Source organism: Methylobacterium sp. D54C (assembly GCF_053345595.1).
The window spans coordinates 1-50,564 of sequence record NZ_JBKFAK010000030.1; the positions used below are offsets into that span (position 1 = coordinate 1).

Consider the following 50,564-nt stretch of genomic DNA (forward strand, 5'->3'; position numbering starts at 1 on the left):
GTCGCCGTCCCGAAGGGCCGACCGGTCGCCCTCGCCTGCGTAACGGCGTGGATGGATGAGGCGAAGCGCACCGGCGTCGTCCGGCGGATCTTCAATGCCCGCGGCTTCCGCGACGACGCGGTCGCGCGCTGACGGATACGCCCGCGCCAGTCTGAACTGCAGTTCTGAAGTGTTCGCCGAGGCGGCGCTCGTGAGGCGTCGGCGACCGAGGTCGCCAAGACAACGAGGGTGAGTGGGTGGCCGGCATGGTCGCCCGATCGGCACTTCTGCGCCGGACATCGGGTCCGATGAAGGTCGACAGCGGACCTTAGTGCGTCTCGATGGAGCCGGTCCGCTGGGCCTACGAGAACGGCATCACTCCGGACGTTCCGCGGTTTGGCATGCCGACCGACAACGCGCTGGTCGAGGCATTCAACGACGGCCTGCGCCTGAACGCAACTGGGGCCTTGTCCCTCGCCGAGACGAGGAGCAGGATCGAGACGTGAAGGCGGCGAGTACAACCAGTGCCGTCCTCACACGGCCCTGGGGAGTGGCTGACGCCCCAGGTCTTCGCCTTGGCGTTGCTCCAACTGGCCGCCGAGTGGGACCCGGAGCTCACCTCCCGGCCCGACCGAGATCAGGGGATCCTCGATCGCGGCCGGGTGAGAACGGCTCCGACTTGGCTCAAGCCAGCGTCGGAACCGGGCCGGTGAGGCCCGTAGCCGGCTTGTCGGCGTCGAAGTGATTGGCCAGCGCCACCACGAAAGCGAAGTTGGCGATGGCGGCGAAGGGGAGAAGGGCGAGGGCAGTGAGGAGGGGCATCGGCGGCGTCCTTTTGTGCGGTGCGTGAGAAACGATATCGCACTGCACGCGACTTCTTGGTATGCCACATGCCTCACGCCAGATATGCGGCGCATGCATGAAGGTGTCGGGAATAAGATCGACCCTTGCAACGATCGGGCTGCAGATAACTGGCCCGCAGGCGAGCGGAGTGCGGGTCGTCGACGTGCGCGACGCCGCCGCCTGTTCGAGATGCCGAGTTCTCATCCTCTGCATCGAACCCCAACGCGCGGCAGTCGAGCCGCCGCACAATCGCAGCTGAGACATTCGGGCATTTCAACCGCGGTCTCCGAGAGCCGAATGTACCGGATGGCCGACGAATGGCCGTGTTGCGGCCGCAACGCCTCGGACCCGTCGCGCCGTTCGGCGGATTGACTCTGGAGAGACGGGCGCGGGCCGATCCAGGCCGGCACGCGGACCGCTCGCCGCAAGCCGAATGGGAGACCGTGTGGACGGATCCGGGGAAGTGGAAAAGCGCGACCTCAAAGCCCCTGGTGATCGCGCTCGTCGTCGTGGAACGCGTCTCCGCGGGGTCCATCGCGGGCAACTGGATCTGGCAGGCCGGCAGCCGGCCGCATACTGCCCCGCAGCAGAGCGACGGATCGGCGACGGCTCTCCCGACGTGAGCGGGTGATCCGGGCCGCAGGTCCGGCGGACACTGTCGTCTTGGTCGAGGCGGACGCTTGGGCGGGTGGAGCGCCAGTATCGAGACAGCGCTTAAAGAAAAGCTCCAGCGATACGGGCAATCGAGACGGTCCGTGACACCCGGCCTTCAGCCGAGGGCAGGTATTCGGTCAGTGCCGACGGAGATCGGCTCAGCCAAGACCTGGAGATCGGTTGATGCTCAAGTCCCTCGCCGCCGCGACGCTGCTCGCCGTCGGCTTCGCCGCGCCGGCCTCGGCGCTGCCCGTCGCGGGTTCTCCGCTCCCCGCCGCGCAGGACGGGCTGATCCAGCACGTCTACGGCGGCTGCGGGCCCTATGGCCATCGCGGCCCTTATGGCGGGTGCCGCGCCGGCGGCCAGTGGGGCGGCTATGTCGGTCGGGCCTGCCCGCGCGGCTTCCACCTGGGTCGCGGCGGGCGGCGCTGCTGGCCGAACCGGTACTGGTAGCGACGCGCCCGCCGCTCTCGGCGAGCGGCTGGGCGCCGTGGCGCACCGTGGCGGAACGCAGGAACACCCTGGGAGCGTGCGCTTCCAGGGTGTTGCCGACCTCGCGGCCAGTTTGATCGGGCTGGGGATGCGAAGGCCAACCGGAAGGCTGCTCTTCGGCGGCCGGAGGGCGATGAGGCGGACCTGCCCCCCTCGCCCGCCGCCGCGTCTCCCGGCGTGGAGGCCGGGAGCGGCGCGACCCGATCTCAGTAGGATCCGAACTTGTAGTTCAGGCCGGCGCGGACGACGGCGAACTCGGTCTTGGCAGCGGCGCCGTTGAGGTAGGCGGTGCCGTTCGGGGGCAGGAGGTTGCCGTAGAACACGCCGCCGGCCGAGTTCTTCTGGCGGTCGAGGCTGACGTAGAGGCCTTCGACTTTCAGCGTGACGGCCGAGGAGCGGAAGAAGTTCAGGAACGAGTCGGTGGGCAGGGCGTACTCGACGCCGCCGCCGGCGGCCCAGCCGGTGCGGAAGCTGTCGCGGAAGCGGTTGCCGGAGAAGTTCTGGTCGTCCTGGCCGGAGCCGTAGGCGAAGCCGCCGGTGCCGTACACGAGGGTGCGGTCGAAGGCGTAGCCGAGGCGGCCGCGCACGGTGCCGAAGTAGTCGAGGCCGTTGCCGCTGGTGGCGACGAAGGCCGGCGGGTTGGAGAAGGCGACGCCGGGGAAGCCGAGGAAGCTGTAGTTCTGGGTGGCGTTGGCGCGGCGGGCGAAGTCGACGTACTGGGCGTCGGCCTCGAAGCCGATCACGATGCCGGAGCCCGGGGTGAACTGGTAGTTGTAGCCGATCTGGGCGCCGCCCGAGAAGCCGTCGTTGTTGTTGCGGTTGTTGACGCTGACGACGCCGGCGGTGCCGGGGGAGTTGATCAGCGAGCCGCCGGGCAGGGCGTAGCTGGTGGTGTTGCGGCTGTTGGCGTCGAAGCCGTAGCCGGCGTTCACACCGAAGTAGAAGCCGGTCCAGGTGAACACCGGCACCGGCGTGAACACCGGCGGCGGCGCGGCGCGGCGCGGAAGGTCGGCGGCGGACGCCGCGGCGGTCAGCGCAGTGAAGGCGGCTAGGGAGGCGATGAGCTTGGTCATGAGGGCGATCCGGGTTTCGATCTGGTGATAAGACTACCAAGCTCTGAGCAGAATAGCTGTAGTTTTACGGACACACAGGCTCGCCGCGTCGGAAAAAACATAGTAAATGGCAGATTAACTCTGGATAGATCTGTTAAATACTGATGAAGTTATGGCGGTGTGCTCGGGGCCTGCGCCCGGGGCGCGTGCATCGGTCCGCGGCGCGGCCGCGCGGCCAGGGGGCGACGCGCCGACATGTCCGAGTGCGGCGCTGCCGGACGCCCGCGCGGGGAGGGTTTGTCGTCGCTGCGGGTGCGCTGCGGACGATCCTGGCGCCGCCCGCGCCGGATCCGTCGGGCGGTAACATGGGATCGAGAGCCGGCTCGCCGGCGGGTGGCGCCGAGGTGGCGGACGGCGCGCGGGGACCTGTCCGGCGGTCCCCGCGTCCGGGGCCGCGCTAACCCGTCCGGTCGCGCCGGGTGATGTGCTTGACCAGCTCGGCCAGCTTCTCCTCGGCCTTCTTCAGCGCCACGCGCGAACTGTGTCCGGGCGGCGTTCCGTCGGCAGCCTCGCGAAGCTTCGCGATGGTGTCCTGGGTATGCTCTACCTCGGTATCGAGCGCGGCACGCTCACCGGATCTATCGATGGCCATATCGATCCTCCAGGTGTTCTGCCCCTGGCGGCCGCCAGGGCGCCACGCCCTGAGGTAAGGCGGCATCCCGACCGTGGCGAGCTTCGCGGGCCTCGCCGGAGGCCGTTTCCGGCACGGATCCGGGCTCGGCGACCCCGTCGCCGCCTGTGCGCCACGGCACGCCGCAGCGTGATCCCGGCGCCCGCGGACGGCGTTCTACCGTCACACACAGGAGACCGCCGCCATGCTGATCCTCAATCCCCTCACCGGCCAGACGGTCGACGTGCGCGTGCCCCGCCCGCAACCCGGGAAGGCGTGAGGGACGGCGTGAGTCCGCTCCCGCGCGGGCTCTCGCCGATGCGCCCCGGGGCCCGAGCGTGCCCTCCCCGGTCGCGCCGGCGGCCTCGGTCTCACCCGCCCGCAGGTTCGGCACGCCGGGTGCTGCGAGCGCTCACAGGGAACGCGGGGGCCGGCGCGCCAAGCGCTCGGCCTCCGCCTGCCACGCGTCGCGCTCGGCCTGAAGCGCCTCGATGCGGGCGTGGAGATGGCCGGCGTCGATGGCGGTCTCCATCAGCATGTCCTGCGCGGTGGCGAGCTGCTGGCGCAGCTCGGCGTTCTCGGTCGCGAGCGCGAGGAGCAGGGCCGCCACGTCATCGCTCATCCGGGCCCCTGCGCCGCCATCGAGCCGGCGCGTTTAGCCCCGGCACGACCGGGCCACAACCGCCCCGCGGGCACCCCGGACCGATCGCCGCCCCGGGCCGCGCGCGTCAGGCGGCCTCGTCGGACAGGAGGCGCCCGACGTAGTGGCGCCCGACCGACTCGATGACGGGCGCGAACAGGCTGGCCATCCAGGGCACCAGCGCCTCGACCTCCAGCGCGTCATCCGCCACCTGGATGGCGACGCGCGCCGATTGCCCGTAGCCGCTGCCCGAGAAGGAGCGGCGATTACCCAGCCAGTCCTCGGCCTCGACGCGGATCTTCTCCGCCTCCAGGCGACGGAAAGCCCAGTCCATGTGCAGGTCGATGCGCCGGCGAACCTCGGCTGTCCCGAGGTCGTGCGGGACGGTGATCGTCAGGCGCTTCGGCATCGGCATCTCCTCGCGAGCGGGCCCCGTGAGGTGCGGCCGGAAGGTTAACGCCCGGTGATCGGCGCCACCCGATCGATGCGCCGGGCGAACCGCCGGCGGTCAGTACCGGACCGTGCGGACGCCGCCGGCCCCGCCACTCACGACGCTCCGGATGACCTCCTTGGTCGACGGGCTGATCCCACCGTCACCGCGCAGCCGGCGCCCGTCCGCCCGGTCGAGGCGCGCGACGTCGTCGGAGCACCGGTCCAGGGCGCGGCGGACCTTGGACGACAGCGGCCCGCCGCGTTCCGCTGGGGCGCCGGCCATCTCGAACCGCAGGCAGGACGCCAGATAGCCTTTCAGGTCGTCGAAGGCGGCGGCCTGGGCCCCCGACGTCAGGACGATGAAGATCAGGGCGGATCGGGCGAGCATCACGCGCTCCAGGGAAAGCGGTCCGCGCGGACAACGCGCGAGCGGGGCATTGGTCCCGGAGGCCGCGCCCTCGCGGCCGCCGCACTCAGCCGCTGCGGCGGGGCGCCTGGGCCGCGTCGCGCCGCTGGTCCTGGGTTCCCCGACACTGCACGTATTCCGGCGTTCCCGGCTCGGCGCCGTAGCCCCGGCAGATCGCGTCGTCCTTCGCGGCGACGTCGGCCTCGCTCATGAAGAGCTCGCCGCGGCCGGGCCGGTTCGCCGCGTTGCAGGCCGTCAGGGCCGTGGCCGCGATGGCCAGAACGATGATGTGCTTCATGGGACTCCTCGCCGCCGATCAGCACCACAGCGGCAGGACGCTGTCGATGACGCTGTCGACGACGCTGCCGCTGCGTCCACAAGCCGGCGGTCGACATGGTTATCCAAGGATGGCGGGACCTTCGGCGCCGCGCCGCGGTCCCGGCCGTCCACCGCACGGGGCGGGGCCGGCCCGGCATGCAAGCGTGACGCCGCCGTGACCGGCGGTCCCTGCGGGGCCGGCATGTCGTGTCGCCGGTGCACCGGCGGCGCAACGCCGGCTAAGCATCTGCCTCTGCATCCTCCCAAGGCAGACCCACCTTCGGCCCCGCCGGCAGCGCCGCGCGGGGCCTTTTCGTGCGCCGATCCGGAGGGTTGGCGCTCCGCTCGCGAGCGAGACCCTGCGCACCGGGCGCGACCGGGCACGACGATCGGCGGCGCACGACGGCGACGGGTGTCGGAAACCGGGTCCGCGCTCCCGCGTTCGGGCACGGAGGCCCGTGCGTGAGGCACAGTCAGGGCCGAGATGCCAAGGAGCACATGATGCGTCATGCCCTCTTCGCCATCTTCGCGCTGGTCGCGGCGTCGCCCGGTTCGGCACAGACCAGCACCGGTCCCGCACCGATCCGGCAACCCGGACCAGCGCAGCCGGTGACGCCGGGCACCCCGGCCGGAACCGTCGTCGTTCCCGGCGGCAGCCAGAACAGCGGTCCGGGCAGCACCGCCGTCGTCGCGCCCACCGGGACGGGGGCGACGACCATCACGACGGATTCGGCCGCCGGCGGGAATGCCGGCCAGCCGGAGCGCGGCGTACCCCAGGTCGGCAAGGGGAGCGGCGACGGCAGCGGCGGCAGCTGATCGCCGGACCCCGTCCTGAGGATCCGTCCCGCCCCATGCTGGATCGGGGCGAGACAGGTCGACCGTCCCACCGCCGGCATCCCGACGCGGCGGGCGGCGGCGCGCGGGCACGGGACCATCGCACCGTTGACCCGCGGCCCGGGACCGCCCGTCGCCGGGGAGGGATGATCCCGCGCGGCGTTCAATGCCGAAGCCGAGCAAGTCTGTTGCGAGCCAACGAATTTTGATCGCTGTGTCTAACTCAGGTTCTGCTTTCAATCTTAGATAATGATCGGCTGCGAAATAATTAGTATCAACATACCGGTAAAATTTATTTCCGATTCATCGATGCGGTGTTCGCACTCTCACGTTATAAAGATACTGTAGATTTAAAGCGACGCCGCCGCGCGTCCGTCGGAGATTGATTTGGCGGATCCGGAATTCGAGGGTGGAAAGTTCGGGCCGAACGACAAGAGATCGATGCTCCGGCAGATCGCGCACGCCCTCGGCGTGCCCGAAGACGCTTTCCTCGACGAATCCGAGGCGCTCGCCGCGATCGACATGACGGGGGATTTGCTGCGCGTCTGGCACGCGCTCACCCTGTCGGACCGCCGCTTGCTGCTGCAGATGGCGCGCGGGATGATCTCCCGCGGCTAGAACGGCCACGGCTCCTCCTGCGGCCCCGGCGCCGCCCGCTCGCCCGGCGCCACGAGGTCCACGATCTCGTCGAGCGGCTGCGTCACCCGGATCGTTCGCCCCGCCGCGGTGATGAACGTCTCGTTGCGCATCAGGTCCGTGTCGCTCAGCGCCTGGACGCTCGTCACGCGCAGCAGGTGCCGGCAGCCGTCGCCGTCCTGCACCTGGAGGAAGTTCCCGACCCGCCGAACCGCCGACATGGCGCTCTCCCGCCCCGCTGGTGATCTGTGGCCTAGGCGCCCTGCAGGCTCTCTGCGAAGTCGTCGGGGATCTCGCCCCACTGGCCGAGGATCGTGACGCCCTCCAGTTCGCCGGTCTCGTCGTCGGCCACCACCTTCAGCGCCGCCGCGCCCGGCATCCGCCTGGCCATGTTCTCGGCCTTCTTCACCGCCCCGCTCTCGGTCTGCGCAGGCTCCTGCCGGGCCGGCCGCAGCCGCTTCCGGTGCAGCTCGAAGGGCTGCACCACGAACGCCGTCCTCATCGCCATCGTCGTCCTGCACCCCGGTTCGTCACAGGTTCTCCACAGACCGCACGGGCCGCCCAAGGGCGCGCCACGACCGGAGTTTTCGAGCCGTATCCACACGCGTCAACGGGGCCGGAAGAAGAGTCTCGCCCGCAGATTGTGCCCGGCCCGCCCGTATGATCTGTTCCGCTTTCGTTCTAGCATGGCGAGGCCGCGGGTGCACCTCTCCCGGATCGACGCGCGGCGGATCTCGGGCGCCGATTCCGTCAGCGGGCCGGCGCCGCACCGGCCTCCCCGCGCCTGCCCGACGGGCGTTGGGCAAGGCGGCCCGATCATGCCACCGGGTCATACCAAGGTATGGCGCCGGCCCGCATCCGTATAAATGTAAGCCTCCGTCGCGATCGCTACACTTTCCGTCATTCAGCAGCACAGACGGAGAGTTATCGTGACGGAATGTGCCAAGGGAACTGCTCTGATCACCGGCGCTTCGGGCGGGATCGGCGCGATCTATGCCGAACAGCTCGCCGCGCGCGGCCACGATCTCATCCTGACCGCCCGGAACGCGGATCGCCTGGAGGCGGTCGCCGAGACGGTGCGCGGCGCCTCGGGCCGCACCGTCGAGGCGCTCGCGGCGGACGTCAACGACCGTGCCGGTCTCCGGCGCGTCGAGGACCGCCTGCGGAGCGACCCGGCGATCACCCTCCTGGTCAACAACGCCGGCTTCGGCTCCGCGGCCCCGCTGCTCCAGGCGGATCCGGACGAGATGGAGCGCATGATCGGCGTGAACGTCACGGCCGTGACGCGCCTCGCCTACGCGGCGGCGCCGGCCTTCATCGCGCGGGGGCACGGGGCGATCATCAACGTCGCCTCGACCGTCGCCCTCAATCCCGAACTGCTCAACGGCGTCTACGGGGCGAGCAAGGCCTACGTTCTCGCCTTCACGCAGGCGCTGCAGCACGAACTCGCCCCCAGGGGCGTCCGGATCCAGGCGGTCCTGCCCGGCGCGACGGCCACCGAGTTCTGGACCGTGGCCGGCGTCGGCGGCCACCGGAACCTCCCGGCCAGCATCGTCATGACGCCGTCCGACCTGGTCGCGGCCGCGCTCGCGGGATTCGATGCCGGTGAGGTCGTCACGATCCCGCCCCTGGAGAACGGTGCGGCCTGGTCCGCGCTGGACGCCGCGCGCCTCGAACTCGCCGCCCAGCTCGGCGCGGCGACGCCGGCGAGCCGGTACCGGACCGCGTGCGCCGACGCCGCCTGAGGCCCTCGGGGGGCGTCCCGGCCGGGGCGCCCCTGCCCGCTCCCTGCCCGCTTCCCGCGGCCGCCCGGTCAGGACCGGGCGAGCGGCAGGCACACCGAGAAGCGGGCGCCCGGCGCCCCGCCGCGGGGGCTCGCGTCGATCGAGCCGCCATGGGCCGCCACGATGGTCCGGCAGATCCGGAGACCGAGGCCGAGCCCCTCGGCCCGCGTCGTGAAGAAGCCGTCGAACAGCCGGTCGACGGTGCCGGGATCGAGGCCCGGCCCGTTATCGACGACGTCGACCGTGATCGACCCGTCCCGGCAGACGGTCTCAACCGCGATCTCGGGCCCGGGGGTCCGCGCCTGCCGATGGATCTGGATGGCGTTCATCAGCAGGTTGACGAAGACCTGCTGCAGCTGGATCCGGTCCGCGAGGACCTGCGCGGCCGCGTCCGCCGGGGCGACGGTGAGCCTGATCTCGGTGCGGTTCAGGTCGTGCGCCACGAACCGCGCGGCCTCGGCCAGGACCTCCGCCACGGCGACGGGCGCGCGGACGCTGTCCCGCTTGGCGGCCATGCGGCGGGTGCGATCGATGATGTCCCCGGCCCGCGTGACCTGATCGACGATGCGCTGGCATTGCCGCCGGAGCAGGTCGCGGTCGAGGTCCGCGCGGTCGAGCAGGCGCAGCATCGCCCCGGCGGTCATGCCGATCGACGACAGGGGCTGCCCGAGCTCGTGCGCGATCGACGCCGACAGCTCGCCCAGCGTCGAGATCCGGGAGACGTGGGCCAGCTCGTCGCGCAGCACCTCCAGCGACATCTGCCGCGCGACGTGCTCGGTGATGTCCACGAAGGAGGCGAGCCACAGGCCGGAGGTGGCGCCGTCCGCCCGCGGGACCACGCAGAACAGCGTCTCGAAGCGCGATCCGTCGAGCCGGACGCTGTGCGCCTGCTGCTGGAACGAGGTTGCGCCCGCCGCGAAGGCCCGGGCGGAATTGACCTGGGCGGTGCAGAGCGGGTCGAAGAAGCGCTGCGTGCGCTGCCCGATCATGTCCGCGCGGCCGCCCGCGCCGAACATCCGCACCGCCGCCTCGTTGACGTCGAGGATGACCATCCCGTGCCGCAGGCGGTCGGCCACGTCCGGATGGGCGTCGAGGTGGGCGGCGATGTCGGTGATTCCGGCCGCCGCCAGCGCGTCGAGGGTGGCGACCCGCTCGCGGGCATCGACGACGACGAAGCCGATCGTCGAGACCTTCATGCAGACGAGGTACCACGCGTCGTTCCAGTCGGCCTCGCTGGCCACGACGATCCGGTCGGCCGTCGGCGTCAGACCGTTGCTCATGTCGGCGGTTCCCGGGGCCGGCCCCGATGCAGGCCCGCCGCGCCCCCGCTATACGGCATCCGAAAATCCCGCTTCCAGTCGGGACGCGGGACTTTCGGGGGCAGGCCCCGGGGTCATCGCCCGGGGTCATCGCCCGGGGTCATCGCCCGGGGTCATCGGTCGGCGTCAGGTCCCCGAGAGGGTCTCCTTGGCCAGGGGCAGGCTGCGCAGGCGTCGGCCGGTCAGCGCCGCGACCGCGTTGACCACCGCCGGCGGCACGCCGGGCAGGCCGGGCTCGCCGATGCCGCCCATCGGCGCCCCGCTCTCGACGATCGCCACGTGCACCCGCGGCATCCGCTCCCGGTCGAGGATCGGGTAGGCGTCGAAGTTCCGGGCCTGCCGCTCCCCGTTCTCGTAGACGACCTGCTCCAGCAGCGTCGACGAGAGGCCGAGCGCCGCCGCGCTCTCGACCTGGCGCTTCACGATCGCCGGGTTGACCACGCGGCCCGGATCGATGGCTATCCAGAGATCGTGCACCCGCGCCTCGCCGTTCTCGAGCGACACCTCGGCGATCGTCGCCGTCTCCGACCCGAACGGCGAGGCCATCGACACGCCCCGCGCCCGCCGCGTGCCGTCCTGTGCCCGGAACGGCCCGCGCGTCCAGCCGCCCGCGAGGTCGGCCACCGCCTGCAGCAGGGTGCGGTGGCGGGCGCTGTCCCTCAGGAGCGTCATCCGGAGGGCGAACGGGTCCTGGCCGCCGGCCTGCGCGATCTCGTCGAGGAAGCTCTCGTAGAAGTAATCGTTCATCGAGTGCCCGACCGAGCGCCAGAACGCGATCGTCACCGGGTGCGGCACCTTCACGTAGGTGAGCCGCCGGTTCGGGATCGCGTAGGGCTTCCGGTCGAGGCCCTCCACCACCGAGGAATCCACCGGCCCCTTGAACAGCGCGCCGAACCAGCGCCCGATCGGGCCCTCCCCCACCGCGGTGGTCTCCAGCGCCACCGGCATCCCGTCCGGACCGAGCGCCGCCCTGAACCGGGCGAAGCTCAGGGGGCGGACGGCGTCCATGCCGAACTCCTCCTCCCGCGACCACAGCACCCGCACCGGCTTGCCCGTCGCCTTGGCGAGCAGGATCGCCTGCGGGAACGGGCTCGCCGGCCCGTAGTGGAAGTGGCGCCCGAAGAAGCCGCCGAGCATCGGCGAGTGGATCCGGACCTGATCCGGCTGCAGCCCGGCCGTCTTGGCGGCGACCTGCTGGAACAGCTCCGGCATCTGGTTCGGCACCCAGAGGTCGAGGCTGCCATCGGGGGCGAAGCGCGCCACCGCCGAGGGCGGCTCGAGCTGCGCGTGGGCGAGGTAGGGCGCGTCGTACGCCGCCTCCACCACCTTGGCCGCGCCCGCGAAGGCGGCGTCCGGGTCGCCCGCCTGCTCGGCCGGAACGCCGGGGCCGGCCGCGTCCCGGAGGGCGGCCAGCATCGCCGCCGAGGAGAAGCCCGCCGAGACGGTGGCGACGCCGTCGGGCGCCGGCCGGGTCCAGGTCACCTGCAGGGCCTCGACGGCCCTGCGGGCCCGCCACCACGTGTCGGCCACCACCGCCACCGTGCCCGGCAGGCGCTCGACCGCCTGGACGCCCGGCATCGCCCGGACCTCCGCGGCGTTGGCGATCGCCTCCGGCTCGGTGCCGAGATGCGGCGCGTGCCGGATCGCGGCGTGGACCATGCCGTCGAGCCGGATATCGATGCTGTAGACGGCCCGGCCGGTGGACTTGTCGCGCATGTCGAGGCGCGCCACCGGCTTGCCGATCCAGCGGAAATCTCTGGGATCCTTCAGGGCGACATCGTCCCGCGGCTGCAGCGCCAGCGCCGCGGCGGCCAGGGCGCCGTAGCCGAGGCTCCGGCCGGAGGCGGCGTGGATCACGCGCCCGTTCTCGGTGGTCAGGCTGGCCTGCGGCACGGCGAGCTCGGCGGCCGCCGCCCGCAGGAGCATCTCGCGGGCGGTGGCGCCGAGGCGGCGCATGGCCTCAAAGCTGGAGCGTGTCGAGAACGACCCGCCGGTCATCCGCAGCCCGTTGACGACCGCGTAGTCGGGGCCGGGCGGGGCGCATTCCACCGCGAAGCGCGCCGGGTCGAGGTCGAGCTCCTCGCCGATCGTCTGGGCGAGGCCGGTGTTGATGCCCTGGCCGCCCTCCACGAAGGGGCTGAGCAGGCGCACGGTGTCGTCGGGGCGGATCTCCAGGAAGGCCGTCACGCGGGTCCCGGGTTTCGGCGCGACGGCCGCCGGGCCTTCGGCGCGGGTCTGGCCGGCGGCCGGCGCGACCCGGAGGCCGACCCCGAGGAACAGCGCGCCCGAGGCGGCCCCCAGGAAGCCGCGGCGGGAGAGGTTGCGCACCGGTTCGCGGCGATCCGGGCGGGCGGGGGGCGTGAGGTCGGTCATCGTGCGCCTCCTCAGGCCGCGGCCTGCCGCACGGCGGCGGCGATGGCGTTGTAGGTTCCGCACCGGCACAGGTTGGTCATGGCGCCGGCGATGTCGGCCTCGGTCGGCTTCGGGGTCTGCTTGAGCAGGCTCGTGGCGGCCATGACCTGACCGGACTGGCAGTAGCCGCACTGGGGCACCTCGATGCCGACCCAGGCGGCCACGACCCGGGCACCGACCGGGTCCTGCTCGATCGCCTCGATCGTCGTGATGGCTTGGTCGCCGACGCTCTCCAGGGGGATCTGGCAGGAGCGGGTCGCCGCGCCGTCGAGCAGCACCGTGCAGGCGCCGCACTGCCCGATGCCGCAGCCGTACTTCGTGCCGGTCAGCCCGAGGCTGTCGCGCAGGACGAACAGCAGAGGCGTGTCCGGTTCCGCGTCCACCGTGTAGCGACGCGCATTGATCGTGAGCTGGACCATCGTTCGACCTCGTGGGATGGGGACGCCGCGACGTGTCTCGGCGTGCGAACCGGCCGGGCAACGTGTCTTCGGGGACGGGCGAAGGCGCGGTCCGGATCGTGTGCCGTGTCGCGAGAGGTACCGCCGCCCCCGGCCGCGCGGAATCATACGAAGGTTAGGGGTCGTCACCCGAAACGGTGCCCCTCCGCGGCCCGCCCCCGGGATCAGGGCCGGCCGAGGACAGTCCATCGCCCCGGGTCTCGGCCCTGAAAGCTTCGCGCGGCGGCGCGCGGGCGGCCGGTCACGCGCCCGGGCCGCGGCCGCGGCGAACCCGCGTGTTCAGGGATCCGAGCCTTCGAAGCGGAGGGCGCGGGATTGCGGCAGGCCTGCCTGCAGAGGCGCCGACCGGAACGGGCGATCGCCCGTCAGCGATGGACGGAACTGCGGCGATGGGCCGATCCAGCTCAGTCCGGCCGAGGTTTCGGTCGGATCATCCGAGACTCGATGCGCACGAAACCTGCGCGCCGGGCGGTCGGGACCGGTCTATCATACCGACGCATGATATCCGTTCGGTCGTGAGGCCTCTACGTTTTCCGCAGATCTCGGGATCGCGGAGGAAATACCATGGACGACCACTACGATGCCCTCGTGATCGGCAGCGGCGAGGGCGGCAAGTTCCTGGCGTGGCACCTCGCCAAGGCCGGCCAGAGGGTCGCGGTGATCGAGCGCCGCTGGATCGGGGGCTCCTGCCCCAACACCAACTGCCTGCCGAGCAAGAACGAGATCTGGAGCGCCGAGATCGCCCACCGCGCCCGGCAGGCCGACCGGTACGGCATCGAGACCGGACCGGTCGCGGTGGATATGGGCCGGGTGGTCGCGCGCAAGCGGGCGATGGTCCGCGACCTCATCGACATGCACCTCGACCGCTACCGCGAGAGCGGCGCGGAGCTCGTCATGGGAACGGCCCGCTTCACGGGCCCCAGAGCGCTCACGGTCGCGCTGAACGCGGGCGGCTCGCGCGCGATGACGGCCGAGCAGATCTTCCTGAATCTCGGCACCCGCGCGACCATCCCGGGCGTCCCGGGCCTGCGCGAGGCCGGGCCGCTCACCCATATCGAGGCGCTCGAACTCGACGCCGTGCCCGCTCACCTCGTCGTCCTCGGCGGCGGCTACGTGGGCCTCGAACTGGCCCAGGCCTACCGCCGGTTCGGCAGCGCGGTGACGGTGATCGAGCACGGGCCCCGGATCGCGGGCCGCGAGGATCCGGACGTGGCGTCCGCCCTCGCGCAGCTCCTCGAGGCCGAGGGGCTGGCGATCCGCACCGGCACGGAGGTGGTCCGCGTGCGCGGCCGCTCGGGCGAGGCCGTGGAGATCAGGGTGCGCGGCGGCGCCGGTGAGGCGGTCATCGCCGCGAGCCACATCCTCGTCGCGGCGGGGCGCGCGCCGAACACCGACGAGATCGGTCTCGACCGCGCGGGCGTGGCGCTCACCGAGCGGGGCGTCATCGAGGTCGACGACCACCTCCGGACGAGCGCGCCGGGCGTCTGGGCCATCGGCGAGTGCGCGGGCAGCCCGGCCTTCACCCACGCCTCCGCGGACGATTTCCGCGTGATCCGCGACACGCTGGCGGCCATCCCGCGCTCGACCGCGGGCCGGCTGATGCCGTCCTGCCTGTTCACCGACCCGCCGCTGGCGCGGGTCGGGTCGACCGAGACGGAGGCGCGGGCCGACGGTCACGCCGTCCGGGTGGCGCGGCTGCCGATGGCGGCCGTGCTGCGCACGCGGACGACCGGGCAGACCGACGGCTTCATGAAGGCCGTCATCGGCCCGGACGACCGCATCCTCGGATTCACGATGCTCGGCGCGGAGGCCGGCGAGGTCATGGCCGCGGTCCAGGTCGCCATGCTCGCCGGCCTGCCCTACACGGCGTTGCGCGCGATCCTCGCCCATCCGACTACCGCGGAGGGGCTGAACAGCCTGTTCGCGGCCGTTCCCGCCCGCTGAGGCTCAGCCGGCGGCGGCGGGCTCGGCCGCGGCACCGCCCGCCGCGCCCGGCTCGGCCGCCGGCAGCTCGACCGCGAAGGTCGCGCCCGGCCCGTCGTTGTTCCCGCCGGTCAGCGTGCCGCCATGGGACTCGACGATGGTCCGGCAGATCGCGAGGCCGATGCCCATCCCGTCGCGCTTGGTGGTGAAGAACGGGCTGAACAGCCTGGGCAGCTGCTCCGGATCGATGCCGGTGCCGCTGTCGACGACCGCGATCCGCAGCCGGCCCGGCGCGGGGGCGGTCAGCGCGATCCGCAGCGCGCGGCGGGGCTCGGGCAGGTCGCGCACGGCGTGCAGGCCGTTCGTCACGAGGTTGACCACGACCTGCTGCAGCTCGACGCGGTCGGCCAGGACGCGCGCCTCGGTCGCGGCGATCACCGTCCGCACCGTCGCCCCGGCCGCCAGGATCTCCCGGTCGAGGAGGGTCGCGACCTCCGCCAGGAGGGAGCCCAGGTCGAGGATCTCGGGCTGGCTGCGGTCGCGGCGGAGCTGCTCGCGCGTCCGCTGCACGATCCGGCTCGCCCGCATGCCGTCGCGGACGGCGCGCTCGGCCGCCCGCGCGGCCGCCTCGAGGTCCGGCGTCTCGCGCCGCAGCCAGCGCAGGCAGGCCTCGGCGCTCATCACCATGGCGCCGATCGGCTGGTTGACCTCGTGGGCGATGGAGGCGGAGATCGCCCCGACGGTCGAGACCCGGCCCGCGCGGGCGAGCTCGGCCTGGGCCGCGAGCAGGGCCTCCTTGGCGCGCTCCCGCTCGGTCACGTCGACCATCGCGCAGGCAACCCGGTCGAGGGCCGCCTCGTCGTCCGGCAGCGCCACGACGAGGATCGCGGTCACCTCCCGCCCGTCGGTGCGGATCAGGCGGCCCTGGGCCTCGAAGCGGCCGCCCGCCCGGTCGATCCGCTGCAGGAGCGGCAGGACGAGGTCGTTGCCCGGCGGCAGGAAGCGGCTCATCGAGCCGAGCACCGCCTCGCGGGAGCCGCAGCCGAGGAGCCGCACCGTCGCGTCGTTGACGTCGACCAGCGCGATCCGCCGGGCGCAAGCGGCGACGAGCGCGGCGTCGGCCTGCCCGCGGAGGTCGGGCCCGAGGGCGCCGGCGGCCCGCGCCTCGGCGAGGTGGGCCTGCGCCTCGGAGAGATCGACCTCGCACAGCGCGACGTGGCTCTGCTCGAACAGCGCGCGGTAGCGGCGCTCGCTCCGGGCGAGCGCGTCCAGCGCCCGCCGCCGGGCGCTCGTGTCGAAGGCGATGAGGCTGATCCCGCCGGTCAGCGCGAGGTAGAAGCCGACCGCGGTCAGGCCGCTCTGCGCGGCCAGCGCCTGGGCGATCATCGGCGAGAAGGCGCCGCCGATGATGCCGCCGACGTTGAACGCCACGGAAGTCCCCGTGTAGCGCACCTGCGGCGGGAACAGGCTCGGCAGCCACGCGCCGAGCGGCCCGTTGACGAAGCCCATCACCCACAGGGCGAAGGCCAGGAAGGCGAAGATGGTCGCGAGGGAGCCGCTGCCGAGCATCGGCGCCAGCAGGATCCCCGACACGATGGTCCCGGCGCAGCCGACGATCAGCACCCGGGCCGGGTCGAGCCGGTCCGACAGCCAGCTCGCGACGACGATGGCGGCGGCCATGAACAGGATCGCGCCGAGCTCGACCGTCAGGAACGAGGCCCGGGAGTAGCCGAGCGTCGTTGTGCCATAGCCGAGCGCGAAGGCGGTGGCGGTCCAGAACAGGGAGAAGCACGCGACGACGCCGAACATCCCGGCGACGACCTGCCCGGCATGGTCGCGCATCAGCGCGACGAGGGGGACGCGCGGGGGCTGCGCGTCCTTCACGGCGGCGGCGAACTCCTCGGTCTCGCCGAGATTCGTGCGGACCCAGAGCCCGAGCCAGACCAGGGGCACGCTGAGCAGGAAGGGCACCCGCCAGCCCCAGTCCGCGAACTGCTCCGCGCTGAGGGTCAGGGTCAGGACGAGGAACAGGCCGTTGGCCACGAAGAAGCCGAGGGGCGCTCCGAGCGGCGCGAACATCGCGTAGCGGGCGCGCCAGCCCGGCGGGGCGTTCTCCAGCGCCAGCAGGGCGGCCCCGCTCCACTCGCCGCCGAGCGCCAGGCCCTGCCCGAACCGGAGGAGGCAGAGCAGGACGGGGGCGAGCCAGCCGGCCAGCGCGAAGGTGGGCAGCAGCCCGATGGCCGAGGTCGTGAGCCCCATCAGCAGGAGCGAGGCGACCAGCGTCGCCTTGCGCCCGATCCGGTCGCCGAAATGCCCGAAGACCGCGCCGCCGATCGGCCGGGCCACGAAGGCGAGGCCGAAGCTCGCGTAGGCGCTGATCAGCTCCGCCGATTGCAGCGCCGCCGGGAAGAACAGCGGCCCGAAGATCAGGCTCGCCGCCGTGGCGTAGATGTAGAAGTCGTAGAACTCGACCGTCGTGCCGATCAGGCTCGCGAGGAGGACCCGCGCCGTCGTCTGCCTGGGACGCGCGTCGCCCACCGCACTCATCTCCGCGCCTCGCTGCACAGCCTGTCGGACGGGCGCGCGGCCGGAGGAGGCGGGCGGCCGCGAGTCCCGGGCCGGGAGGCGCTGACCTCGCCGGAGGTTGAGCCAGTCCCGGGGACAGTGCAACCGCTCATAGCCACAAGCTTGGCCGCGAGTCGATAGGCGCGTCGGGAGCGGTCCGGCGAGCGGCCATTCGGGGCGACCCGTGCCGGCGGTCCGCGCCGTCCACAGACGGTCGGCTTGATCGGGCGCGGATACAACCTGTAAGCACTGCCCGTGCGGGCAGCCTGTCAGAGGCGCGCGGGGACTCGTCGATCACGATGTCAGGCAACGTCCGGGGTGGCGCGGCGAAGCCCGGCGCCGACACGGCCTCACCGCTGGTGGTCATCGTCGAGGACGACGAGGGCGTCCGCGAAGGTCTGCAGGACCTTCTGCACTCCGTCGGGCTCGACACCCTCGCCTACGGCGCGACGCGCGACCTCCTCGCGGCGACGCTGCCGGACCGCCCGGGCTGCCTGATCCTCGATGTGCGGCTGCCCGGATCCAGCGGCCTCGACCTGCAGGCGAAGCTCGCCGCGATGGGCAACCGCATGCCGATCATCTTCATGACCGGCCACGGCGACATCCCCATGACCGTCCAGGCCATGAAGGCGGGCGCGCTCGATTTCCTGACCAAGCCGTTCCGCGATCAGGACATGCTCGACGCCATCGCGGTCGCGATCGAGCGGGATAGGACCCGGCGGGCGTCGAGCGCGGGGGTCGCCGAGCTCGAGGCGCTGGCCGCGACCCTGACGGCGCGGGAGGCCGAGGTGATGGCACAGGTCGTCAAGGGGCTGCTCAACAAGCAGATCGCCCACGCCCTCGGAATCAGCGAGATCACGGTCAAGATCCACCGGGGCAACGTCATGCGGAAGATGGCGGCCGGCTCCGTGGCCGACCTCGTGCGCAAGACCGAGCTGCTCAAGGCCCGGGCCGCCGTCTGAGCCGGCCCATCGCCCCGTCGCTTCCGCAGACCCGGCCCGGGCCGATCGGCGCGGAACGATGCCGGACATCGCCGCGTTGGCACCCGCACTGGACAGATTCGTCGCGGCGATCGGATCGGGGATCGGCGAAGAAGTCCTGCCTCAACTCGTGAAATCCATGTCTACCGGGTCGCGTCGCGGCGCCCCGGGTCCTGCGTTGCTGTGGCAGGACTCGGTTCATCGGGATGTGAGTCCGTCGCGCGTATCAAACCATCGTATAATTTCGTCGAAGCCGCCGCCGGCCCACAGAGGTGGGATCGATGCGCCTTCGAGAGGCGCCGGAGGGAGATTCGTGCCGGTCGGGAAGAAAGCGGTCGCGGTCGTGGACGACGACGAGGCGGTTCTGGACGCGACGTCCAGCTTCCTCGAGGCGTTGGGCTACGACGCGCGGGCCTTCAACTCGGGCGAGGCCTTCCTGGCCGCGATGGCCGGCAGCGACGTGTCGTGCCTGTTGACGGACGTGAACATGCCGGGGATCAGCGGCATCGAGTTGCAGGATCGCGTCCGGGAGCAGCGCCCTGCCCTGCCGGTCATCATGATGACCGCGCTAACCGACGACGCACTCCGGCGCCGGGCCCTCGCCGGGGGCGCCCGCGATCTCCTGCGCAAGCCGCTCGTGGCCGACGAGCTGATCCGCTGCTTGGAAGAGACGATCGGGGCCTGACGCCAGGGGCCTGCCGAGGAGCCCTGCCGATCCGTGACGGGATCGCCGGCCGGCTCCGAACCGGCATCGCGCGCCCGGACCCTAGAGACATGCCTGGGCGTGCCCAGGCACGTGGCCGTCACGAGCCCCGCTGGCACGCCGATCCGCGGCCGGTCCGGTTAGGACATCAAACCTCCGTATGATTCCGGCGCGGGCGGCCACGGTCCAAGGTCGCGCCATGGAAGCGGCGCGCCGTCGGCGGGCCGGACGAGGAGGCGGGGATGGGACTGACGATGGCGAGCCCGGGCGGGGCGCCCGACGAGGCCCTGCTGCGCGCGGAGACCGCCCGCAGCGCCATGGCCCGGCTGCTCGCCGTGGCCGGACACGACCTGAAGCAACCCCTGCAGGTGGCCCTCATGGCCATCGACCGCGCGGTCTCGGACGGCGTCGGTCCCCGGGCCGCGGCCCGGCTCGGCCTCGCCAGCGACGCGCTGGTGCGGCTCGGCCGCGAACTCGACGATCTGGCCCGCTCCTCCCAGGCCGGCAGCGTGGCGCCCCGGCTCGGTCCCGTCGCGGTCGCCCCGCTCCTGGAGGCGGTGGCGGCCGAGTGGGGGCCCTACGCCGACGCGGTCGGGGTGCGTGTCCGGGTCTGCGCCACGGCGCTGACGGTCACGAGCGAGGTCGCCATGCTGACGACCATCCTGCGCAACCTCGTCGGGAATGCCGTGAAGTATGCGGGCCCGGGCGGCCGCGTCGTCGTCGGATGCCGCCGCCGGCAGGGGCGCGTGGCGATCGAGGTGCACGACGGCGGTCCCGGCATCGCGCCCGAACGGCTGGCGGGCATCTTCGACGCCTTCGACCGTGCCGGACGCCGGGACGGGGCCGGTCTCGGGCTCGGCCTTCATATCGTCCGGCAGACCGCCGCGGCGCTCGATCACCCGGTCGCCGTGCGATCCCGGCGCGACCGGGGCTCGGTCTTCGGCGTGACCGCGCCCCGCCACCGTCCGGCATCCGCGTAGACGCCCCGGGACGGTCCCGACGGCGCCGCCGCCGCTGCGGAGGTCCGCCGTCCCGGTACCGCAGGCCGCGAAACGCCCGGACCGCGCGCGCAGGCCGCCGAAATCGGCGGCGTCCACGGCCACGCAGGCGTGCCGCGGCCACACGGCTTGCTCGCCAGGGTTGCTTGTGGAACCGTGTCGGCCTGAGACCCCGAAGAGGCGACGGATGCTCCGCACCGTGCTTTCGCAGACGGAGCGCGACCTGACATGACGGCTGGTGATCCGCCCAACAAGATGGCCGAAGTTGCCGGCCTTGCGGCCGCGATCGCCGACCACATCCTCGCGCAGCACGAGGCCGGGACCACGATCCCGCCGGACCAGTTCCGGATGCTGGTGAGCGCCGCCCGGATGCTCCTGGATAACGGCGTGGCTTGGCCGCCGTCGGTGACCTACCTCGTCATGGAAGTCGCCCGACGGGTCGAGGAGGCCGAGCCGCCGCCCAAGGGCGACGAGGTCGTGACGCACCTGGAGCAGGCGCTCGACGCGGCGAAACCCACCTGAGACACCTGAGACCGACCGTCAAGCGGCGGGCGCGCCGACTTCCCGCGGGATCGGCGCCCTATATGGGCCCTATGCCCACACTCGGTCTCAAGCTCCCGCTCCGGATCTGCGTCCTCGAGAACGCCGCCTGCGTCGAGGATGCCGGCGGCCGGCGCACCGGCTACGTCTACTGGGACGAGGGCCGTTCGGGAGGTGGTGACAGGCCCTTCACCCGCGCCGAGGCCATCGAGCAGGTCCGGATCATTGCGGGCGCCTGGGCCGGCGCCCTGGTCCACAGCGGCACCCTCGACACCGGCCCGGCGCCCGAGCCGGGTGCCGCCGCCGCCGAGCCGTCTCCGGAAGGCTGACCGCGCCCGGCCGAGCGGGATCCGCTACAGGCCGGTGCCGCTCACGTAGGAGACCGGCGCGCCCGGACCCGAACTCGTCGCGGAGGCCGCGACGGTGGCGGCGATCCAGTCGCCGTCGCTGGTCCCGGATGCCCGGCACTCCCGCGCCATGGCCCGCACTCGGCGGCGCCAGAGCCAGAGGCGGAGGGTGTGGATGAGGTCGTACATGGTCGGCCCCGCGCTGTCGCTCCCGTCCATGTGGGGCGCGCGGGCGGACCGCTCAAGCCTGCCGTCAGCACAGCGGCCGCAGGAGGCCGTCAGCCGGCGCCGAGTTCCCGCGACACCGCCGCCAGCATGTCGGCCATGTAGTCGAGCATCGGGTCTGTCAGGCCGGGCCAGACGCCGATCCAGAAGCTGTCGCGCATGATCTTGTCGGTGTGGATCAGCGGGGCGTGGACCCGGTAGGTCACGTCCCGGAAGGCGGGCTGCCGGGTCAGGTTGCCGGCGAACAGCAGCCGGGTCCCCACGCGCCTCTCTTCCAGGCGCGCTACGAGGGCGTTCCGATCGATAGGGGCCTCGTCCCGCACCGTCAGGAGGTAGCCGAACCAGCTCGGCTCCGAACCCGGGGTCGCCCGCGGTAAATGGAAGAGCCGGTCGAGACCGCGCTCCCGCAGGCGCCGCTCCACGCCGGCGAAGTTCGCGCGGCGGCGCGCCACGAAATGGTCGAGCTTGGTCAGCTGGCTCACCCCCAGGGCGGCCTGCATGTCACTGACCTTCAAATTATAGCCGATGTGAGAGTACGTGTACTTGTGATCGTAGCCGCGGGGCAGGTCACCGAGTTTCCAGCCGAAGCGGTTGCCGCAGGTGTTGTCGGTGCCGGGCTTGCAGTAGCAGTCCCGCCCCCAATCCCGAAACGACTCGACGATCTTGGCGAGCGGGCCCTTGTCCATCAGCACTGCGCCACCCTCGCCGGTGGTGATGTGGTGGGCCGGATAGAAGCTCAGGGTGGCGACGTCGCCGAAGGTCCCGACCCCCTGCCCGCCGATGGTCGCGCCGAACGCGTCGCAGCAATCCTCCACCAGCCAGAGACCGTGGCGGCGGCAGATCTCGGCCACGCGGATCGCGTCGAACGGGTTTCCGAGCGAGTGCGCGATCATCACCGCCCGGGTCTTCGGCGTCACCGCCGCCTCGAGGAGGTCCACATCGACGTTGTGCGTCTCGACGTCGACGTCGACGAAGACCGGCACGCAGCCGTGCTGCACGATCGGCGCGACGGTGGTCGGGAAGCCTGCCGCAACGGTGATCACCTCGTCGCCCGGCCGCAGGCGGCGCGCGCCGTGCTTCGGCGAGGTCAGCGCCGCGAAGGCCAGGAGGTTGGCGGCCGAGCCCGAGACGGTCAGCCGCGCATGCTTCCGTCCGAACGCCGCCGCGAGCTCCCGCTCGAACCGGTCGGCGTAGCGCCCCGCCGTCAGCCACATGTCGAGGGAGGCGTCGATCAGGTGGGCGCAATCCTCCGCGTCCATGACCTTGCCGGAGGGCGGGATGTAGGTCTCGCCAGGCACGAAGGCCGGTTTCCCCCGGGCTTCGAAATGCGTCCGGGCGAGGCTTAGGATCTCGGTGCGCAGGGCGTCGGTCATGGGGGCGAAACACTGTTGTCCGGTCGCGGGCCTCGGGCAGCTATACCGCGGGATACGCCCGGCGTGAGACTGACATCGGCGACGGGACCCGCCGCGATCGCGCCTGCGGTCCAGTCGGCGCGCCTGTCGCTGACTGGGCGCATGGCTCAGAACGGCGTGTGGAAGGCGTCGAGGCCGGGATGCAGGCGATCCCGGTCCGACAGGGTCGGGTACGCGATGCTCCAGTCGAACCCGAAGCTGTCCCAGCGGATCCCGGCATCGGCGGCGGGGGCGTGGACCGACGTGACCAGGTAGAGCAGCGTCGCCGCGCTGGAGCGCACGGCGAAGCCGTGGGCGCAGCCCTCCGGGATGTAGACGCCGGCGGGCGCCGCCCCGTCGAGGTCGAGGGCGACGGCGCGGCCGTAGCCGGGCGAGGCCCGGCGCAGGTCGAGGACGACGTCCGTCACTGTGCCGGACAAGCACCAGACGAGCTTCGCGTGCTGGTGGGGTGGCACCTGGAAATGCATGCCGCGGATCACGCCCCCCGCCGATGTGGAGCAGTAGACCTCGGCAAAATCGGTCCTCAGCCCCGCAGCGGCGAGGCTCGGCGCGTGCATCAGCTTGTGGAAGCTGCCGCGGGCATCGCGGCTGCCAGGCGCGCGGACGGCGAGCACGCCCGGAAGGTCGCTGGTCCGGATCTCGAACATCACTGCGCCGCCATCAGTTCGGTGAGGCCGCGATCCAGGCCGATGGCGGCGGACCAGTCGGGCAGGAGCGGCCCCATCCACGGCCGCATCACCTCCCGGGCCCGATAGGGCCGCGCCCCCCAGGCCACCGGAACGGGCCGCGCGCCGAGACGCTCGATGCGCGCCACGAGCGCGCGTAGCGAGAGCGTCTCGGGCCCGCGGAGCGCGAAGGCTTCCTGCATACGCGGCGGCGCCGCGCGGATCCTGTCCAGGGCGGCGCGGCTCCCCGACAGCACGTCGTCGACGTGGATCAGGTTGAGGCTCTGCTCGCCCGGGGACAGGTCGAGCCGTCGCCCCTCCCGCTGAGCCTGGAGCAGGGCCGAGACGAGCTTGCCGCGGCGATCCGCCGGTCCGTAGGTGTCCGGAAGCTTCAAGGTCAGGATCGCGAGGCCCTCCGCCTCGGCGTAGTAGGCCGCGATATCCTCGAAGGCCTGCTTGGTCGCCGCGTAGAGGGTCGCCGGATCGTAGCGATCACCCGCGAAATGCTGCCAGATCGTGCCGAAATTGACCATGTGCCGGACCCCGCAGCGCGCCATCGCGTCGAGGAGCTGCGTGCCGAACAGCAGGTTGGCCTGGATCAGCGGCGCCACATGGTCCGGCCCGTGGACGCCGACGAAGTGGGTGGCGGCGTGGATCACCGCCTCGGGCGCGAAGGCGCGCATCGCGGCGTGCAGCGTGTCCGTGGCGCCGTCGTGGCGCAGGATCGTCGCGCGCGGGTCGAGGAGCTCGGTGGCCGAGCCCGCCCGCACCAGGGCGCCGACGGCGATGTCGGCCTCTGCGAAGCCCCGGGTCAGGCGTCCGCCGATGAACCCGGTCGCGCCGGTGATGAGCAGGCGGCCGAAGGGCGGCGGCGCTACCACGTCTTCCACGGTGCCCGTCCCGACGCCCAGAGCGCCTCAAGGTTGGTCTTGTCCCGGAGCGTGTCCATCGCCTGCCAGAAGCCGTCGTGGATGAAGGCCTGCAGGTCGCCCTCCCGGGCCAGGCCCTCCAGGGGCTCGCGCTCCCAGACCGTCTCGTCGCCCGCGACCGTGTCGATCACCGACGGGGCGAGCAGGAAGAAGCCGCCGTTGATCCAGCCGCCCTCATTGTCGGGCTTCTCCTCGAAGGCCGTGACCCGGTCGCCGTCGAGGGCGAGGTAGCCGAAGCGCTTGTCGGGTCGCACCGCCGTTACGGTGGCGCGCTTGCCGTGGGCGCGGTGAAAGGCGATCTGCGCGGTGACATCGACGTCGCTGACGCCGTCGCCGTAGGTGAGCGCGAACATCTCCTCGCGCTCCAGGTGATGCCGGACGCGCTTCAGGCGGCCGCCCGTCATACTCTGGTCGCCCGTATCGACCAGCGTCACGGTCCAGGGTTCGGCGGTCTTCCGGTGGATCTCCATCCGGTTCTCGGCGATGTGCATGGTCACATCGCTCATGTGGAGGAAGTAGTTCGCGAAATATTCCTTGATGATGTACCCCTTGTATCCGAGGCAGATCACGAAGTCATTGATGCCGTGGCGGCTGTAGCCCTTCATGATGTGCCACAGGATCGGCCGGCCGCCGATCTCGACCATCGGCTTCGGCCGCGTGGCGGTCTCCTCGGACAGGCGCGTGCCAAGGCCGCCCGCCAGTATCACGGCTTTCACCGGCCGTCTCCCCGGCCCGTGGGGCGTGAGCGGAGGGTGGGGCGACGTGCGTGCATGATCAGGCGCTTTCCTCGTCTGCGTGGCCGGCTGCGAGCCGGCCATACTCCGCGATCTGGGCCGCGACGAGCGCCCGGGCGTCGGCGGGACGCGCGCTATAGTCGCGATACCACTCCATGGTCAGGCGCACCGTGTGGGCGAAGCCGAGCTGGGGGCGCCAGCCCAGCTCCGCCTCCGCCCTGGCCGCGTCGAGCTTGAGGATCCCGGCCTCGCGCAGGGCCGAGGCCTCGATCTGGACCGGGATGGGGTCGCCGCCCCAGGCGGTGAGCGCCTCCGCGATCAGCCGCCGCACCGCGACCTCGCTGGCGCGGGCCGGGCCGAAATTCCAGGCGCCGACCGCCGCGTCGTCGGCGGCGAGGAGCCGCGCGCCGAGCAGCAGGTAGCCGTGCAGGAGTTCGAGCACGTGCTGCCAGGGCCTGACCGCGTCCGGGTTCCGCAGTACGAGCGGCGCTCGGCTCCGGATGGCGCGGACGAGATCGGGCACGAGCCGGTCCTCGGACCAGTCGCCGCCGCCGATCACGTTGCCGCCGCGGGCGGTGGCGAGGCGCAGGCGCGATCCGGGCATCAGGGTCTGCCGGTAGCTGCCGGCCACGATCTCTGCGGCGGCCTTGCTGGCGCTGTAGGGATCCTTGCCGCCCAGCGGGTCGGATTCGCGGTAGCCCCAGACCCACTCGCGATTCTCGTAGCACTTGTCCGAGGTGACGCAGACGACCGCGTGGACCGAGTCGGTGTGGCGTGCCGCCTCCAGCACGTGGGCAGTGCCCATGACGTTGACCGCGAAGGTCTCGAGCGGGTCGGCGTAGGAGCGCCGGACCAGCGCCTGGGCCGCGAGGTGGAAGACGATCTCCGGACGGAACGCCGCCACGGCTCCGCGCACGGCCTCGGCCTCGCGGATATCCACGCAGGCGGATTGCATCCGGTCGGCGAGCGAGAGGTCGCGGAACAGGCTCGGCCGGTCGGCCGGAGGCGGCAAGGCGAGGCCCATCACCTCGGCGCCCTGATCGAGCAGCCAGGCGACGAGCCACGCGCCCTTGAAGCCTGTGTGACCCGTGACGAGGACGCGGGTGCCGCGGTAGCGCTCGAAGGTCATCTCAACGGTCCGGTCCGGCTGGGCATCGATCGGGGCTCACGCGACGGCCGGATCCGCCGCCCCCGCCGCGCCGGCCTCCGGAGGTGAGGGACGGCTCAGCGCGTCCCAGAAGAACCCGTACAGGTCGGGCGCGCTGATCCTCTGCTCCTGGGCGAACGGGCCGCACGCATCGAAGAACATCATCAGGACATACCGGATAAGCGCGGACTTGAGCGGGTCCGAATCGGCAAAATCGCCGAGCTTCGGCTTCAGCTGCTCGAAGAACTGGAACATGCCCGTATAGGCCTGCTTCGCCGCCGAAGTCGCCCGATGACTCTCCTGATTCTGATGCAACCGATACAGGAAGACGGCCTCGGGCGCGTAGAACACCTTCGACCCGCGGTTGAGAACGCCCACGAACGGGATCGTGTCGGAGAAGTAGGAGCCCGACAGCGTCGGCTGCCCGCCGGCGTCCAGCCACGCGGAGCGCCGGTAGAAGGTCGAGAAGATGGTGTTGATCTGGGAGTGGGCCGTCGGACTGGCGAAGTACTGCGTCAACCACGGCTCCGCGGCTTCGACCTGGGCGTGCGCCGAGAGCGGCTCGGCCCGGTGCAGGATCTGGCTCGCGCCGTCGATCAGGACCCGGCGCCCCAGCCCGACCTGAACGGCGTCGTCGGCCTCGAAGGCGGCCACCATCGTCGAGACGTAGGTGTTCGAGATGAGATCGTCGTCGCTCAGCAGTAGCATGTACTTGCCGCGCGCGTGCCGGACCGCGTCGGTCACGTTGGCCTCCATGGGCAGCGTGAACGACCGGGTGAGGACCGTGAGTCGATCGTTCCGGAGCTGGCCCAGGAAAGCGCCCGTGGCATCGGTGCTGGCGTTGTCGCTGATGATCAGCTCCAGGTTGCCGTAATCCTGCGTCGAGACGGAGCTCAGGGTCTGCGCCAGCAGCTCGAGACGGTTCAGGGTCGGCACGATTAGGGAAACCAGCGGCAGCGACATCGAACGGCTCTCTGACTGGATCGCCGAGGCGCCGGGGGCGGACGGCTCGGAGGCGCGCCGCGCGATTCGGACGGAACAGACCAAGAATGGCGTGACGCTGGGCAGACCTGCCAGAATCGAAGACCTGTGTCGATCAGAGCGCATGGATTCCGCCGTCGCTGGGCGTGATCCTCGATCGGCCCACGCCGCGCTCCTTCGGTGGACGAACTCTCAGGCCCTATCCCCGGGCAGACCCGCCCAGGCTTCGCGGACGAGCGCGAGGCGCCGCTCGGCCCGGGCCGCGTCCGCGTCCGCGACTTGGTCGAGCACGGCCTCCAGCGCCTCGGATCCGCCGAGCGCGGCGGCCGCCTCGCCCTGGCGGCGCATGGCGGAGCGGTGCGCCCGCATCGCCGGCCCGGCCTTCTGCCCGGCCTCGATCGCCTCCAGGGTGGCGATCAGGGCGGCCGCGAACGGGGCGACGTCGCGCCAAGTCGCCGCCGCGGGCGCTGGCTCGGGCGGGTGGGCACGCTCCGGCGGCGGTGCGGAGAAGTTGGTGGTGAGCGGGCGCTTCATGACGAACCTCCACGGGCGCGGTATCAGGGGGCCATCGGCCGGAGCGGAGCTGTACGAGGAGCGCATGGCCGAAAGGCGGAAGGGCACCGGGTCCGGCGAGGATAGCCTGTCGCGCCACATCCTCCCCAATGCCGGCACGATGGTCGGCGTCTGCACCACGCTGATCGGCCTCGTGAAGATCGCCGAGGGCTGGATCGGGCCGAGCCACGTCGACGAGGCCGCCGCCCTGACGGCGATCCTGTTCCTGGTCAGCGCGATCGCGTCCTACCTGTCGATCCGCCTGGACGACGGCGGCGATCTCTCGGTCACCCTGGAGCGCTGCGCCGACATCTGCTTCGTCATCGGGCTGATCGGCCTGACGCTGATCTCGGTCCTGTTCGCCTACGAGACGATCTGACGACGCGCGGCGCGGAGCCTGTCGGGCAGGGCCTCGCGGTCGGTCAGCGCCGCGGCCAGGACCGCGAACAGGCCGAGATGCAGGCCGAGCGCCGCCAGCCCGGGATCGCGCAGGGACCACAGGCCTGCCGCCCCGAGCGCCATGAGCGGCGGTCCGGCCACGTAGACGGCGCTCCGCCACCCGGCGGGCCGGCCGAGACGCCAGAAGCAGCCGGCCAGCGCCGCCAGGGCGAAGCCGCCCTTGAGCAGTGCCATGAAGCGGATCACCCGCACGAGGTCGGGATCGACGGGCGCCGCGGGGACCCGCGCGGCCGCGACGAAGGCCAGCGGAAGCGCGAGGATCGTCAGCGCGGCGAGCAGCAGGCGCGCCCGTGGGGCGCCGCGCGTCGCGGCCCCGGCCGCCGCCGGGATCGTCATCGCCTGAACCCGCATCGGCTTCCTCCTGCGCGCGCCGCGATCGGGGGCGAGTCTAGGCTCTCCGGAGGCTCCGGTCACCTCGCGGGGGAGGGCGGCCGGGCCGCGCCGTCGCGGGCCGGGTCCGAGGGCGGCGCGTGCGGCTTAACAGCCGCGGAACAGCGCCACCCCGAAGGCGGTGAATTTCAGCGGCAGGTGGCAGTGGCGGTCGGGGTCGTCGATCCGGAAGCGGATCGCCGCCTCCTCCAGGAACCCTTCCCCCGCGGCCCCGACGAAGTCCCCGATGACGAACACGACCTCGTAGAGGCCGGCGGCGAGCCGCGTCCGCACGACCGGATGGTCGAGGGTCCCGTCCGCCCCGAGGCGGCCCTCGGCGATCACCCGCCGCTTCCCCCCGGGGCGCAGGACGCGCACGCGCATCCCCTCGGCCGGCCGGCCCGTGGCGGCGTCGACGGCGTGGAGCGACAGGCCGGTCACGGGGTCCCGTCCTCCCACACCATCCGCCAGGGATGGGCCGCCTCGTAGGCGGCCGCCATCGCGACCAGGGTCTCGTCGCCGCCCCAGGGCGCCACGAGCTGGAACCCGATCGGCAGCCCGGCGCCCGAGGGTCGGCAGGGGATCGAGATCCCCGGGCAGCCGGCGGCGTTGACGAAGCCCGTGAAGGTCGCCGAGCCGCGGGGGCCCACCGGCACCCCGGCGATGCGCGGCGGATGGGTGTCCTCCGCCGGCCAGGGTAGCGCCGCGGCCGCGGGGGTCATGAGGACGTCGTGGTCGGCGAACAGGGCGGCGAGGTCCCGGCGCAGCGCCAGCGCCATCCGCTGCACCTCGAACAGGTCGGCCGCCGAGAGGGCCGCCCCGGCCTCCGCCAGGGCGCGGATGTCGGGGCCGAGCGCGTCGCGTCCGCCTGGATGCGCGCGCATCAGCCACGCGATGCCCGCTTGGCCGAGGACCGGCCACGCCTCTGTGATGGCGCTCGCCGCGTCGAAGCGGCCGGTCTCGACCCGGTGGCCGAGGCCGGCGAGGCGCCCGGCCGCCTCGGCGACGCTGTCGGCGATCTCGGGATCGACCGGGGCTGTCCCGAAGGCCGGGACGTGGAGGATCCGCAGCGGGCGCTCCGGCACCGCGGTGGTCCCGAACGGGCCGAAGCCGTGCGGCGCGACGGCATCCGGGTCGGCCGCCCCGAGGATCCGCATGGCCGTCGCGAGGTCGTTGACGGTGCGCGCCATCGGCCCGACCACCTCGAGGTCGAGCATGATCGGCGGCAGCCCGCCGGTCCGCGGCACCCGGCCGGCGGTGGGTTTCAGGCCGACGAGGCCGGTATGGGAGGCGGGCCGGCGGATCGAGCCGCCCGCGTCGGTCCCGAGCGCCAGGGGCCCGATCCCGGACGCCACCGCCGCCACGGCGCCGCCGCTGGAGCCCCCCGGCGTCAGCGCCGGATCCCACGGGTTCCGGGTGACGCCGTGGACCGGGTTGCCGGTGTAGCCCTGGACGGTCAGCTCGGGGACGTTGGTCTTGCCCAGGATCACCGCCCCGGCCGCGCGCAGGCGCGCCACCGGCGTCTCGTCGCGGTCGACGGCCTGCCCGGCCCCCTCGCCCGCGTAGAGCCGGCTGCCCCAGCCGGTCGCGAACCCGGCGACGTTCAGGCTGTCCTTGACGGTCAGCGGCACGCCGTCGAGGGGCCCGAGCGGTCGCCCCGCCCGCCAGCGCGCGGCGCTCGCCGCGGCGGCGCGCTCCGCGCCCTCGGGATCGACGGCGACGAGGGCTTTGAGCACCGGGTTCACGGCCTCGGCCCGCTCCAGGCAGGCGCGGGCGGCCGCGACCGGGCTCGCCGTCCCGGCGGCGTAGCGGCGGCCCAGGGCGGCGGCCGAGAGGGTCCAGAGCGGGCCGTCCGCGTCGATCCGGGTCATGACTCCTCCTCGCGATGGGCGATCCAGCGGGCGAGCGGCCCGGCGAGGCCGGTGGCCGGCTTGGCGGGCGGGCGGGCGAAACGGCCGGCCCGCGGCGGCCGCATCCCGAGCCGCACCAGGGCCTGCGCTTGGCCCAGGGCGGCCGCCAGCGGGTCGACGAGCGGCACCGGCACCGCGTCCCGCAGGGCCGTGGCGAGGCCGGCGAGCGGCGCGCCGGCCAGGATCACGACGTCGGCCCCCTCCCCCACCGCCCGCTCGGCCAGGGCCAGGATCTCGGGCCGAAGCTCGTCCTGCACCTCGGTCACGGCCTGGAACGGCCGGCGCACCGCGTGGAGGCCGGCGCAGCGCGCCGACAGCCCGGCCAGCGCCACCGCGTCCTCGTACCAGGGCAGCAGGGCGGGCGCGAAGGTGACGACCGCGAACCGCGCCCCGAGCTGGCAGGCGGTCAGCATCGCGGCCTCGGCCATGCCGACCACCGGCAGGTCGAACAGCTCCCGCGCGGCGACCAGACCGGGATCGCCGTAGGCGGCGATCACCGCGGCGTCGTGGCCGGAATGGTGGGCGGCGAGCGTCTCCAGCACCGCCGCCCCGGCGAGCTGCGCCTCGGCCCGGCTGGCGATGTAGGGCAAGCCGGTCGCGGCGGTGAGCGCGGTGATGTGCGCGTCGGGGGCGAGCGCCGCCTCGGCGGCCCGGGCCATGCGCGCGGTCATCGCCGTCGAGGTGTTGGGGTTGAGGAGCAGGATGCGCATGCGAGGGCTCCAGGCGCTTCAGCCCGCCATCCGGCGGGACAGGCCTGCGGCCCGCTCCATCACGGCGGCGAGCACCACGGTCACGAGGATCAGCAGGCTGGAGGCCGCCGCCACCGTGACGTCGAGGCGGCCCTCCAGGTCCTGCCACATGCGGATCGGCAGCATGTCGGTGGCGGCGTCGCGCAGGAACAGCGAGACCGGGACGTTGTCGAAGCTCGCCATGAAGGCGATGAAGCCCCCGGCCAGGATCCCGGGCCGGATCAGCGGCAGGGTCACCCGGCGGAAGGTGTAGAGGCGCGAGGCGCCGAGCGAGGTCGAGCTCTCGAGGAGCACCGGGTCCATCTGCGACAGGGCCGCGACGGTGGTGCGGACCACGTAGGGCACGCAGACCACGGTGTGACCGAGGACGAGGGTCAGCGGCGAGACCGGGATGCCGGCGAGGCTGAACAGCATCAGCGCCGCGAGCCCGAAGGCCAGGGCCGGCAGGACCAGCGGCGACAGGAACAGGCTGTCGAGGAGCCGCGCGGAGAGCCGCCGCGACCGGGCGATGGCGAGCGCCGCGGCGGTGCCCAGAACCACCGACAGCAGGGTCGTCCAGCCCGCCACCACGAGGCTGTTCCAGGCGGCGGCCCGGAGCTGCTCGGCCTCCGCGAGCGCCGCGTACCAGCGCAGCGAGTAGCCCGGCGGCGGGAAGCGCAGGGAGAAGCCGCTGGTGAACGACACCACCACGACGATCACGGTGGGCGCCGCCAGCAGGACGAGGCAGAGCCCGGCCAGCAGAAGCACCGCGCCGTGGAAGCTGAACCAGTCGAGATCGCGCCGCAGGCTCGTCCGCATGGTGACTCCCGGTGGCTTCAGGCGCGCGCGCGGCCGCCCGACAGGCGGCCCGCGAGGTTGAGGAGCGTGACGCAGGCGAGCACCGCCACGAGGAAGACGATCGCGATCGCCGCCGCGAACGGCCAGTTGTTGAGCGCGGAGGCCTGCTGGTACAGGTACATGGGCATGAACAGCATCTGCCCGCCGCCGATCAGCGACTGGGTGATGAAGGCGGTGATCGCCGCCGCGAAGGTCAGCAGGCAGCCCGCCACGATGCCGGGCAGGCAGAGCGGCAGCGTCACCCGGAGGAAGGTGCGCCACGCCCCCGCCCCGAGCGCCGCCGAGGCGTCGGCGAGGTTCGGGTCGATCCGCGACAGGGCGGTGACCAGCGGCAGGACCATCAGCGGCAGTTGCACCTGCGCCAGCGCCAGGACGAGGCCGCCCTCGGTGTAGAGCAGCTTCAGGGGCGCGTCGGTGAGGCCGAGGCCGAGGAGCGCGGCGTTGACGATGCCCTGGCGCCCCAGGATCACGATCCACGCGAAGGTCCGGACCACCACGCTCGTGAGCAGCGGCAGCAGCACGATCAGGGTCAGCAGGCCGCGCATCCGGCCGGGCGCCCAGGTCAGGAGCAGCGCCAGCGGCAGGCCGAGCAGGAGGGTCAGCGCCGTGACCTCGACGCCGAGCCACAGGGTCGCGCCGAGCACCCGCAGGGAGAACGGGTCGAGCAGGAACCGGGCGTACTGGTCGAGGCCGAACCGGGTCATGGCCGGATCGGCGTAGAAGCTCACGAACAGCAGCAGCGCCAGCGGCGCCAGGAAGAAGACGAGGAAGAACGCCCCGAGCGGCAGCGCGAGGCGAATGTCGTAGGCCGCCGTCCAGGCGCGGCCCGGGCGGAGGGGCGCCGCGACCGGGCCCGCCGTGGCCGGCCCGGTGCTCACACCCGGATCTCGCGGTTGAAGCGCTCGATCCAGGCCGGCCGGCCGCGGTTGATCGCGGCCCAGTCCTGGAACACGGACTTGCGCTTCAGCTCGTCCGCGTCCTTCGCCAAGACCTTCGCGACCTCGCCCTCGATGGCGACCTTCCGGTTGGTCGGCACGATCAGGTAGGGGCTCTGCATCAGCTTGGCCTGCACCTCCGGCGACAGGGCGGCCTCGATCAGCTTGAAGGCCAGCTCCTTCGACGGCGTGTTCTTGACGATGTGGATCGTCGTCTTGAAGGCGATGATGCCTTCCTTCGGTGCCGCGAACTCCACCGGCACGCCCCGGGCCTTCAGGATCTGGATCGCGTTGAAATTGCCCGGCCCGATGTCTACCTGCTCCTGCTGGTAGAGGGCCGCCAGGGCGCCCGGGTTGGCGGCGACGGCGGCGAGGTTCGGCTTGAGCGCCTCCAGCGCCTTGAAGCCCGGCTCGACGTCGGTCTCCGAACCGCCGTGCATCCGGGCGATCTCCACGAGGAAGCCGGTGCCCAGCGTCGAGTTGAGGTTGGTGATGCCGACCCGGCCCTTCAATTCGGGCTTCCACAGGTCCGCCCAGGAGGTCGGCGGGGTCTTCACCTTCTCGGGATTGTAGGTCAGGCCGACGATCTGGAAGAACGGCGCCGGGCCCATCGGCTCCTGCGCGTCCGCGATCAGGTCGCCGTAATGGGCGGACTGGGCCACCGGGTAGGGCTCGACGAGGTCCTGGGTGATGGCCGTGAGGGCCGGCCCCGGATCGTGCAGCATCACGTCGATCGGCGGGTTGGCGCGGGCCGCCTGGACCTTGGCGATCTGGTCGACCGAGAGCATCGGATCGAGGATCACGTCGCCGCCCGAGCTCTTGCGGAAGGCCGGCACCAGCACGGCCCGGTGCGCCTCCTCCCAGCTGCCCGTGAAGGTCGCGAAGACGAGCTTGCGCGCCTGGGCGTGGGACAGGCCCGGGAAGGCCTGCGCGGCGCCGAGAGTCAGGGCGCCGGCGAGGAGGCTGCGGCGGTGCAGGGGCATGGTCGGTTCTCCTGGCTCGGTGTCGGGCGGCTCGGCCTCAGTGTCGGGGATCGGGAAAGACGCCGACCCGCTCGGGTGCTGTCGGGCGCAGGCGCACGCGGGTGCCGGGGGGCCGGGGCCGGGCGCCTGCCGCGCGCGGCTCGGCGGTCTTCAGGCGGGCGCCGCCGTCGAGCCGGATCTCGTGGACCAGGGTGGCGCCCAGCGGCAGGCCGACCTCCACCGCGCCGTCGAGGCCGTCCGCGGCCCCTGCCCCCGCTCCCTCCTCCGCGAAGGCGACGTGCTCGGGCCGAAGGCAGGCGGCGACCCGGGTCCCGTCCGGCAGCGCCGTGGCGGCGGGGAGCAGGCCGCCCGCCTCCAGGGCCACCACGCGGGCGCCGCCCGGCTCCGTCGCGAGCCGCCCGTGCAGGACGTTGGCCGTGCCCACGAAGGTGTTGACGAACAGCGTCTCGGGGCGGTCGTAGACGTCGGTCGGGGGGGCGAACTGCTCCAGGCGCCCGGCATTGAGCACGGCGACCCGGTCGGCCATCGACAGGGCCTCCTCCTGGTCGTGCGTGACGATTAGCGTGGTGGTGCCGGCGCTGCGCTGGATGCGCTTGATCTCGATCTGCATGTCGAGGCGCAGGTTCTTGTCGAGGGCCGCGAAGGGCTCGTCGAGGAGCAGGATCGAGGGGCGCACGGCCAGCGCCCGGGCCAGCGCCACCCGCTGCTGCTGGCCGCCCGACATCTCCCGCGGGAAGCGCCCGGCGAGGTGCTCCAGGCGCACCAGCGCCAGCATCTCGGCGACCCGCGCCCTCTGCTCGGCCCGCCCGACACCCCGGGCCGCGAGGCCGTAGGCGACGTTGTCGGCGACGCTCATGTGCGGGAACAGGGCGTAGTTCTGGAACACGATGCCGACGGTGCGCCGGTTCGGCGGCAGGTGGTCGACGGCCTGACCGCCGATGATGACGCGCCCCTCCGTGGGCTTCAGGAAGCCCGCCACCGCGCGCAGCAGGGTGGTCTTGCCGCAGCCCGAGGGCCCGAGCAGCGCGATGAGCTCCCCGCCCCGGATGTCGAGGGTCACGGTGTCGACGGCGAGCGTCGACCCGTAGCGCTGGGTGATCCCGTCGAGGATCAGGGTGGTCCCGGCGCTCACGGGCGGCCCGCCCCGCCCGCCGCGAAGGCGCGGCCGTGCGCGGCGAGATGCGCCGTCGGGCAGCCCGCCAGCTCCAGGCCCTTCCACAGGGTGACGGCCACGGAATCGACCACCGGCACGCCGAGTTCCGCCTCCAGGGCCGGGGCGAGCGCGGCGCCCGCGAGGTTCGTGCACACGATCGCCACCGCGTCGACGCCCTCGGCCGCCACCGTCCGGACCATGCCGGCGACGGCCTCCGGGCCGGTCTCGGCGAAGGCGAAGTTCTCCGACAGGCCGAGGTGGCGCTCGGCGGCGCAGTCGAAGCCGGCCGCGCCCCAGTTTTCCTGGATCCGGCGCTGCACGTCGCCGGTATAGGGCGTGACGAGGCCGATCCGCCGGAAATCCCGGGCGCGGAACAGGTCGCGGAAGGCGAGCGCGGCGGTGGAGGCCGGGCACCCGGTCCGGTCGGTGATCGCGGCGCTCAGGCGCTCGTCCGCGTCGAAGCCGAGCCACGCGCCGGAGGTCCCGTTCCACAGGATCGCGGCGACGCGGGCATCGGCGAGCAGTTCGGCCGCCGCCAGGATCGGCTCGGGGTCGAACTGGTCCAGGGCCGCCGCCGACAGGCCGATCTCCGTCACGCGGAAGCGGGCGAAGTGGGCGCTCACGCCCGCGAGGCCGGCCAGCAGATGCGCCGTGGCCGGCTCGAGGACGCTGTTCGACGAGGGCGTCAGCATGCCCAGACGCGTCGTGCCGTTCGCTCGTTCCATGGAATCCATCCCCGATACGTGAAGCATCCGACAGGCCTGGGCAGGCGACAAGGCATTTTCTGCATGCTGCATGCAATTTGCGCAAATGCATGATATGGCAGCGCAAGCGGCCGAAAAATAGGTCATCGATCGGGCGGCCGGACGCGCTAGGCTGGCGCGGGAGAACGGGAGGATCGATGGACGTCGTCGCACGCCGCCGGGGCCGGCCCCGCAAGGCGCCGGTCGTCCCGGCCGCGCAGGTGCCGCGGACCGGGCTGCACGAGCAGGCGGCGGGCCGGCTCAGGGACATGATCGTGCGCGGCGTGCTGCCGGCCGGCGCGTCCCTCGTGGAGACGGACCTCTCTGTGGCCCTCGGGGTCAGCCGGACACCGTTGCGGGAAGCGCTCAAGCTCCTGGCCGCGGAGGGGCTGGTCGAGCTGCACCAGAACCGCAGCGCCCGCGTCCCGGACTGGACGCCGGAGGAGATCCTCGAACTGTTCGAGGCGCTCGCCGGGATCGAGCGGCTGACCGCGGAACTCGCGGCGCCGCGGATCTCCGAAGCCCTGATGGACGCGCTGCGCGGCAAGCAGGCGCAGCTCGACCGGATGCACCGGGACCAAGTGCTCGACGCCTATTTCGCCCTGAACCAGGAGATCCACCGGACGATCGTCGAGGCCGCCCGGAACCGTCCGCTGGCGGAGGCCCACGCGGCGCTCCAGGCCCGAGCCCAATGGGCGCGCCTGCGCGCGCTCTCCAGCGGCAGCCGCTGGGAGGAATCGGCCCGCGAGCACCGGGACCTGTTCGCGGCCCTCGCCGCGCGGGACGCCGCCGCGGCCGGGGCCGTCGCCCACCGCCACGTGCTGCGGACCGGCGTGGTGATCGCCGAGACGCTCCAGGCCCGGCGCGCGGACCCCGCGGCGCGGTAACGAAGCGTTAACCCTGTCGTCGCATCGGTGGGTCACCAGCCGGACGCTGGCCTTCCACGCTCATCCGATCCGCCCCTCAACACGGGTGGGCGTGGAAGCCTCGGCCGCCGCCCGTCAGGCGTCGCCGAACGCGACCCCGAGCTCGGTCTCCTGGCGCCACGTGACGCGGGCGGGCCGGCGCCGGCCGCTGCCGCCGTAGGCGAGCACGAAGGCGTCCGGCACGCCGATCACGCTGACGACCTTCAGGCGGGCGCCCCCGTCCGACATGTTGCGGATCGTGCAGTCGATCACGCCGCCGCCGGCGAGTTCGATATGGCCCTCGAGCAGGGTCCGTCTGCGGGGCGCGGCGCGTCTGTCGTCCATCCTCGTTACCCTATGGTTGCGGGCCGGATCCCTCCGGATCCGCGCGCGCTCCGCCGGCCCGGGGCACGGATGATCGATCCCGCCCGTCCCGTCCCGGCGCGACGCCGTCGGGCCCGATCCGGGCCGTCCGCCATCCTGCCCAGCAGACCACGGCGTTCGTGTCGATTCCGTCAAAGCGCTCTGCGAAGCCGCGGCGGCGCGCCGGTCAGGACGTCCGCACGAGCTGCAGGGCGCCCCGCGGGGACGGCGGCGCGACGCTGCGGGTCTGGTTGCGCCCGCCGTTCTTGGCCTCGTACAGGGCGCCGTCCGCCAGGCGGTAGGGATCCGACAGCGGCGTGCTCCGGTCGGCGCCCGGCCGGACGGCCGCGAGCCCGATGCTCACCGTCACGGCACCGGCCCCGATCCCGGCCGACGTGACAGTCAGCTTGGCCACCTCGGCGTGGACCGTGTCGGCGACGCGCAGGGCGCCGGCCTCGTCCGTCTCGGGCAGGAGCAGCGTGAACTCCTCGCCGCCGATGCGGCTGACGAGATCCTGGGGGCGGTGCACGCTCGCCGCGAGGCAGCGGGCCAAGCCCCGCAGGATCTGGTCGCCCACCGGGTGCCCGTAGCGGTCGTTGAAGCGCTTGAAATGGTCCGCGTCGACGATGAGCAGCGACAGGGGCTGACCGTCGCGCCGGGCCGCGTCCAGATTCCGCCGGAGGGCGTCCTCGAAGCAGCGGCGGTTCGGCAGGCCGGTCAGGGCGTCGGTGCGCGACAGCGCCGCCATCTCGGCCCGCAGCGCCTCGCGGCGACGCAGCTCCCGCCCGAACAGGAGCGACAGCGCGATCGTGAGGCCGCACAGCGCCAGCACGATGCCGCCGATGATCGTCGCCTTCGCGGCCCACTCCGCCTCCACGTCCTTGGTGGACAGGGCGACGTTCAGGATCAGCGGCAGATTTCCGATCCGCGTGAACGTGTAGTTCCGCTCGACGCCGTCGCGCACAGAGGTGCTGACGAAGTTGCCGCGGCCCTCGCGCAGGAACCGTTTGAAGATCGCGGTCTGCCCGATATTCGCCCCGAGATCCGCCTCCACGTAGGGGTAGCGCATCAGGCGGGTACCGTCGGTCAGGTACAGGTTGATGGCCCCGCCCGGTCCGAGATCGATCTCGCTGAACAGGTGCGTGAAGTAGGACAGCTTCACGGTGCCCAGGACTACGCCGCCGAAGCTGCCGTCGGGCCGGTCGATGCGGCGGCTGAACGGGAGCATCCGCTCCCCGTTGAGCCGCGACACGATCGGGCGCCCGACATGGAGGCCGAGCCCGGTGCTTGCCCGGTGGACCTGGAAGTACTCGCGGTCCGCGTAGTTGCCCGGGCGCGGCGGCACGGCTGCGATGTCGCCGACGGCGTCGCCCCGCTCGTCCAGGATCAGCATCACGCCCATGTCGCGGGCGGTCGCGGCGCGGTCGAACAGGATGAGCTGGCGCAGGTGCGGGTCGGCCTCGGCCAAGCCCGGCACCTTCAGGTTGTCGACCGCCGCGTGGATCGAGAGATCGTACATCTCGATGTTGCGCGCGATGTCGCGCTCGAGGACCTGCAGGAGGTTCCAGGAGGTCTGCTCCGCGCTTGTCCAGGCGTCGCGGCGCAGGTCGGCCAGCATGAGACCGGACATCACGACCATGCCCAGCGGGGCCAGGATCCCGAGGACGATCCAGGTGCGGGCCGAGCCGAGCCACGGGGCGACGCGTCGCCAGACGTTCATCGGCCCCCCGCGGACGGCGCTTCGTTGCCACGCTCTGGCACGCCGAGCCTTAACCGCCGCTTTCGCGGCGGTCGGGCCGGTCTTACATCCCGGCGTCTCTGTCCACGATCCGAGACACCTCGTTGATCGCGCCGCGCGGCCTTCCGGGTCCGCGCCGGTCGGCGGGAAATGCCGCGTCACGGGCGCGCCGGGGATGTCGGCGACTGCCGCTATGAGACTCAAGCCATGGCCGGCGGTCCGGCGCGCGGTCGACGCGGCGGAAGACCTCGCTGCACTTCCCCGGCCTCAACCCAGCCCTGGCTCTGCGCGGCGAGCCGTTGTCGGTTCCGACGGCGACCGGCTTCATACGCCCTTCGGCATCGCGATCCTGAACGGCGTCGTGCTCGCGAGCGACCTCCGCGATCTGGAGGCGTCCAACTCCGGCGTCCGGGAGGCCGCCACCCACGCCGCCGCGAAGCCGCTGCGGCCTGTGATTATGGCGGCTCACCTTACGGCACTGGACTTCCGGCTGTGGCGTTCTCGACCAGCGCCCGCGCGGAGGTGCGGCGGCCGCTCGCCACCGCGGTGATCGGGGGCCTGATCGCCGCGACCCCGCTCACCCTGGTGCTGCTGCCGGCGGTCGATACCACCGTCGCTGACCTTCACCGCCCTTCGAGTGGTCCCGGCCCCCTCCCGGCTACGGTTCCAAAGCGCGGCGGCGCGCGGCGACTGACCCGTGAACGCGACAAAGTATCCGCAATCGGTATGTGGATACGCAATTCTGTGCTGATGCCGGGACGATGCTCAGGCGACTATGCTGAGCTGACACGGAGCGGGAGTCCGGCATGTTGGACGGCGACGCCTTTGCCCACGAGATCGCGGCGCTCCTGATCGCCGACATCAAGACCTCCGGCGCGCGCACGCGCGGCGAGATCGAGGAGGCCTGCCGGATCTCCCTCGAGAGCCTGCTCGGCGGCACCGCGGTGCCGCCGCAGATCGCCGTGCTGATGCCGATCGGCCTGGAGCGGTGGCCGCGGGTGGTCGTGAAGGGACGGCCCCTGCCCGACGTGTAGGCCGGCGCCGCTCGCCCCCCTCAGCGGCCGATGACGCCGGTGCCCCCGGTCGGGCCGATGGCGTTCGGCCCGGTATTCGGAGCGGGCGTCGCGGCTTGGTTCCTCTGGATGTCCATCCGGAGCGTATTGCTCTGGGTCGTCTGCTCCTGTCGCAGAGCGCGGACCTGACCGCTGGTCTCCATGGATTGGTTGGCAGCGTTCGGATTGTTCTGCTGCACCTGGGCCAGGGCGGGTGTCACGGGGGCCGCGGCCAGACCGAGGCTCGCGGCGGTGAGCGTGGCGATGAGGGGGCGCATTGAAAAGCTCTCGCGCTGAGGGATCCTGCGGAGTTGACACGCCGACCGCCCGCCAAGTTCCATTCCGGTCGCGTCAGGTTGCCGTCCTCGCCGTTTGGCGGGGTGGTTAGCCAATTCCTGCCGACCGACGGCGTTCTTCACGCCTTGTTAACGCATCGGGGCAAGGCTGTCGGTGGCGTAGGGTGCGGGACGTTGAGAGGGGCGTGATGCGGGCCTTGTCGGCGGAGGATGAACAGGCTGTCGATCGGCTCACGCTGCAGCTTCTTCACGACGCCTATTGCGACCTCGCGGCGGTCCTGCGCGGCGCCCAGCCCCAGGCGGCCGCGGCGATTCTCGGGGTCATGGAGCAGCGCGTGACCGAAGTCCTGACCCGGATCTGCCGGCAGGGTTCGGAAGGGGCGGCCTCGGTGGAGATAGCCGTCGCCGTCGGCGAGCGGATCGGCGAGATCATGGATCAGGCCCACGGACGGGACGTCGCCGGCACGCGAGCCGCTTGATTTGGAGTGATCACGAACGTCGGCGCAACCAGCGTGTTCTACGCCCTGCGCATACTCTACCATTCAAGGCTCAGCTGAACTTACGGGCCGCGCAAACTAATTTTTGACTTAAATGATGTGATGTTTTAGTTTTCGAATATAAGCATCCTGGATCGCAATCGTCAATTTTTGTATTGCTCAGCTCGCATGCAATGCCTCGCCGCTGCAAAAATATCTTCATAATTATATTGCCTCGGGTCGAAAAGCCAGCTTATGGCTTTGTGGAGCCATTGCGGCGTGTTCGAAGTCCTTGTGTTGTTTGGCGGCATAAGTTTTGATGGGAGTTTTAGGGGAGTCCAGATCCTTCATGCCGTATCCAATTTGCATTTCGAGTATATCTCTCGAAGTATGCAAATTTTTGCTTCGTTGTTCCATCTTGTCACGGGCGTGGCGCCATTTGATGGCGCGGACTTTCATTGTGACGCGGCGGTCCTGGTGGAGTGCACCCTGTTTGACCGGACAGGCAGCGGGGCGGGTTTAGGCAGTCCGGCTGAGGTACTCTCGGGGCGAGAGCATGCGCAGGCCGGAGTGCGGGTGGATGGTGTTGTAGTCCTCGAACCAAGCCGGCAGAAGCCGCATCACGGTCTCGGCGTCGACCAAGATGGCAAGGCGGGCATAGTCGCGCTTGAGCGTCTTCACGAACGCCTCCGCGATGCCGTTGCTCTGCGGCGAACGCACCGGGGTGAACAGCAGCCGCAGGCCGAGCGCGGCGGCCGTCTGCGCTGTCTCCTTGGCGATGTAGGCGGAGCCGTTGTCGGACAGCCACTCGACCGGGTGCGGGGTCTTCGTCGCGCCGAACCGGCGCTCGCAGCAGGCGATCATCAGGTTGCAGACCATCTCGGCCGAGACGCCCGTCGTGGTCGCCGACCACGCGATGATCTCACGGTCGCACGCGTCGATGGCAAACAGCACGCGGACGACCGCACCGTCCCGGCAGCGCAGTTCGAGGTGATCCGAGCACCAGCGCACGTTCGAACGCAACGCCACCACGGTGCCGTCGTGGGTGCGGCCGGGCCGCCGGGCGGTGTGCGGCGCGAGGGTGAGCCCGTTCGCCCGCAGGATGCGCAGCACCCGCTTGGCATTGACGCTCGTCTCGCCGCGCGAGTGCAGTGCCCGGTTCACCAGTGCGGTGACGCGGCGATAGCCGTAGCTCGGGCGGGCATCGACGATCGCGCGGATCGTCGGCAGCAGCTGCGCATCCTCGGGCTTGCGGTAGGGACCGCGCGGCTGGGCGGGGCGGCTCAGGCGCTCGGCCAAGTGGGAGCGGGCCACGCCGAGCGTGTCGGCAACCGCCTTCACCGCGAACCGCCCATCGAACCGCCCCAGGAGCTGAGCGGCGAGGTCGGTTTTTTTGTGCGGGCGAGGTCGAGCGCCTCCTTCAGGATCTCGACCTCCATGGTCTTGCGCCCGAGCAGACGTTCGAGGTCGCGCACGCGCCGCTCCAGCTCACGAACCCGGCTGGTGCCGACGACCTCCTCGTCGGCGTGCACGGCCTGATGGCCGCCCTCCAGCATGCGCCGCTTCCACGAGAACAGCAGGCTGGGCGAGAGGCCGTAGCGGCGGGCGACGAACGACACGGACGAGCCGGGCTGCTGGCTCTCCTCGACGAGGCGGATCTTCTCGGTGGTAGACTAGCGCCGTCGACGCTGAACGCCGGACAGGATCTCGCCGTGCACCGGTGGGGCGGTCGGATCGGATGACATGGCCTTACCCATAGGCCAACGCCTATGCCTTCGTGAGCTATGCCGCCTGTCCGGTCAAAACGGGGTGCGGTTCACCTGGGTAGCGAGCCGAAGCATGCCAAGAGTATTTCTCGATCCCGTCGCGACACGCCTCGGGCGTCGAAAAAAGCTGGGATGCGCGAGGTGGCTTCATGAACCTCATCGAGAATGGAACTGGCTTCGGCAGCGGAGAGGCCAAATTTTGTGTAGGCCGCGAATGCGGTGCACGGGTTGCATTCCCGGCTGATACCGGGAGCCGGGGCGCAGACATGCTTGGTGCCCGACGGATGCGGGACAACATCAAACACCGGTGAAAGATTCCAGCCGGTCCCATCGTTGATGAAAGCGTGGTTGCGCAAATGATCGTCTGTGTTGCGGAGATAGGTATTGACCAGGAGCCTACGAAAAATCTCGCGTTCCGGCGCGTGCACACCGATACGGCGCGCGGCTGCCGCGATGTCCAAATAGGTCTTGCTTGTCGCATAACCATAAGCGGGCTCGCCCAGCAAAGTGCCGGCGCTGAGGTAAGACAAACACGCTCCAGCCGAGGATCGGTCAAAACGTGATACCAAGAGAACCGGCCTGTCGTTTACGACACGAATCTCCCGCTCCGGGACTCGCAGGCCTGCTGCCTCGGCGAAATCGAGGCAAACCGCTTCAGCCCTGGGATTGTCGAACCTGTCGTCCCACGCGGAAAATTTGGCTATCCATTCTTTTTCTGAAATCCTCACACGCGTCTTCGGTCGAGCTCCCCCAACATCCGAGCTGTGGATGAGTAGCTGCGCGAGTTGGCGCGCCGACGCTTCGCCATCCTCGTACTTCTCTGCTGCGATGAGCGCACCTTCAAGATCATCCTCGCTTTGAGCGTGCTCAAGCGCTGCTTCCATCCTGGGCGTCCACCTCTCGGGAGCCTCTGGCGTTGAGCCGAAGGCCAGATCGCCAGTGCGCGACAGGCCACCCAGAGCCAGAAACTCCGGCATGCCGAGTTCCAGTTCTGGGAATACCTGTGTCAGGATTCCTTTGCCCCAGCCGTCGGGGCCTGCATCGTGAAAGGCCAGATGGACCTCTCCCACAGTCACAGGCCGCCACTTGTTTGCGAGCGGCAGGCCGATGGGGTCAATCGGCCTGCGTCCTTCCGAAGCTAGATAGTCGGAGCTATAGGCAAAACGACCGAGCCGCCGTGAGGAGCTACCTTCGAAGACCAAGAGGCCGATGGGCACATAGCCGCTCGGCCTTGACCGGAACACGTACATTTCCTCGATGCGGTTGTACTTAGAGGTTCGCCACATACCCGCTCACGATGATCCCGCGGCGATCCAGCATGGCATCCGCTGTGTCTCTGATGTGATCACACAGGCAAATGTCGCCACGTTGATCTGTGCGGATCGGTGAGATCAGCGCACTGAGCAAGAATCTGCTGGCGACAACCGGCCACCCGGCCATCAGGCGATCATGGGATGTGATGCGCTCACCCGCAACAACAAAAAGGGCGCCAGGCTTCCGTTAACGATCGCGACAGGAAGGACTTCCTCAAGCTCATATTGCCGCATCTGCGGCCTTCTCAAAGGTGCCGATCCACGCCAAGTTCGTACCTGGCAGACCACACGCACACGCCGCGCCGCTCTTTAGCAGAGAGCGGCCGGCACCGGTGTTAGCAGCACCGAGTGCCGGCCTGACCACGATCCGTATCGTCAAAGGATACCGACCATGGCTGAGACCTTCCCTACCGGCGTTATCACGCCGACGAAACTGTCCCGATGCATGAAATCCGGGCAGTCCCACTCCCCGTCCCGGGAACCCGCCTGATCGCCTGAAGGTGCGCTGGCACGCGATACGCCGTGCCTCAGCGTCCCCTCGCTATCCCGCAATCCTGACGCCCTCGTTACCGCAGGCCTAAGGCTGCGAAAAACGAGCCCGTTCGCCGCCCCGCCATTCGGTGAAGGGCGCGCGGGTTGGCGTCGCCTGGACGGAAACCATCCATGACCATCGTCGTCCCCCACCCCGCCGCCCAGCGCGGCGGCCGACAGCGGCTATCTGCACGTGGGCAGCCTGGATCCGCGCCGACCAGCCGAATCACCGTCCCGCTCGGGAGCGCCGCGGCCCTCGGCTGCGGCCACGTCCAGCCCGCGATCCCGCAGATCTGCGCACCCGAACTGATGGCCGCGGCCCAGGCCGCGCTCGACGGCGCGTTCCGGGCGACCTTCGTGCCCGATCCCCTGCTCGGACCAGGCTTGTCGCAGCTCGGATCCGTGCTGGCCTCCATGGTCAAGAGGCACGGGTCCCTCATCGAGGCGACGATTACGGACGTCCTGGAGCGAAGCGGGCGCTACCTCGTGCTGCGCAACGTCGCGATGCCGATCACCGTTCCGACCCAGGAACTCGTCCGCGCCAGCAGCGTCGCCCAGCTCAATCAGACCTCGATCGAACTCGCGGGCGCCGTCGCGCAGTCGGTATTCCTCGACCTAATCGTGGTCGACCGGAAAGAGAGTCGAGCCATCATCGCCGAGGTCAAGAGAGGCTCCGGAAAAAATGAGGCTAGGAAAATACACCAAGTCGAATGGGTGCTGCGGTGCGCGCAGGTCCAGGGCCGCTCGTTTCTAGCTTCACTCGGCTATGAGGTCGCGCAAATCCGCGCGGTGCTGATCGACGTCTATGGACGGGCCGGGTACGGCGATGACCTTACGGTGAGCGGACCGGCCATAGATCAGCTGTTCGCGACCCCGGTCTTGGCCGCGCTCGAGACTGTCACGGCGGCGCTTCAAGCCCGATTGCGCGCGGCTGTGCCGGACCTTCTGACGATGGCGTTGGCGAGCCTCGCCGGTCCTGAGAACGTCAAACACCTGCACCCGCCCGGGCCGCTCGCACCCTGACCGCACCACGCTGGCATCAGGTCGCGGCCGCGACCTGATGCGTCCATCTCGCTCTCCATCAATCCCGCACCGTGCGCCTGCGCGCCGTCGCGCTCTCCAGGTCTGTCTCAATGACACTCGCTCGTGACCCCGATGCCCATCTCTCCGGCACAACTGACGCGGCCAAACTCTCGCTGCCGCTTTCCTGGTGGCGCGTCCTCGCCCCTGAGGCGCTCGATATGGCGGCGCAGTGCCGCCTGTCCGCTGCCCTGAATGCCACGCAGCCCCTGCCGTCCCCCGACTGGTCCGCTGCTTGCCGGGGCGATCCGGCGGCTGCGATCCATATCGCCCTCAACGTCCTCGCCGAGGCCATCGCCTTTCCTGGGCGCCTCGATCCGGCGATGTCGGCGATCTGCCTCTGCGCCGTACGAGGTGACGCCTCCTGCATCGATCTGCTCGTGCACGTACTCGGGCGGCGCGCTCGACGCCGGGCTGATCTCGAGGTGCTCTGCCTCGCCCATGCTTGGTGCTCCGTTCCGCGCCGCGGTTCCGACCGCGCCGGCGTCGCCCACTGAAGGGGAGGAAGCCGATGGCATTCTCTTCGACCCCGCCTGCCCTGCAGATCGACTCCGAGGCGGCACGTCGCCTGCTCGAACCGATGCTTCCGCGCCGCCTGCGCGCCTGCCTCACTCAAGATCTGCGTGTGGCTTCTGCTTGCTCCGAGCTCGCCCTCGAGATCACCACCCTCGCCCCCGATGCCGAGGCGCTGGTCTCCGCCTGGATCGGGGCGGCCACTTCGGAAGGCGGCTTGTGGCGTGACCGTCGATGGATAGCCCGACGATCCGCTCTGATCCGGTTCCTCGACGTGTGGGCCGTGGAGCACGATCAGCCGGTGGCGCGGGCGTTGGCCGATGTCGCGACGCTGTTGTCCTGCGCCGGCGATGATCGCAGAGCTGCAGCGCGCTTGGCCCAGCCCCTGTGGCTGGAACGCGAAGCGGTTCTCGACCTCCGCAAAGGGTTTGCAGCGCTGGCCGAGGCGCAGACGCGCCTCACTATCGGACGCGTCGCCGAACAGGGTGCCGATTCGGACATCATCGGGGCGACCGATCTCGCTGTCGCGCTGCAGGCAGCTTGGCACGACGCGCTCACGGACGCGCTTCTGACGTTCTCCGAGAAGACGAGCAGCGCCATCGCCGCTGCTGCCACCTTGGCCTGTGGCGCCGATGATGCCTTCGCCAGCGACGTGGCACTCGTCCACGCGCTTGTGCCCGTTGGGGAGGTCTTGACACGACCCGTCGCAGACGGCGCGGCGACGCGGGAGCGGCGCAGATGGAAGAAGATCGAGGCTCAGCTCGTCAAGAAGAGCGAGGCGCGCCGGCGGGAGAAGGTGGCAATCGTCGACACCACGCCACAGCTGCCGGATGCCGATGCCCCACCCGCGGAAGTGCCCAAAGGCCACGTCCTCGTCGTTCCGGCGATCCAAGAGACCGGGAGTGATCGCGGCAAATCCATCGCCCGCGGCTATGAGCACATCATCGGCAAGCCGCTCCCGCTGGTCGCCGTGCCGGATCTCGCGGATGTGCGCGCTCGGTTGGTATTCGAGTTTCCTTACGCGCAGACCATGATCGACCGACTTCTGGCCGATCTGATCGGACATGAGCACGCCACGCTCCGGCCGACTCTGCTGATCGGCCCGCCGGGAGCCGGCAAGAGTCGCATCGTCGCGAGGATCGCCCATCATCTCGGATTGGGGCTGTGGCGGGTCGATGCTACGCGGGACGCGGGCGCATCGCTCGGTGGCCTTGATCGCCGCTGGGCAACGTCGGAGCCAGCGCATCCGATCATGGCGGTGGCTCGATCTGGCACCGCCAATCCGCTGATGCTGATCGACGAGTTGGAGAAGGCCGCAACGCGCGCAGATCACGGTAGGCTCTGGGATGCCTTGCTTCCGATGCTCGAACCGGAGACCGCCCGGGCCTACCAAGATCCTTGTTTTCAGACCGAGGTTGATATCAGCCGAGTGTCCTGGTTGGCCACGGCCAACGGGGTGGGCAACATTCCTGGTCCGTTGCTCGACCGCTTGCGTGTCTTGGAGATGGCGGCGCCAAGCCAAGCAGATCTTGAGGCGCTGCTCGGACCGGTCCTGGAGGGTATCGCTGCCAATCGCGGGCTCGATCCTGCCTTTGAAGCGCCTCTGGATGGGGAAGCGGTCGCGCTGCTTCGTCGATCCTGGCGCGGGGGATCGGTGAGGCGGTTGACCCGATTGGTCGAGGCATTCGTAACGGCGCGCGAAACTCTTGCGGTTCGGCATTAGGGAGTGAACCGAGCCAGGGTATTGTAGGGTTTGGCAGTTTGTGATTCCAGGCGGCCGTTTGCAGCCTGGAGGTGGCGATGGCGAACCTGTTCTGACTCTCGGACGAGCAGTAAGGCGATGACCGAGCCGTTCATGCCCAGGGGCCAGCCCGGCCGCGGGCGGAAGGACGACCGGCAGATCATCTCGGGCATCCTGCACGTCCCGACGTCGGGCGCCGCTGGTGCGACTGCCCGGCCGCGTATGACCCGCGCACCACGGTCTACAACCGCTTCAATGGCTGGTCGCGGCGCGGCTTATGGAAGGCAATGCTCTCCGCGCTGGCCGAGGCCGGGTGGGCCGGCAACGCAGGCACTCTCGACAGCTGTTTCGCCCGGGCTCACCGGTCTGTCCATGGAGGGAAAGGGGGCGAGGGCGCAGGTCATCGGCTCGTCGCGCGGCGGCCAGACGACCGAGATCCACGCTCTCAGCGATGTCCTCGGCCGGCCCAACGTCCTCCCGCTGACGCCGGGCAACGCCAGCGACATCACAACCGCCCCAGTATTGCTGGTCGAGGCGCCGGGCCGGATCCGCCGCCCGAGCGCCGACAAGGGCTACGACGTCGATTGGCTGGCCACCGATCTGCGCAGGAACGGCATCATGCCCGTCCTTCGCCACCTTGAAGAAGAGCGATGAGCCGGCGCGCCGATCTCCGAAAAACAGAGATGCGCGACGCCGAGACTATACGGTAGGCAACAGGGGGCACAACGAGAATCAAGTCGGCCATTGAGCACTTCTGTGAGGCGTGCGTTGTGTCTGGCCTTAGCGAACCTAGAAGGTGCCAGAGAAACGGCTCGGTATACGCCAGATGTCTGGCGCAGCGATCCAATCCTTCTTTTCGATTTGATCTGCAAAGACACGTTTCGTATCTTCGAAATGTTTCTCTCCCCGTCGCATCTCTAGGACGCGGCGAGGCAGACTCGCAACCTCGTTTTGAATGTGATTTATGAACTTGTCCGGTGGTATTGAATGATGTGATGCTTCAATGCTAGTTGGTGTAGCAGCGTTTCGCTTTTTCTGTCGTTCGTACAAAATCCCATTGTCGCAATGGGCGATATGGAATAAGAAAAGGTCGGCGAAATTTGGTCGATGATTGCCGACGATGCAATGAAATCCGTGCATCCAATCAGTTCGTCCAGCGATCAGCGTGGGCTTGCACAATGCAGAAAGAGGCCGAGCAAAGCAACGCTGATGAGAAATTGGCGCCTTGAAATCAATGGCACTCTCTTCAGCGACATGGAGCACATCGACACCAAACATGGTCACGACGTGGGGCAGATTATGATCCGCAGCGTATGAGCCCAAATTCGACGATATGGCTGGATCTGGGACAACGAGCTCGTCGGCATCTGTAAAGAGAACGCGCTTATAGCCGATGAATAAGGAGGCGCAGAAGTCGCATACCGTTTGCGCCCGCGCACTCTCATCCATCGGAGTGCGTGGGAGCCTTATTAGACTCGCGTCTATGTTTTCAGTTGAGCCATCGTCGGAACCGTGATCAATGACATAGCAGTGCTCAAGCCCAATCTGCCGTTTGTAGTGCTCTAGCCAGACCGGAAGCAGCGCTTTTTCATTGTACGTCATCGTGACGACAGCGAGTGGCTGTTTCTCCACAGAGATCTCCCGATGCGTGCAGTTTGCTTAAGCATTGCGTCTGCGGGTTGCTATGATAGACGGGCGTTTTGCCAGCGTGGATCCTGCTATGTCGTCATTATGAATCGCGTATGCTTCAGCGAATGAAACATCGAATCCAAGATTGTCGAAAATTTTGATATAGAGGCCGCGCGATAAGTGCCACCAAACATAAAATACATTTGGGTCGTCCAAGTTCGTGATTGGATGGATGACGAGTTCATCAAGCGGTAGCACGTCCGTGAAGGGAATCAGTACGGCTTCCTTGGCAAGCCGGGCCCAGGCTCCAATTGAATAAACCGGATCCGAGAGATGTTCGACTATTGCACCCGCCATCACCACGTCGAATGTCTGTTCCGGCCATTCGTAGAGTTCTGCGATTGGTGCATATACGCACTTAGCCTTGCTATTGAACTTGTGCCAAGCATACCACCAGGAATTTTTGATCGGTATAAGGTTTTCTCTTTCCCATATGGCTCGTGATTGTTTTATGTCGCGGTAAGAGAGGGTGCTGGCGAACGGCATGTGCCGGAATTCAACGGTCGAGGCAGCATCCAAGCCGGTGACTTGAGCGCCGTGTTTCTCTGCATTGAAAGCCAAAAAACCAGACGCTGTGCCGACATCCAGCACGGTCTTGCCTTGTAAATTATAGCTGCCAATGTATTGAAGGAAGTCATCGATCTGCCAACTGCCTTGAACGGCTTCGCCATCCGGAAATTGCATCGAGTGGTACCAATAGCATCGGCTATTTAATGCGTCGTGCCATGGCGCTTCGAAGCGCGGTTCAATTATTACACTGACCTCTGCACTCATCCGCTTCCTGCCTATCTTAGGTTGAACGGGGCGTCGGTCATACACCGCCACCAGCGGAATGTCTCCCTATTTTTCGAGCTGGCGCAACGTTGGTCTAAGCATACCTCTATCGTGGCGAGAGATTTTTGTGAGAAGTACTCCCACATGATGCCGTCCGCCTATCAGAAATCCCATTGGAATCGCCTGCTGGCCCGCGCTATTTGAATTAAATATTTTATACAGTTGCTCAGTGATTGGATAGATCCGCTAGCGTTCACCGATTGAACCTTGCTCAAAAGATTGATTTGCGCCGAACGCATTTTCTTCGAGCATCCTGAGCCTTGAGGCAGGTGGCCGCCATGCTTCGCAAACGCCTCATGAACGATCAGATTGCCTGTGCCCTTCGGCAGGCGGAGGCGTGAGCGGCTGTAGAGCAGGTTCGCCGGAATCTCAGCTAGGGCCTGTCGTCGCCTGAACCATCTGGCGCAGCACGCGTTTTGTGTCTCCGCTCTGAGGAGGGACGATGCTGAGCGACGCGCAATGGGCTGTTCTGGAGCCACTGGTCGAGGCTTGTCGGCCG

55 protein-coding genes and 2 pseudogenes are annotated in these 50,564 nt (G+C 70.3%); 19 read left to right on the top strand and 38 right to left on the bottom strand.

Features of this window, described 5'->3' with window-relative positions; all coding sequences use genetic code 11:
- Window positions 1-320: 320 nt before the first annotated feature.
- Complete coding sequence (locus ACLBYB_RS29135) at window positions 321-485, top strand: hypothetical protein (protein WP_447683421.1); 165 nt, start codon at window positions 321-323, stop codon at window positions 483-485.
- 178 nt (window positions 486-663) lie between these two features.
- On the opposite strand, the gene ACLBYB_RS29140 is transcribed toward ACLBYB_RS29135, so the two are convergent.
- Window positions 664-801 (bottom strand): hypothetical protein, encoded by a 138-nt coding sequence (locus tag ACLBYB_RS29140; protein ID WP_447683420.1) that lies wholly within the window; start codon window positions 799-801, stop codon window positions 664-666.
- A 338-nt stretch (window positions 802-1,139) separates the two neighbouring features.
- Between ACLBYB_RS29140 and ACLBYB_RS29145 the strand changes: the two genes are divergently transcribed.
- Together ACLBYB_RS29145 and ACLBYB_RS29150 are read left to right on the top strand one after the other, a co-directional pair.
- Complete coding sequence (locus ACLBYB_RS29145; protein WP_447683419.1) at window positions 1,140-1,445, top strand: hypothetical protein; 306 nt, start codon at window positions 1,140-1,142, stop codon at window positions 1,443-1,445.
- Window positions 1,446-1,659: 214 nt separating this feature from the next.
- Window positions 1,660-1,929: a GCG_CRPN prefix-to-repeats domain-containing protein gene (locus ACLBYB_RS29150; RefSeq protein WP_354454966.1), complete on the top strand. Its 270-nt coding sequence runs from the start codon at window positions 1,660-1,662 to the stop codon at window positions 1,927-1,929.
- Window positions 1,930-2,174: 245 nt separating this feature from the next.
- Here ACLBYB_RS29150 and ACLBYB_RS29155 read toward each other — a convergent pair whose 3' ends face one another.
- From ACLBYB_RS29155 to ACLBYB_RS29180, 6 genes are all read right to left on the bottom strand, one after another.
- Window positions 2,175-3,041 (bottom strand): outer membrane protein, encoded by an 867-nt coding sequence (locus tag ACLBYB_RS29155; protein WP_447700878.1) that lies wholly within the window; start codon window positions 3,039-3,041, stop codon window positions 2,175-2,177.
- Between the two features lie 436 nt (window positions 3,042-3,477).
- Complete coding sequence (locus tag ACLBYB_RS29160) at window positions 3,478-3,672, bottom strand: hypothetical protein (protein ID WP_447683418.1); 195 nt, start codon at window positions 3,670-3,672, stop codon at window positions 3,478-3,480.
- A gap of 430 nt (window positions 3,673-4,102) precedes the next feature.
- Window positions 4,103-4,312, bottom strand: a complete 210-nt coding sequence (locus ACLBYB_RS29165) for a hypothetical protein (RefSeq protein ID WP_026605187.1) — start codon at window positions 4,310-4,312, stop codon at window positions 4,103-4,105.
- Between the two features lie 106 nt (window positions 4,313-4,418).
- Window positions 4,419-4,739: a polyhydroxyalkanoic acid system family protein gene (locus ACLBYB_RS29170; RefSeq protein ID WP_056526667.1), complete on the bottom strand. Its 321-nt coding sequence runs from the start codon at window positions 4,737-4,739 to the stop codon at window positions 4,419-4,421.
- A 99-nt stretch (window positions 4,740-4,838) separates the two neighbouring features.
- Complete coding sequence (locus tag ACLBYB_RS29175; protein ID WP_020094728.1) at window positions 4,839-5,150, bottom strand: hypothetical protein; 312 nt, start codon at window positions 5,148-5,150, stop codon at window positions 4,839-4,841.
- An 85-nt stretch (window positions 5,151-5,235) separates the two neighbouring features.
- Window positions 5,236-5,466 (bottom strand): hypothetical protein, encoded by a 231-nt coding sequence (locus ACLBYB_RS29180; protein ID WP_020094727.1) that lies wholly within the window; start codon window positions 5,464-5,466, stop codon window positions 5,236-5,238.
- A gap of 518 nt (window positions 5,467-5,984) precedes the next feature.
- Here ACLBYB_RS29180 and ACLBYB_RS29185 point away from each other — a divergent pair.
- Both ACLBYB_RS29185 and ACLBYB_RS29190 read left to right on the top strand, forming a co-directional pair.
- Window positions 5,985-6,302 carry a hypothetical protein gene (locus ACLBYB_RS29185; RefSeq protein ID WP_091928387.1) on the top strand — a complete coding sequence of 106 codons (318 nt, stop codon included), beginning with the start codon at window positions 5,985-5,987 and terminating at the stop codon, window positions 6,300-6,302.
- A 405-nt stretch (window positions 6,303-6,707) separates the two neighbouring features.
- Entirely contained in the window at window positions 6,708-6,938 is a 231-nt protein-coding gene (locus ACLBYB_RS29190; RefSeq protein ID WP_056526661.1) for a hypothetical protein, read from the top strand.
- Here the strand turns inward: ACLBYB_RS29190 and ACLBYB_RS29195 are convergent.
- Together ACLBYB_RS29195 and ACLBYB_RS29200 are read right to left on the bottom strand one after the other, a co-directional pair.
- Window positions 6,935-7,177, bottom strand: a complete 243-nt coding sequence (locus ACLBYB_RS29195; protein ID WP_427508347.1) for a hypothetical protein — start codon at window positions 7,175-7,177, stop codon at window positions 6,935-6,937. The two genes, ACLBYB_RS29190 and ACLBYB_RS29195, sit on opposite strands and share 4 nt — an antisense overlap.
- 32 nt (window positions 7,178-7,209) lie before the next feature.
- Entirely contained in the window at window positions 7,210-7,464 is a 255-nt protein-coding gene (locus ACLBYB_RS29200; RefSeq protein ID WP_020094723.1) for a hypothetical protein, read from the bottom strand.
- Window positions 7,465-7,885: 421 nt separating this feature from the next.
- Here ACLBYB_RS29200 and ACLBYB_RS29205 point away from each other — a divergent pair, with 421 nt between their 5' ends.
- Window positions 7,886-8,701 carry an SDR family NAD(P)-dependent oxidoreductase gene (locus tag ACLBYB_RS29205; RefSeq protein ID WP_447700879.1) on the top strand — a complete coding sequence of 272 codons (816 nt, stop codon included), beginning with the start codon at window positions 7,886-7,888 and terminating at the stop codon, window positions 8,699-8,701.
- 68 nt (window positions 8,702-8,769) lie between these two features.
- Here ACLBYB_RS29205 and ACLBYB_RS29210 read toward each other — a convergent pair whose 3' ends face one another.
- The 3 genes from ACLBYB_RS29210 to ACLBYB_RS29220 form a co-directional block, all read right to left on the bottom strand.
- A complete protein-coding gene (locus ACLBYB_RS29210; protein WP_447700880.1) occupies window positions 8,770-10,020 on the bottom strand; it encodes a sensor histidine kinase in 1,251 nt (416 codons plus the stop codon).
- A gap of 165 nt (window positions 10,021-10,185) precedes the next feature.
- Window positions 10,186-12,432, bottom strand: coding sequence for a molybdopterin cofactor-binding domain-containing protein (locus ACLBYB_RS29215; RefSeq protein WP_447700881.1), 2,247 nt, complete (start codon window positions 12,430-12,432; stop codon window positions 10,186-10,188).
- 11 nt (window positions 12,433-12,443) lie between these two features.
- Window positions 12,444-12,890, bottom strand: a complete 447-nt coding sequence (locus ACLBYB_RS29220; protein ID WP_020094719.1) for a (2Fe-2S)-binding protein — start codon at window positions 12,888-12,890, stop codon at window positions 12,444-12,446.
- Window positions 12,891-13,493: 603 nt separating this feature from the next.
- On the opposite strand from ACLBYB_RS29220, the gene ACLBYB_RS29225 reads away from it, so the two are divergent.
- Window positions 13,494-14,873 carry a mercuric reductase gene (locus ACLBYB_RS29225; RefSeq protein ID WP_447700882.1) on the top strand — a complete coding sequence of 460 codons (1,380 nt, stop codon included), beginning with the start codon at window positions 13,494-13,496 and terminating at the stop codon, window positions 14,871-14,873.
- A gap of 3 nt (window positions 14,874-14,876) precedes the next feature.
- On the opposite strand, the gene ACLBYB_RS29230 is transcribed toward ACLBYB_RS29225, so the two are convergent.
- Window positions 14,877-17,399, bottom strand: a complete 2,523-nt coding sequence (locus ACLBYB_RS29230; protein ID WP_447700883.1) for an MFS transporter — start codon at window positions 17,397-17,399, stop codon at window positions 14,877-14,879.
- A gap of 317 nt (window positions 17,400-17,716) precedes the next feature.
- Between ACLBYB_RS29230 and ACLBYB_RS29235 the strand changes: the two genes are divergently transcribed.
- The 5 genes from ACLBYB_RS29235 (at window position 17,717) to ACLBYB_RS29255 (ending at window position 20,967) form a co-directional block, all read left to right on the top strand.
- Window positions 17,717-18,379, top strand: coding sequence for a response regulator transcription factor (locus tag ACLBYB_RS29235; RefSeq protein ID WP_056526642.1), 663 nt, complete (start codon window positions 17,717-17,719; stop codon window positions 18,377-18,379).
- Between the two features lie 331 nt (window positions 18,380-18,710).
- Window positions 18,711-19,082 (top strand): response regulator transcription factor, encoded by a 372-nt coding sequence (locus ACLBYB_RS29240; protein ID WP_056526640.1) that lies wholly within the window; start codon window positions 18,711-18,713, stop codon window positions 19,080-19,082.
- 260 nt (window positions 19,083-19,342) lie between these two features.
- Entirely contained in the window at window positions 19,343-20,080 is a 738-nt protein-coding gene (locus ACLBYB_RS29245; protein WP_447700884.1) for a sensor histidine kinase, read from the top strand.
- A gap of 246 nt (window positions 20,081-20,326) precedes the next feature.
- Entirely contained in the window at window positions 20,327-20,620 is a 294-nt protein-coding gene (locus tag ACLBYB_RS29250) for a hypothetical protein (protein WP_020094713.1), read from the top strand.
- A 71-nt stretch (window positions 20,621-20,691) separates the two neighbouring features.
- Window positions 20,692-20,967 carry a hypothetical protein gene (locus ACLBYB_RS29255; RefSeq protein WP_053621787.1) on the top strand — a complete coding sequence of 92 codons (276 nt, stop codon included), beginning with the start codon at window positions 20,692-20,694 and terminating at the stop codon, window positions 20,965-20,967.
- 24 nt (window positions 20,968-20,991) lie between these two features.
- On the opposite strand, the gene ACLBYB_RS29260 is transcribed toward ACLBYB_RS29255, so the two are convergent.
- From ACLBYB_RS29260 to ACLBYB_RS29295, 8 genes are all read right to left on the bottom strand, one after another.
- Complete coding sequence (locus ACLBYB_RS29260) at window positions 20,992-21,204, bottom strand: hypothetical protein (RefSeq protein WP_427508336.1); 213 nt, start codon at window positions 21,202-21,204, stop codon at window positions 20,992-20,994.
- Between the two features lie 59 nt (window positions 21,205-21,263).
- Window positions 21,264-22,583, bottom strand: a complete 1,320-nt coding sequence (gene rfbH / locus ACLBYB_RS29265) for a lipopolysaccharide biosynthesis protein RfbH (RefSeq protein WP_447700885.1) — start codon at window positions 22,581-22,583, stop codon at window positions 21,264-21,266.
- Window positions 22,584-22,729: 146 nt separating this feature from the next.
- Entirely contained in the window at window positions 22,730-23,269 is a 540-nt protein-coding gene (locus ACLBYB_RS29270) for a dTDP-4-dehydrorhamnose 3,5-epimerase family protein (RefSeq protein WP_447700886.1), read from the bottom strand.
- Window positions 23,269-24,177, bottom strand: coding sequence for an NAD-dependent epimerase/dehydratase family protein (locus ACLBYB_RS29275; protein WP_447700887.1), 909 nt, complete (start codon window positions 24,175-24,177; stop codon window positions 23,269-23,271). The genes ACLBYB_RS29270 and ACLBYB_RS29275 overlap by 1 nt, the downstream gene beginning before the upstream one ends.
- The gene (gene rfbF, locus ACLBYB_RS29280; protein WP_447700888.1) at window positions 24,162-24,932 is read right to left on the bottom strand and encodes a glucose-1-phosphate cytidylyltransferase; all 771 of its coding nucleotides are present in this window, start codon (window positions 24,930-24,932) and stop codon (window positions 24,162-24,164) included. Before rfbF ends, ACLBYB_RS29275 begins: the two co-directional genes overlap by 16 nt.
- A gap of 58 nt (window positions 24,933-24,990) precedes the next feature.
- Window positions 24,991-26,079, bottom strand: a complete 1,089-nt coding sequence (gene rfbG / locus ACLBYB_RS29285; protein ID WP_447700889.1) for a CDP-glucose 4,6-dehydratase — start codon at window positions 26,077-26,079, stop codon at window positions 24,991-24,993.
- Window positions 26,080-26,115: 36 nt separating this feature from the next.
- Entirely contained in the window at window positions 26,116-27,060 is a 945-nt protein-coding gene (locus tag ACLBYB_RS29290) for a glycosyltransferase family 2 protein (RefSeq protein WP_447700890.1), read from the bottom strand.
- 210 nt (window positions 27,061-27,270) lie between these two features.
- Window positions 27,271-27,612 carry a hypothetical protein gene (locus ACLBYB_RS29295; RefSeq protein ID WP_447700891.1) on the bottom strand — a complete coding sequence of 114 codons (342 nt, stop codon included), beginning with the start codon at window positions 27,610-27,612 and terminating at the stop codon, window positions 27,271-27,273.
- Window positions 27,613-27,676: 64 nt separating this feature from the next.
- On the opposite strand from ACLBYB_RS29295, the gene ACLBYB_RS29300 reads away from it, so the two are divergent.
- On the top strand, window positions 27,677-28,009 hold the full coding sequence (locus ACLBYB_RS29300; RefSeq protein ID WP_056526737.1) for a hypothetical protein: 333 nt from the start codon (window positions 27,677-27,679) through the stop codon (window positions 28,007-28,009).
- Here ACLBYB_RS29300 and ACLBYB_RS29305 read toward each other — a convergent pair.
- The 9 genes from ACLBYB_RS29305 to ACLBYB_RS29345 all read right to left on the bottom strand — a co-directional run bounded on the left by ACLBYB_RS29305 (window position 27,994) and on the right by ACLBYB_RS29345 (window position 35,750).
- Window positions 27,994-28,440, bottom strand: coding sequence for a hypothetical protein (locus ACLBYB_RS29305; protein ID WP_020094707.1), 447 nt, complete (start codon window positions 28,438-28,440; stop codon window positions 27,994-27,996). The two genes, ACLBYB_RS29300 and ACLBYB_RS29305, sit on opposite strands and share 16 nt — an antisense overlap.
- Window positions 28,441-28,566: 126 nt before the next feature.
- Window positions 28,567-28,899 (bottom strand): hydroxyisourate hydrolase, encoded by a 333-nt coding sequence (locus tag ACLBYB_RS29310; protein WP_100253028.1) that lies wholly within the window; start codon window positions 28,897-28,899, stop codon window positions 28,567-28,569.
- Window positions 28,896-30,329 (bottom strand): amidase, encoded by a 1,434-nt coding sequence (locus tag ACLBYB_RS29315; RefSeq protein ID WP_447700892.1) that lies wholly within the window; start codon window positions 30,327-30,329, stop codon window positions 28,896-28,898. Before ACLBYB_RS29315 ends, ACLBYB_RS29310 begins: the two co-directional genes overlap by 4 nt.
- Entirely contained in the window at window positions 30,326-31,078 is a 753-nt protein-coding gene (locus ACLBYB_RS29320) for an aspartate/glutamate racemase family protein (RefSeq protein ID WP_447700893.1), read from the bottom strand. The genes ACLBYB_RS29315 and ACLBYB_RS29320 overlap by 4 nt, the downstream gene beginning before the upstream one ends.
- Before the next feature lie 18 nt (window positions 31,079-31,096).
- Window positions 31,097-31,915, bottom strand: coding sequence for an ABC transporter permease (locus ACLBYB_RS29325; protein ID WP_100253025.1), 819 nt, complete (start codon window positions 31,913-31,915; stop codon window positions 31,097-31,099).
- Window positions 31,916-31,932: 17 nt separating this feature from the next.
- Complete coding sequence (locus ACLBYB_RS29330) at window positions 31,933-32,832, bottom strand: ABC transporter permease (protein ID WP_447700894.1); 900 nt, start codon at window positions 32,830-32,832, stop codon at window positions 31,933-31,935.
- On the bottom strand, window positions 32,829-33,872 hold the full coding sequence (locus tag ACLBYB_RS29335) for an ABC transporter substrate-binding protein (RefSeq protein ID WP_447700895.1): 1,044 nt from the start codon (window positions 33,870-33,872) through the stop codon (window positions 32,829-32,831). Before ACLBYB_RS29335 ends, ACLBYB_RS29330 begins: the two co-directional genes overlap by 4 nt.
- Window positions 33,873-33,909: 37 nt before the next feature.
- Entirely contained in the window at window positions 33,910-35,004 is a 1,095-nt protein-coding gene (locus ACLBYB_RS29340; protein ID WP_447700896.1) for an ABC transporter ATP-binding protein, read from the bottom strand.
- Window positions 35,001-35,750: a maleate cis-trans isomerase family protein gene (locus ACLBYB_RS29345; protein ID WP_447700897.1), complete on the bottom strand. Its 750-nt coding sequence runs from the start codon at window positions 35,748-35,750 to the stop codon at window positions 35,001-35,003. The genes ACLBYB_RS29340 and ACLBYB_RS29345 overlap by 4 nt, the downstream gene beginning before the upstream one ends.
- Window positions 35,751-35,926: 176 nt before the next feature.
- Here ACLBYB_RS29345 and ACLBYB_RS29350 point away from each other — a divergent pair, with 176 nt between their 5' ends.
- Entirely contained in the window at window positions 35,927-36,655 is a 729-nt protein-coding gene (locus tag ACLBYB_RS29350) for a GntR family transcriptional regulator (protein WP_447700898.1), read from the top strand.
- A gap of 114 nt (window positions 36,656-36,769) precedes the next feature.
- On the opposite strand, the gene ACLBYB_RS29355 is transcribed toward ACLBYB_RS29350, so the two are convergent.
- Window positions 36,770-37,018 carry a PilZ domain-containing protein gene (locus ACLBYB_RS29355; protein ID WP_447683400.1) on the bottom strand — a complete coding sequence of 83 codons (249 nt, stop codon included), beginning with the start codon at window positions 37,016-37,018 and terminating at the stop codon, window positions 36,770-36,772.
- Between the two features lie 205 nt (window positions 37,019-37,223).
- Entirely contained in the window at window positions 37,224-38,756 is a 1,533-nt protein-coding gene (locus ACLBYB_RS29360; RefSeq protein WP_447700899.1) for a diguanylate cyclase, read from the bottom strand.
- An 824-nt stretch (window positions 38,757-39,580) separates the two neighbouring features.
- Here ACLBYB_RS29360 and ACLBYB_RS29365 point away from each other — a divergent pair.
- Window positions 39,581-39,808 carry a hypothetical protein gene (locus ACLBYB_RS29365; RefSeq protein WP_042675635.1) on the top strand — a complete coding sequence of 76 codons (228 nt, stop codon included), beginning with the start codon at window positions 39,581-39,583 and terminating at the stop codon, window positions 39,806-39,808.
- Between the two features lie 20 nt (window positions 39,809-39,828).
- Here ACLBYB_RS29365 and ACLBYB_RS29370 read toward each other — a convergent pair whose 3' ends face one another.
- Entirely contained in the window at window positions 39,829-40,104 is a 276-nt protein-coding gene (locus ACLBYB_RS29370) for a hypothetical protein (protein WP_447700900.1), read from the bottom strand.
- A 206-nt stretch (window positions 40,105-40,310) separates the two neighbouring features.
- Here ACLBYB_RS29370 and ACLBYB_RS29375 point away from each other — a divergent pair, with 206 nt between their 5' ends.
- On the top strand, window positions 40,311-40,601 hold the full coding sequence (locus ACLBYB_RS29375) for a hypothetical protein (RefSeq protein WP_447700901.1): 291 nt from the start codon (window positions 40,311-40,313) through the stop codon (window positions 40,599-40,601).
- A 516-nt stretch (window positions 40,602-41,117) separates the two neighbouring features.
- Here ACLBYB_RS29375 and ACLBYB_RS29380 read toward each other — a convergent pair.
- Window positions 41,118-42,355, bottom strand: a pseudogene (locus tag ACLBYB_RS29380) (IS3 family transposase).
- A gap of 59 nt (window positions 42,356-42,414) precedes the next feature.
- Window positions 42,415-43,650, bottom strand: coding sequence for a type II toxin-antitoxin system HipA family toxin (locus ACLBYB_RS29385; protein ID WP_447700902.1), 1,236 nt, complete (start codon window positions 43,648-43,650; stop codon window positions 42,415-42,417).
- A gap of 690 nt (window positions 43,651-44,340) precedes the next feature.
- Here ACLBYB_RS29385 and ACLBYB_RS29390 point away from each other — a divergent pair.
- The gene (locus tag ACLBYB_RS29390; protein WP_042675632.1) at window positions 44,341-45,231 is read left to right on the top strand and encodes a hypothetical protein; all 891 of its coding nucleotides are present in this window, start codon (window positions 44,341-44,343) and stop codon (window positions 45,229-45,231) included.
- A gap of 107 nt (window positions 45,232-45,338) precedes the next feature.
- Here ACLBYB_RS29390 and ACLBYB_RS29395 read toward each other — a convergent pair whose 3' ends face one another.
- Complete coding sequence (locus ACLBYB_RS29395) at window positions 45,339-45,731, bottom strand: hypothetical protein (protein ID WP_447700903.1); 393 nt, start codon at window positions 45,729-45,731, stop codon at window positions 45,339-45,341.
- Between the two features lie 68 nt (window positions 45,732-45,799).
- On the opposite strand from ACLBYB_RS29395, the gene ACLBYB_RS29400 reads away from it, so the two are divergent.
- Together ACLBYB_RS29400 and ACLBYB_RS29405 are read left to right on the top strand one after the other, a co-directional pair.
- Window positions 45,800-47,524, top strand: coding sequence for an AAA family ATPase (locus ACLBYB_RS29400; RefSeq protein ID WP_447700904.1), 1,725 nt, complete (start codon window positions 45,800-45,802; stop codon window positions 47,522-47,524).
- Between the two features lie 117 nt (window positions 47,525-47,641).
- Window positions 47,642-48,172: pseudogene (locus tag ACLBYB_RS29405) on the top strand (IS5 family transposase); the annotation flags it as partial.
- 159 nt (window positions 48,173-48,331) lie between these two features.
- Here ACLBYB_RS29405 and ACLBYB_RS29410 read toward each other — a convergent pair.
- Window positions 48,332-49,174: a glycosyltransferase family 2 protein gene (locus tag ACLBYB_RS29410; RefSeq protein ID WP_447700905.1), complete on the bottom strand. Its 843-nt coding sequence runs from the start codon at window positions 49,172-49,174 to the stop codon at window positions 48,332-48,334.
- A gap of 27 nt (window positions 49,175-49,201) precedes the next feature.
- Window positions 49,202-50,005 carry a class I SAM-dependent methyltransferase gene (locus ACLBYB_RS29415; protein ID WP_447700906.1) on the bottom strand — a complete coding sequence of 268 codons (804 nt, stop codon included), beginning with the start codon at window positions 50,003-50,005 and terminating at the stop codon, window positions 49,202-49,204.
- Window positions 50,006-50,564: the final 559 nt, after the last annotated feature.

What these genes read in the sequence shown, in the direction of transcription:
- ACLBYB_RS29345 (WP_447700897.1), bottom strand. Translation starts at nt 35,750, where the DNA reads ATGGAACGAGCGAACGGCACGACGCGTCTGGGCATGCTGACGCCCTCG.
- ACLBYB_RS29320 (WP_447700893.1), bottom strand. Translation starts at nt 31,078, where the DNA reads ATGCGCATCCTGCTCCTCAACCCCAACACCTCGACGGCGATGACCGCG.
- ACLBYB_RS29220 (WP_020094719.1), bottom strand. Translation starts at nt 12,890, where the DNA reads ATGGTCCAGCTCACGATCAATGCGCGTCGCTACACGGTGGACGCGGAA.
- ACLBYB_RS29235 (WP_056526642.1), top strand. Translation starts at nt 17,717, where the DNA reads ATGTCAGGCAACGTCCGGGGTGGCGCGGCGAAGCCCGGCGCCGACACG.
- ACLBYB_RS29385 (WP_447700902.1), bottom strand. Translation starts at nt 43,650, where the DNA reads ATGTGGCGAACCTCTAAGTACAACCGCATCGAGGAAATGTACGTGTTC.
- rfbG (WP_447700889.1), bottom strand. Translation starts at nt 26,079, where the DNA reads ATGACCTTCGAGCGCTACCGCGGCACCCGCGTCCTCGTCACGGGTCAC.
- ACLBYB_RS29215 (WP_447700881.1), bottom strand. Translation starts at nt 12,432, where the DNA reads ATGACCGACCTCACGCCCCCCGCCCGCCCGGATCGCCGCGAACCGGTG.
- ACLBYB_RS29225 (WP_447700882.1), top strand. Translation starts at nt 13,494, where the DNA reads ATGGACGACCACTACGATGCCCTCGTGATCGGCAGCGGCGAGGGCGGC.
- ACLBYB_RS29315 (WP_447700892.1), bottom strand. Translation starts at nt 30,329, where the DNA reads ATGACCCGGATCGACGCGGACGGCCCGCTCTGGACCCTCTCGGCCGCC.
- ACLBYB_RS29370 (WP_447700900.1), bottom strand. Translation starts at nt 40,104, where the DNA reads ATGCGCCCCCTCATCGCCACGCTCACCGCCGCGAGCCTCGGTCTGGCC.
- ACLBYB_RS29415 (WP_447700906.1), bottom strand. Translation starts at nt 50,005, where the DNA reads ATGAGTGCAGAGGTCAGTGTAATAATTGAACCGCGCTTCGAAGCGCCA.
- ACLBYB_RS29175 (WP_020094728.1), bottom strand. Translation starts at nt 5,150, where the DNA reads ATGCTCGCCCGATCCGCCCTGATCTTCATCGTCCTGACGTCGGGGGCC.
- ACLBYB_RS29245 (WP_447700884.1), top strand. Translation starts at nt 19,343, where the DNA reads ATGGGACTGACGATGGCGAGCCCGGGCGGGGCGCCCGACGAGGCCCTG.
- ACLBYB_RS29270 (WP_447700886.1), bottom strand. Translation starts at nt 23,269, where the DNA reads ATGTTCGAGATCCGGACCAGCGACCTTCCGGGCGTGCTCGCCGTCCGC.
- ACLBYB_RS29325 (WP_100253025.1), bottom strand. Translation starts at nt 31,915, where the DNA reads ATGCGGACGAGCCTGCGGCGCGATCTCGACTGGTTCAGCTTCCACGGC.
- ACLBYB_RS29300 (WP_056526737.1), top strand. Translation starts at nt 27,677, where the DNA reads ATGGCCGAAAGGCGGAAGGGCACCGGGTCCGGCGAGGATAGCCTGTCG.
- ACLBYB_RS29180 (WP_020094727.1), bottom strand. Translation starts at nt 5,466, where the DNA reads ATGAAGCACATCATCGTTCTGGCCATCGCGGCCACGGCCCTGACGGCC.
- ACLBYB_RS29135 (WP_447683421.1), top strand. Translation starts at nt 321, where the DNA reads ATGGAGCCGGTCCGCTGGGCCTACGAGAACGGCATCACTCCGGACGTT.
- ACLBYB_RS29400 (WP_447700904.1), top strand. Translation starts at nt 45,800, where the DNA reads ATGGCATTCTCTTCGACCCCGCCTGCCCTGCAGATCGACTCCGAGGCG.
- ACLBYB_RS29335 (WP_447700895.1), bottom strand. Translation starts at nt 33,872, where the DNA reads ATGCCCCTGCACCGCCGCAGCCTCCTCGCCGGCGCCCTGACTCTCGGC.
- ACLBYB_RS29140 (WP_447683420.1), bottom strand. Translation starts at nt 801, where the DNA reads ATGCCCCTCCTCACTGCCCTCGCCCTTCTCCCCTTCGCCGCCATCGCC.
- ACLBYB_RS29295 (WP_447700891.1), bottom strand. Translation starts at nt 27,612, where the DNA reads ATGAAGCGCCCGCTCACCACCAACTTCTCCGCACCGCCGCCGGAGCGT.
- ACLBYB_RS29170 (WP_056526667.1), bottom strand. Translation starts at nt 4,739, where the DNA reads ATGCCGAAGCGCCTGACGATCACCGTCCCGCACGACCTCGGGACAGCC.
- rfbH (WP_447700885.1), bottom strand. Translation starts at nt 22,583, where the DNA reads ATGACCGACGCCCTGCGCACCGAGATCCTAAGCCTCGCCCGGACGCAT.
- ACLBYB_RS29390 (WP_042675632.1), top strand. Translation starts at nt 44,341, where the DNA reads ATGACCATCGTCGTCCCCCACCCCGCCGCCCAGCGCGGCGGCCGACAG.
- ACLBYB_RS29375 (WP_447700901.1), top strand. Translation starts at nt 40,311, where the DNA reads ATGCGGGCCTTGTCGGCGGAGGATGAACAGGCTGTCGATCGGCTCACG.
- ACLBYB_RS29355 (WP_447683400.1), bottom strand. Translation starts at nt 37,018, where the DNA reads ATGGACGACAGACGCGCCGCGCCCCGCAGACGGACCCTGCTCGAGGGC.
- ACLBYB_RS29305 (WP_020094707.1), bottom strand. Translation starts at nt 28,440, where the DNA reads ATGCGGGTTCAGGCGATGACGATCCCGGCGGCGGCCGGGGCCGCGACG.
- ACLBYB_RS29210 (WP_447700880.1), bottom strand. Translation starts at nt 10,020, where the DNA reads ATGAGCAACGGTCTGACGCCGACGGCCGACCGGATCGTCGTGGCCAGC.
- ACLBYB_RS29200 (WP_020094723.1), bottom strand. Translation starts at nt 7,464, where the DNA reads ATGGCGATGAGGACGGCGTTCGTGGTGCAGCCCTTCGAGCTGCACCGG.
- ACLBYB_RS29165 (WP_026605187.1), bottom strand. Translation starts at nt 4,312, where the DNA reads ATGAGCGATGACGTGGCGGCCCTGCTCCTCGCGCTCGCGACCGAGAAC.
- ACLBYB_RS29145 (WP_447683419.1), top strand. Translation starts at nt 1,140, where the DNA reads ATGGCCGTGTTGCGGCCGCAACGCCTCGGACCCGTCGCGCCGTTCGGC.
- ACLBYB_RS29160 (WP_447683418.1), bottom strand. Translation starts at nt 3,672, where the DNA reads ATGGCCATCGATAGATCCGGTGAGCGTGCCGCGCTCGATACCGAGGTA.
- ACLBYB_RS29155 (WP_447700878.1), bottom strand. Translation starts at nt 3,041, where the DNA reads ATGACCAAGCTCATCGCCTCCCTAGCCGCCTTCACTGCGCTGACCGCC.
- ACLBYB_RS29365 (WP_042675635.1), top strand. Translation starts at nt 39,581, where the DNA reads ATGTTGGACGGCGACGCCTTTGCCCACGAGATCGCGGCGCTCCTGATC.
- ACLBYB_RS29350 (WP_447700898.1), top strand. Translation starts at nt 35,927, where the DNA reads ATGGACGTCGTCGCACGCCGCCGGGGCCGGCCCCGCAAGGCGCCGGTC.
- ACLBYB_RS29150 (WP_354454966.1), top strand. Translation starts at nt 1,660, where the DNA reads ATGCTCAAGTCCCTCGCCGCCGCGACGCTGCTCGCCGTCGGCTTCGCC.
- ACLBYB_RS29395 (WP_447700903.1), bottom strand. Translation starts at nt 45,731, where the DNA reads ATGGGCGAGGCAGAGCACCTCGAGATCAGCCCGGCGTCGAGCGCGCCG.
- ACLBYB_RS29360 (WP_447700899.1), bottom strand. Translation starts at nt 38,756, where the DNA reads ATGAACGTCTGGCGACGCGTCGCCCCGTGGCTCGGCTCGGCCCGCACC.
- ACLBYB_RS29195 (WP_427508347.1), bottom strand. Translation starts at nt 7,177, where the DNA reads ATGTCGGCGGTTCGGCGGGTCGGGAACTTCCTCCAGGTGCAGGACGGC.
- ACLBYB_RS29230 (WP_447700883.1), bottom strand. Translation starts at nt 17,399, where the DNA reads ATGAGTGCGGTGGGCGACGCGCGTCCCAGGCAGACGACGGCGCGGGTC.
- ACLBYB_RS29250 (WP_020094713.1), top strand. Translation starts at nt 20,327, where the DNA reads ATGACGGCTGGTGATCCGCCCAACAAGATGGCCGAAGTTGCCGGCCTT.
- ACLBYB_RS29185 (WP_091928387.1), top strand. Translation starts at nt 5,985, where the DNA reads ATGATGCGTCATGCCCTCTTCGCCATCTTCGCGCTGGTCGCGGCGTCG.
- ACLBYB_RS29255 (WP_053621787.1), top strand. Translation starts at nt 20,692, where the DNA reads ATGCCCACACTCGGTCTCAAGCTCCCGCTCCGGATCTGCGTCCTCGAG.
- ACLBYB_RS29260 (WP_427508336.1), bottom strand. Translation starts at nt 21,204, where the DNA reads ATGGACGGGAGCGACAGCGCGGGGCCGACCATGTACGACCTCATCCAC.
- ACLBYB_RS29290 (WP_447700890.1), bottom strand. Translation starts at nt 27,060, where the DNA reads ATGTCGCTGCCGCTGGTTTCCCTAATCGTGCCGACCCTGAACCGTCTC.